At 64.5% G+C, this 55,607-nt stretch carries 36 protein-coding genes and 2 tRNA genes (1 of these 38 only partly in view); 11 read left to right on the top strand and 27 right to left on the bottom strand.

Features of this window, described 5'->3' with window-relative positions; all coding sequences use genetic code 11:
• The 6 genes from CKO25_RS09920 to CKO25_RS09895 form a co-directional block, all read right to left on the bottom strand.
• The coding region (locus CKO25_RS09920; protein WP_200387771.1) for a CLIPPER-2 domain-containing protein at positions 1 to 23,785 on the bottom strand (23,785 nt) is incomplete at its 3' end.
• A 619-nt stretch (positions 23,786 to 24,404) separates the two neighbouring features.
• A tRNA-Gly gene (locus CKO25_RS09915) sits at positions 24,405 to 24,480 on the bottom strand.
• A gap of 71 nt (positions 24,481 to 24,551) precedes the next feature.
• Complete coding sequence (gene pgsA, locus CKO25_RS09910) at positions 24,552 to 25,121, bottom strand: CDP-diacylglycerol--glycerol-3-phosphate 3-phosphatidyltransferase (RefSeq protein ID WP_200387770.1); 570 nt, start codon at positions 25,119 to 25,121, stop codon at positions 24,552 to 24,554.
• Positions 25,122 to 25,124: 3 nt separating this feature from the next.
• A complete protein-coding gene (gene uvrC, locus CKO25_RS09905) occupies positions 25,125 to 27,008 on the bottom strand; it encodes an excinuclease ABC subunit UvrC (protein ID WP_200387769.1) in 1,884 nt (627 codons plus the stop codon).
• A gap of 13 nt (positions 27,009 to 27,021) precedes the next feature.
• Positions 27,022 to 27,234 (bottom strand): hypothetical protein, encoded by a 213-nt coding sequence (locus CKO25_RS09900; protein ID WP_200387768.1) that lies wholly within the window; start codon positions 27,232 to 27,234, stop codon positions 27,022 to 27,024.
• A 66-nt stretch (positions 27,235 to 27,300) separates the two neighbouring features.
• The gene (locus tag CKO25_RS09895) at positions 27,301 to 27,525 is read right to left on the bottom strand and encodes a hypothetical protein (RefSeq protein WP_200387767.1); all 225 of its coding nucleotides are present in this window, start codon (positions 27,523 to 27,525) and stop codon (positions 27,301 to 27,303) included.
• A 439-nt stretch (positions 27,526 to 27,964) separates the two neighbouring features.
• On the opposite strand from CKO25_RS09895, the gene CKO25_RS09890 reads away from it, so the two are divergent.
• The 5 genes from CKO25_RS09890 (at position 27,965) to CKO25_RS09870 (ending at position 31,034) form a co-directional block, all read left to right on the top strand.
• Positions 27,965 to 28,040, top strand: a tRNA-Thr gene (locus tag CKO25_RS09890).
• Between the two features lie 336 nt (positions 28,041 to 28,376).
• Positions 28,377 to 29,501 (top strand): hypothetical protein, encoded by a 1,125-nt coding sequence (locus CKO25_RS09885; RefSeq protein WP_200387766.1) that lies wholly within the window; start codon positions 28,377 to 28,379, stop codon positions 29,499 to 29,501.
• Between the two features lie 26 nt (positions 29,502 to 29,527).
• Positions 29,528 to 30,208: a hypothetical protein gene (locus CKO25_RS09880; RefSeq protein ID WP_200387765.1), complete on the top strand. Its 681-nt coding sequence runs from the start codon at positions 29,528 to 29,530 to the stop codon at positions 30,206 to 30,208.
• Between the two features lie 80 nt (positions 30,209 to 30,288).
• Entirely contained in the window at positions 30,289 to 30,633 is a 345-nt protein-coding gene (locus CKO25_RS09875; protein WP_200387764.1) for a tetratricopeptide repeat protein, read from the top strand.
• Positions 30,634 to 30,776: 143 nt separating this feature from the next.
• Positions 30,777 to 31,034 carry an FmdB family zinc ribbon protein gene (locus tag CKO25_RS09870; protein ID WP_200387763.1) on the top strand — a complete coding sequence of 86 codons (258 nt, stop codon included), beginning with the start codon at positions 30,777 to 30,779 and terminating at the stop codon, positions 31,032 to 31,034.
• A gap of 233 nt (positions 31,035 to 31,267) precedes the next feature.
• On the opposite strand, the gene CKO25_RS09865 is transcribed toward CKO25_RS09870, so the two are convergent.
• The 4 genes from CKO25_RS09865 to CKO25_RS09850 all read right to left on the bottom strand — a co-directional run bounded on the left by CKO25_RS09865 (position 31,268) and on the right by CKO25_RS09850 (position 34,876).
• Complete coding sequence (locus tag CKO25_RS09865; protein ID WP_200387762.1) at positions 31,268 to 32,374, bottom strand: S1C family serine protease; 1,107 nt, start codon at positions 32,372 to 32,374, stop codon at positions 31,268 to 31,270.
• A gap of 20 nt (positions 32,375 to 32,394) precedes the next feature.
• A complete protein-coding gene (locus tag CKO25_RS09860) occupies positions 32,395 to 33,465 on the bottom strand; it encodes an AI-2E family transporter (RefSeq protein WP_200387761.1) in 1,071 nt (356 codons plus the stop codon).
• A complete protein-coding gene (locus CKO25_RS09855; RefSeq protein ID WP_200387760.1) occupies positions 33,462 to 33,860 on the bottom strand; it encodes a hypothetical protein in 399 nt (132 codons plus the stop codon). Before CKO25_RS09855 ends, CKO25_RS09860 begins: the two co-directional genes overlap by 4 nt.
• A gap of 113 nt (positions 33,861 to 33,973) precedes the next feature.
• Entirely contained in the window at positions 33,974 to 34,876 is a 903-nt protein-coding gene (locus CKO25_RS09850) for a LysR family transcriptional regulator (protein ID WP_200387759.1), read from the bottom strand.
• Positions 34,877 to 35,321: 445 nt separating this feature from the next.
• Between CKO25_RS09850 and CKO25_RS09845 the strand changes: the two genes are divergently transcribed.
• Positions 35,322 to 36,614, top strand: coding sequence for an OmpP1/FadL family transporter (locus CKO25_RS09845; RefSeq protein WP_200387758.1), 1,293 nt, complete (start codon positions 35,322 to 35,324; stop codon positions 36,612 to 36,614).
• 227 nt (positions 36,615 to 36,841) lie between these two features.
• Here the strand turns inward: CKO25_RS09845 and dsrE2 are convergent, their stop codons facing one another.
• The 3 genes from dsrE2 to CKO25_RS09830 all read right to left on the bottom strand — a co-directional run bounded on the left by dsrE2 (position 36,842) and on the right by CKO25_RS09830 (position 38,113).
• Positions 36,842 to 37,324, bottom strand: coding sequence for a sulfur carrier protein DsrE2 (gene dsrE2, locus CKO25_RS09840; protein WP_200387757.1), 483 nt, complete (start codon positions 37,322 to 37,324; stop codon positions 36,842 to 36,844).
• Positions 37,325 to 37,385: 61 nt separating this feature from the next.
• The gene (locus CKO25_RS09835; protein WP_200387756.1) at positions 37,386 to 37,616 is read right to left on the bottom strand and encodes a sulfurtransferase TusA family protein; all 231 of its coding nucleotides are present in this window, start codon (positions 37,614 to 37,616) and stop codon (positions 37,386 to 37,388) included.
• Positions 37,617 to 37,801: 185 nt separating this feature from the next.
• On the bottom strand, positions 37,802 to 38,113 hold the full coding sequence (locus CKO25_RS09830; RefSeq protein ID WP_200387755.1) for a rhd_2599 family sulfurtransferase: 312 nt from the start codon (positions 38,111 to 38,113) through the stop codon (positions 37,802 to 37,804).
• 96 nt (positions 38,114 to 38,209) lie between these two features.
• Between CKO25_RS09830 and cysG the strand changes: the two genes are divergently transcribed.
• Positions 38,210 to 39,634, top strand: a complete 1,425-nt coding sequence (gene cysG / locus CKO25_RS09825; RefSeq protein ID WP_200387754.1) for a siroheme synthase CysG — start codon at positions 38,210 to 38,212, stop codon at positions 39,632 to 39,634.
• Positions 39,635 to 39,721: 87 nt separating this feature from the next.
• Here the strand turns inward: cysG and plsY are convergent, their stop codons facing one another.
• The gene (plsY, locus tag CKO25_RS09820) at positions 39,722 to 40,309 is read right to left on the bottom strand and encodes a glycerol-3-phosphate 1-O-acyltransferase PlsY (protein ID WP_200387753.1); all 588 of its coding nucleotides are present in this window, start codon (positions 40,307 to 40,309) and stop codon (positions 39,722 to 39,724) included.
• 105 nt (positions 40,310 to 40,414) lie between these two features.
• On the opposite strand from plsY, the gene folB reads away from it, so the two are divergent.
• Positions 40,415 to 40,765 (top strand): dihydroneopterin aldolase, encoded by a 351-nt coding sequence (gene folB / locus CKO25_RS09815; protein ID WP_200387752.1) that lies wholly within the window; start codon positions 40,415 to 40,417, stop codon positions 40,763 to 40,765.
• A gap of 161 nt (positions 40,766 to 40,926) precedes the next feature.
• On the opposite strand, the gene CKO25_RS09810 is transcribed toward folB, so the two are convergent.
• Both CKO25_RS09810 and CKO25_RS09805 read right to left on the bottom strand, forming a co-directional pair.
• Positions 40,927 to 41,565 carry an SOUL family heme-binding protein gene (locus tag CKO25_RS09810; protein ID WP_200387751.1) on the bottom strand — a complete coding sequence of 213 codons (639 nt, stop codon included), beginning with the start codon at positions 41,563 to 41,565 and terminating at the stop codon, positions 40,927 to 40,929.
• Positions 41,562 to 42,059 (bottom strand): DUF2452 domain-containing protein, encoded by a 498-nt coding sequence (locus tag CKO25_RS09805; protein ID WP_200387750.1) that lies wholly within the window; start codon positions 42,057 to 42,059, stop codon positions 41,562 to 41,564. The genes CKO25_RS09810 and CKO25_RS09805 overlap by 4 nt, the downstream gene beginning before the upstream one ends.
• A 189-nt stretch (positions 42,060 to 42,248) precedes the next feature.
• Here CKO25_RS09805 and CKO25_RS09800 point away from each other — a divergent pair, with 189 nt between their 5' ends.
• A complete protein-coding gene (locus tag CKO25_RS09800) occupies positions 42,249 to 43,418 on the top strand; it encodes a class I SAM-dependent methyltransferase (RefSeq protein ID WP_200387780.1) in 1,170 nt (389 codons plus the stop codon).
• A gap of 94 nt (positions 43,419 to 43,512) precedes the next feature.
• On the opposite strand, the gene CKO25_RS09795 is transcribed toward CKO25_RS09800, so the two are convergent.
• The 3 genes from CKO25_RS09795 to CKO25_RS09785 form a co-directional block, all read right to left on the bottom strand.
• On the bottom strand, positions 43,513 to 44,280 hold the full coding sequence (locus CKO25_RS09795; RefSeq protein WP_242467537.1) for a VOC family protein: 768 nt from the start codon (positions 44,278 to 44,280) through the stop codon (positions 43,513 to 43,515).
• 148 nt (positions 44,281 to 44,428) lie between these two features.
• Positions 44,429 to 45,037 (bottom strand): hypothetical protein, encoded by a 609-nt coding sequence (locus tag CKO25_RS09790; protein WP_200387748.1) that lies wholly within the window; start codon positions 45,035 to 45,037, stop codon positions 44,429 to 44,431.
• A gap of 33 nt (positions 45,038 to 45,070) precedes the next feature.
• Positions 45,071 to 46,363 carry a hypothetical protein gene (locus CKO25_RS09785; RefSeq protein WP_200387747.1) on the bottom strand — a complete coding sequence of 431 codons (1,293 nt, stop codon included), beginning with the start codon at positions 46,361 to 46,363 and terminating at the stop codon, positions 45,071 to 45,073.
• Positions 46,364 to 46,551: 188 nt separating this feature from the next.
• On the opposite strand from CKO25_RS09785, the gene CKO25_RS09780 reads away from it, so the two are divergent.
• Positions 46,552 to 47,202, top strand: coding sequence for a DUF938 domain-containing protein (locus CKO25_RS09780; protein ID WP_200387746.1), 651 nt, complete (start codon positions 46,552 to 46,554; stop codon positions 47,200 to 47,202).
• Between the two features lie 109 nt (positions 47,203 to 47,311).
• The gene (locus CKO25_RS09775; protein ID WP_200387745.1) at positions 47,312 to 47,794 is read left to right on the top strand and encodes an aminoacyl-tRNA deacylase; all 483 of its coding nucleotides are present in this window, start codon (positions 47,312 to 47,314) and stop codon (positions 47,792 to 47,794) included.
• A gap of 50 nt (positions 47,795 to 47,844) precedes the next feature.
• Here the strand turns inward: CKO25_RS09775 and CKO25_RS09770 are convergent, their stop codons facing one another.
• The 8 genes from CKO25_RS09770 to CKO25_RS09735 form a co-directional block, all read right to left on the bottom strand.
• Complete coding sequence (locus CKO25_RS09770; RefSeq protein WP_200387744.1) at positions 47,845 to 48,927, bottom strand: phosphoglycerate mutase; 1,083 nt, start codon at positions 48,925 to 48,927, stop codon at positions 47,845 to 47,847.
• Between the two features lie 104 nt (positions 48,928 to 49,031).
• Positions 49,032 to 50,333 (bottom strand): APC family permease, encoded by a 1,302-nt coding sequence (locus CKO25_RS09765; protein ID WP_200387743.1) that lies wholly within the window; start codon positions 50,331 to 50,333, stop codon positions 49,032 to 49,034.
• 120 nt (positions 50,334 to 50,453) lie between these two features.
• Positions 50,454 to 51,359, bottom strand: coding sequence for a 23S rRNA pseudouridine(2605) synthase RluB (gene rluB, locus CKO25_RS09760; RefSeq protein ID WP_200387742.1), 906 nt, complete (start codon positions 51,357 to 51,359; stop codon positions 50,454 to 50,456).
• 122 nt (positions 51,360 to 51,481) lie between these two features.
• Positions 51,482 to 52,228 carry an SMC-Scp complex subunit ScpB gene (gene scpB, locus CKO25_RS09755; protein ID WP_200387741.1) on the bottom strand — a complete coding sequence of 249 codons (747 nt, stop codon included), beginning with the start codon at positions 52,226 to 52,228 and terminating at the stop codon, positions 51,482 to 51,484.
• A complete protein-coding gene (locus CKO25_RS09750; RefSeq protein WP_200387779.1) occupies positions 52,221 to 53,042 on the bottom strand; it encodes a segregation and condensation protein A in 822 nt (273 codons plus the stop codon). The genes scpB and CKO25_RS09750 overlap by 8 nt, the downstream gene beginning before the upstream one ends.
• Before the next feature lie 125 nt (positions 53,043 to 53,167).
• Positions 53,168 to 54,385 carry a tryptophan--tRNA ligase gene (locus tag CKO25_RS09745; RefSeq protein ID WP_200387740.1) on the bottom strand — a complete coding sequence of 406 codons (1,218 nt, stop codon included), beginning with the start codon at positions 54,383 to 54,385 and terminating at the stop codon, positions 53,168 to 53,170.
• A 16-nt stretch (positions 54,386 to 54,401) separates the two neighbouring features.
• Positions 54,402 to 55,073: a site-2 protease family protein gene (locus CKO25_RS09740; RefSeq protein ID WP_200387739.1), complete on the bottom strand. Its 672-nt coding sequence runs from the start codon at positions 55,071 to 55,073 to the stop codon at positions 54,402 to 54,404.
• Between the two features lie 70 nt (positions 55,074 to 55,143).
• Positions 55,144 to 55,607, bottom strand: partial view of an L-threonylcarbamoyladenylate synthase gene (locus tag CKO25_RS09735; protein ID WP_200387738.1) — the 3' portion only. Its footprint extends 160 nt past the window's final position; 464 of the gene's 624 nt are visible here — the last part of the coding sequence; its start codon lies off the right edge, out of view — the gene reads right to left on this strand; the stop codon is at positions 55,144 to 55,146.

The following is a 55,607-nucleotide window of genomic DNA, read 5'->3' as shown; positions in this document are numbered from 1 at the left end:
CCGTGTAGGTACCCACCAGCTCGCAGGTCGCACCCGGCGCCACACTGGCACAGGTGATCTCGTCCGGCGTGATCAGGTCGTCGCTGACCACCACGTTGGTCAGGGTCACATCACCATCGTTGGTGGCAGTGACCGTGTAAGTGAGCACACTGCCGAACACCACCGGATCCGGATTAGCACCGCTCAGCACCTTCTCCAACGTCAGCGCCGGCGCACCCAGATAGGTCACCGTCACCGTCGCCGGATTCGACGGCGTGCCCAGATCATCCGACACCTGGTACTGGATCGGCGTTGGATTGCCCTCAAAGCCGCTCTCGGGCGTGAAGGTGATCGCACCCGTGTCCGGATCCACCGTCCAAGTGCCTTCACCCTCGACCGTCTTGGTCTTGCCGTCACTGCCGGCATCGGCATCGACCATCACCACCGTCGTCGGATCGAGCGTGCGCCCGTCAGCGGCCGCATCGTTGTCCACCACCGGCAACGTCACCGGCGTGCCGATCGGGTTGTCCAGCGATGCATCATCCGCGGCCGTCGGCGCCACCGGCGGCTGCACCAGGGTCGTCAACTCGGTCGTCTGCGGCTCCGTCTGATCGGAATCAACCGACGCGGTGTTCACCACCGACCCCGCAATCACATCCGCGAGCGTGACCGTATAGGTGCCCGTAAGCACGCAGGTCGCACCCGGCGCCACACTGGCACAGGTCTGCTCGTTCGGCGTCAGGAGGCTGTCGCTCACCACCACAGCCGTCAGCGTCACATCACCGGTGTTGGTCGCGGTCACGGTGTAGGTCAGCACACGGCCCAACACCACCGGATCCGGATCAGCACCGCTCAGCACCTTCTCCAGCTCCAGCGCCGGATCGGTCTCGATCGCCGTGGTGAGGGTGTCCTCCACCGGGTCGGTCTGATCACTCTGCGCGGCGGCCGTGTTCACCACCGCACCAGCATCGACATCCGTTTGCGTGACCGTGTAGCTGCCCGTGAGCACGCAGGTCGCACCCGGCGCCACACTGGCACAGGTCGCACTGGCCGGCGTGATCCGGTTGTCGCTCACCACCACCTCGGCCAGCGTCACCGTGCCATCATTGGTCGCCGTCACGGTGTAGCTCAGCACACTGCCCACCACGATCGGATCGGGGTTGGCACCGGTCAGCGCCTTGACCACACTCAGCGCCGGGACCGGGGCGATCGGCGTCGTCAGCGCGTCCTCGACCGGGTCGGTCTGCGCACTGTCCGCCGTGGCCGTGTTGAGCACCTGTCCCGCATCAACATCCGCCTGGCTGACCACGTAGGTCCCGGTGAGCACACAGGTGTCACCCACCCCGACACGGGCACAGGTGAACGTGCTTGGATCAATCAGGCTGTCGCTGACCACCACCTCGGTCAGCGTGACATTGCCCGTGTTGGTCGCCGTCACCGTGTAGGTCAGCTCACTGCCCGCCGCCACCGGATCGGTGCTCGCACTGCTCAGCACCTTCGCCACACTGAGCGCCGGCGTGGCCGCAATCGGCGTGGTCAGCTCCGCCTCCACCGGCGGATCCGTCTGCTCACTGTCCGCCGTGGCGGTGTTGAGCACGGCGCCCGCATCCACATCGTCCTGCGTGACCGTGTAGCGGCCCGTGAGCACACAGGTCTCACCCGGCGCCACACTGGCACAGGTCTGCTCGTTCGGCGTAATGCGACTGTCACTCACCACCACAGTGGTCAGCGTCACCGTGCCACTGTTGGTGGCCGTGACCGTGTAGGTCAGCACGCTGTCCAACGCGATCGGCTCGGGCGCCTCGCTCAGCAGCTTCGCCAGCGTCAGCTCCGCACGACCCGCGATCGGCGTGATGACCGTGTCCTCCACCGGCTCGGTCTGATCACTATCGACGGTCGCGGTGTTCTCCACCTCACCGGCATCGACATCCGCCTGCGTGACCGGATAGCGGCCCGTAAGCACACAGGTCTCACCCGGCGCCACACTGGCACAGGTCTGCTGACTGTCCGACGTCAACAGCGGATCGCTCACCACCACAGCAGTCAGCGTGACGTTGCCGCTGTTGGTCGCGGTCACCGTATAGGTCAGCACCGTGCCCGACGCGATCTCCGCGGGCACCGCATCCAGCACCTTCTCCAGCGTCAGCTCAGGCCCTTGCGCCGCCTCCACCGTCGCCGTGGCCTCTTCGGAGGTCACCTCGCGTTCACTCGGGTCAAGACCCGACGCGGTCGCACGATTGGTCACCTCACCGGCATCCAGATCGGCCTGCGTGACCGCATAGGTCGCCGTACAAGTGATCTCGGCACCCGCCGCCAGCGTGCTCTCCGGACAGGTGACCGGGGTCTTGTCGTCCGCCACCGCCAACCCGGTGAGCGTCACATTCCCGGTGTTGGTCAGCGTGTAGCTGTAACGGATCTCATCATCGACAGCAGCGAAGACCAATGCCTCACCGGGCTCAGCCGCGGCCCCATTGACCAGCGTCGCCGTCTTCTCCAGCGTCAGCGCGCCCGCCTGCTCACCGCTCACCGTCGCGGTATCGGTGGCCTCGTACGCGGTCCCACCATAGGTCCCGGTCGCCGTCGCCGTATTGTTCAGGACACCGGCATCCAGATCGGCCGCCGTCACCAGATGGTCGTAGGTGAAGGTCGCGGTTGCATCCACCGCGAGCGTGTCCACCGTGCCCACGTCAACGCCGAAGGTGTCGTCAGAGACCACGACCGCACTGAGCGGTGCGTTGCCGGTGTTGGTCACCGCGAAGGTGTAGGTGATGGTGTCGCCCACCGCGGTGTAGACGAATGGGTCAGGGGTGCCCCCGTTGAGCGCCGTCGCCGTCTTGGTGAGCGACAACGCCGGGGTCAGCACCGTGACGGTGGCCGAATCCTCGTTGTTGCTGTCGTCCGGATCCGGCAGGTCACTGCGAACCACCGCCGTGTTGGTCAAGTCACCGTCAAAGTCTGCCGCGAGCGTGCCGCGAATGACGATCGCGCAGTCACCGCCCGCCACCACCGTCCCAACATTGCGCGGCGTCGTCCACTCGACGAAGGGCAGCTCACAGAAGGACGCCTCAACGTCCGTCAGACCCTCCGGCACCACATCGTCAACGATGAAGTTGGTCGCGTCACTCGGACCGAGGTTGAAGTAGGTGATCAGGAACTCGACCGAACCGCCGGCCACCACCGCCTCGGGCGCACTCTGCAGGGTCTTGACGACACCCACATCCGCCGACCCACCCACAGTCGTGTCAGCACGGTCGGTGTTGTTCCCCAGCTCGCGGTCCGGCGTGACGGACTCGGCCTCGGCCGTGTTCCTCAGCACCGTCCCAACCGCCACATTGCCACGCACGATTGCACGCAGCGCGATGGTCCGCGACTCTCCCACGGCCAGGTCACCCACCACATACTGGCCGGTCCAGGGCGACCAGTTGGTCCCCCCATCACCCGAGACCTCGACCGCGTCAAACACGCTGGAGGCGAAGCTGTCGTTGATGCGCACGTCCAGCGCCGTCGCCGGACCGTCGTTGGTCACCGTGATGCTGTAGCCGATCGGCTCACCCGCAATCACGCTCGCCGGACCGGTCTTCTCGATCCGCACATCGGCGTCGACGTCAATCGGCGTCTCGGTCGTGTCGCTGTTGTTGTCCGGATTCGGATCCTCCGTCGCCGCCGTCACCGTCGCAGTGTTGCCGATGATCTCCGGGTTCGACCCGTCGTCCACCAGGGTCCCGCGAAGCCGCAGCACGAACGACGCACCCACCGCCAGATCGTCCTGCAGGGTGTAGCTGCCGGTCCACGGCGAGACGTACGTCAACCCACCATCCGTCGAGTACTCGGCAGCGTCGATCAACGCATCCAGCGCATCCTCGATCACCACACCCGCGGCCACCGCCGGACCGCGGTTGGTCACCGTGAGCCGGTATTCGATCAGACCGCCAATCTCCAGCGGCGCAACCAGCTGAACCTTCTCCAGCTCCAGATCCGCACGGGCAACGACCGGCGTCTCGAGCGTGTCGTCGTTGTTCTCCGGGTTCGGATCGGCGGTCACCGCACTGGCCACCGTCGCGACGTTGACCAACGTCTCGGTCTGCGCCGCGTCGACTTGACCACGAATCAGAATGTAGGTGGTCGCCCCCGCGGCCAGCGACGTGACGTTAAAGCTGCCGGTCCAGTCACCCCAGGAATTGCCCACGTTGAAGGACCGCTCGGCACCCCTGATGCCGTCCGGAAGCGTATCGCTCACCGTCACATCAAGCGCCGCATCCGGACCCAGATTCTCGACCTTCAACAGATAGTAGAGGGTCTCCCCGGCACCAATCGCCGAGGGCTCGACCGCCACCAGTGTGCTCGGGTCTTGACCCGGGGTCGCCGGCGCCTGCACCTGCGTCTTGGTGATCGCCAGATCCGCCACCAACGGCACAACCGTGGCCGTCGCCGTGTTGTTGTCCAGATTCGGATCGTATTGATCACTGCCCGTGACCGTGACGGTATTGACGAACGTCACACCGTCGCCCGGCACACGCGCCAGCGCGGTGTAACTCAGCGTCAGCGACGCGCCCGAGGACACACTCAGACCGCTCCAACGGATGGTGCCGGCCGTCCCGTCATAGACACCGCCAGTGCTGATGGCCGCCGGGGCGTCATAGCCATTGGGCAGGGTGTCGAGCAAACTCACGCCGGTGGCGTCAGCCGGACCCGCATTGCTCAACGTCAGGGTGAAGGTCACCACATCGCCCGGATTGGCGCTCGCCGGACTGGCGCTCTTGAGGATGCCAACATCAGCCGCCTCCACCCGCACCGTCGCGGTGTCCGTCGGCGAGGTGACCTGATCCCCATTGCCGTCGGCCCCGGTGGCCGACGCCACGTTCGTCACGGACCCCTCGATAAGGTCCTCCGCGGTGATGCTGTCGCTCGCCGTGCAGGTGAAACCCGCGCCCGGGAGCAACGTCGCCGGCGCGCCACTGCAGTCCACCTCCGCGATGCGATCATCCGCCACCGCAAAGGGCGCAAACAGCGTCACGTTGCCACTGTTGGTCACCTCGAAGGTGTAGGTGATCTCATCACCCACCGCCGCATAGGTCTGCGGATCGGCACTCTTCACCAGCGTCAAGGCCGCCTCAGCGCTGATCGACGTGGTGAGGGTGTCCTCCACCGACTCGGTCTGATCACTGCCCGCCGTGGCGGTGTTGAGCACCCGACCGGCATCGACGTCGGCCTGCAGCACCGTGTAGGTGCCCTCGAGCACACAGGTGCCACCCACCGCCACACTGGCGCAGGTGATCTCGTCCGGCGTGATCAGGTCGTCGCTGACCACCACGTTGGTCAGGGTGACGTCGCCGCCGTTGGTCGCGGTCACCGTGTAGGTCAGCTCGCTGCCAACCACGATCGGGTCGGGGTCGGCGCTGGTGAGCAGCTTGTCGATCGCCAGCACCGGGGCGGTGGCGATCGGCGTGTTGAGTTCGTCGCTGACCTCGGCCGTCTCGTTGCTGTCGGCCGTGGCGGTGTTGAGCACCCGACCGGCATCGACGTCGGCCTGCAGCACCGTGTAGGTGCCCTCGAGCACACAGGTGCCACCCACCGCCACACTGGCGCAGGTGATCTCGTCCGGCGTGATCAGGTCGTCGCTGACCACCACGTTGGTCAGGGTGACGTCGCCGCCGTTGGTCGCGGTCACCGTGTAGGTCAGCTCGCTGCCAACCACGATCGGGTCGGGGTCGGCGCTGGTGAGCAGCTTGTCGATCGCCAGCACCGGGGCGGTGGCGATCGGCGTGTTGAGTTCGTCGCTGACCTCGGCCGTCTCGTTGCTGTCGGCCGTGGCGGTGTTGAGCACCCGACCGGCATCGACGTCGGCCTGCAGCACCGTGTAGGTGCCCGTCAGGACGCACGTCTCCGTCGGCGCCACGCTGGCGCAGGTCGCACTGGCCGGCGTGATCCGACTGTCACTCACCACCACGTTGGTCAGGGTGACGTTGCCGCCGTTGGTCGCGGTCACCGTGTAGGTCAGCTCGCTGCCAACCACGATCGGGTCGGGGTCGGCGCTGGTGAGCACCTTCACCAACGCCAACGCCGGTTCCTGCTCCAGCGTCTGCGTATCATCGTCACTGTCGGTGACATCCGGGTAGCCCGGGTACTGTCCTGTTACGGTCGCGGTGTTGGTAAAGCTGCCGGTGTCGATGTCGTCCTGGGTCAGCGTGTAGGTGCCGGTGAAGGTAGTACTGTCTACTTGCGCAGGGGCCAGGGTGGCGATCGAGTCACCGTTAATGGTCACCCCTTCCACAAGGTCGGCCAGCGTGATGTTGTTCAAGGTTGCATTGCCGGTGTTGGTCACCGTGAATGCATAGGTGATGGTGTCACCCGCACTGACACCCGCGATGTCATCATCGTCGTTCAGCGTGCCGACCTTACTCAGCGCGATGGACGGGACTAGGACCGTGACCCCTTGTGAGTCTTGGTTGACGTAGTCGTTGAGACCGCTCTCCCCGTCGCTGCCGTTACGACCGCTGTCCGGCGCGCCGGTAGCCCCAGGCAGACTGGCCCAGGTCAGGCGCGCTTGATTGGTCAGGACCTCGTTCATGCTCAAATCGGACGCCAGCAGCGCTCTCAGCGTCACCTGTCTGTTGCCGTTACTGATGCTGAGGCTGCTGAAGTTGAAGGTCAGCACCTGACCATCAACGCTCGCCGGGGCCGGGCTGGCGGAGCCGACGACATAGGTCAAACCCGCCGGCAGGGTGTCGACCACCACCAGGTCGAAGGCATCGGAGCCGCTGTCGACGGTATGAGCGATGGAGAGCGTGAACTCCACCTCGGTGCCAAGGGCTGCGTCCGAAGGGTTCACGGTCTTAATGAGGTTGAGATCCGGCTCGACGAGCGTTGCCTCGAGCGGCTGGATGCCGGGTTCCTCGGCATCGGCGTCGAAGTCTACCCGCTGAGCGGCATCTTGGCCGTCCGTGTAATCGACGTGGGCGTTGTTGCGGAGGACGGTGCCCGCCTGGTTGGCGGCGAGGTTGTCCACCCGCACGCGGATGTCGATGGTGATGACATCGTCGTTGGGGTTGCCGTTGGCTGGGTTGCTGATATCGCCCAGATCGAAGGTCAGGGTCTGACCGGTGGCACTGATTCCGACTACCGTCGTTGGTTGATCGTTCGGGCCTATGGATTCCTCGGTACCGATGCCGGTGTTGCCCAAACCAACCTCGGCATCCAGGAAGCTCACCCCAGCCGGCAATTCATCGACGATGCTGACCGCGCGGGTCACGCCCTCGATGATGCCGAGCGTCAGGCGGTACTGGAACTCCTCACCGATGGTGTAGCTGGTCTTGGCCGGGTTGGGATGGAAGGCCTTGTCCAGCGTCACCTCGGCATTGACGGTGATGACGGGCGACAGCGCATCGGCATCGTAAGCGCGCTGGTTTGGATCATCACCGCTGCGGCTGTCGTAGTCCGCCAGCACCTGATTCTGAATGGTCTGGCCCTGCTGCACATCGTTGGTGAGCGTGGCGCTGAAGGTCAGCGTGACCGAGCCACCGACCGGCAGGTCGAACGGGTCGCTGGACCAGGTATCGCCGTCGATCCCGAGTGTTGGCATCGGTGCGCCGCCGCTGGTCCCCGTGACCTGGAGATCGGTGATGTCCCGCAGGCGCGGCGGCAGCGTGTCGCTCAGCACCGTGTCGAAGGCCGTCGTTGTCCCGGTGTTGCTTACGACCACCTGGAAGCCGACCACCGAGCCCGCGTCGAGCCCGGTGGTGGCCGTCATGATGGTCTTGGCCAGCGCGAGGTTGGGCTCGCCGACCTGCACCTGGGCGGCATCGCTCAGTTGCTCGGCGCTCGGGTTGCCCCGCACGTTGAAGTCGAACGTCGCCGCATTGTCGAGCAGGTGATGGTTCTGATTGGCCGGCACGTTGGCGACGCGCGCCCGGTAGGTCAGCACCAGGGTGCGCGCCTCTTCGATGTTGGTGTTCGTGAGCGTGCCAGCGTTGAACGTCAGGGTCGTCTCGCCGGTCTGCGGGCTGTTCGGGGTGACCGTGAAGTCCCCCGGCAGCGCCGGGCTCACGGTGATGTCGCCATCCTGCAGCGTCGCGACCAGCGAGTCGGGCACATACACCAGCCCGGCGTCGAGCACGTCGGCGATGACGCTGTTCTCCAGCACCACCTTGTCCAGGTCATCAAGGTCCGGCGGCAGCGTGACGGTGAGGCGATACTCGACCTCGTCGCCGATGGCATAGCGCCCCTGGGCGTTGTCGAGGGCCTTGGCGAAGTTCACGTCGACGACGCGCACCCGCTCGGTGGCGCTGGCGGCGTAATTGTTGGTGCCGCCGCTGCCAGTGCGCTCGCCCGTCTCGCTGCCCGGTGCGCCCGGGGTCGCATCATTGGTGCCCTGAGCGCCCGGCAGGCTGGTCCAGGTGAGGTTAGCGGTGTTGTCGACGAAGTCGTCGCGCACGCCGGCATCGGTGGCCTCGACCGTGATGACGAGCTGGCCGTCGACCGGGAAGGTGCCGACGCTGACATTGAGCGCGCTGGTGGTGCTGGCGCTGGTATCGACATCGATCACGCCGTCGCTGGGCGTGGTGGTGATGCTGCCCGGATCGATGCTCGCCCAGTTGGTGAACAGGTCGCTCAACTGCACGTCGTAGGCGGTCGCGCGGTTGCCGCCGCTCGGATGCGTGATGGTCAGCGTGAAGGTGGTCGTGCCCTCCGGCACGATCACACTGGGATTGGCTTCCTTGGCAATCGCGAGCGCGGGCTCCAGCACGGTTAAGGTCTGGGTCACCGGTGACAGGTTGGCGGGCTGATTGAGCGCGGTCAGCCAGCGCAGGGTCGCCTGGTTGTCCAGGTCCGTACCGGCCCGGTTGGCGGCGACGTTCCGCACCACGGCCTGGTATTCCAGCGTGTAGGTCGCGGCCGCGGCGTCGGAGTTGATGACGTCGCCGAGCAACAGGCGCAGCGTCTGGCCGCTCTGTTGCAGCTCGCTGCCGTCGAACAGCGTCACGAACACGCCACTGGCGGCGGCATTGATGTCGCCGGGGTTCTGCGCCGCGTTCAGGCCGGTGGTGAAGGTCCGGCTGAGCCGCGCGGTGCCGGGGATGTAGCCCAGACCGGCGGGCAGCACGTCCTCGATCAGGGCCTCGCGCAGCGTGCCGGGCGGCACCTGCACACTGACCTGGTAGGTCACGACCTCGCCGATCAACACCTCGGCGCCGGTACTGGCCGACTCCGAGGTGGCGACCAGGGTCTTGGTCAGACCGCCGGGGGTGGCGACGCCGGGGTCATCGGTGACCACCGGGGTCTGGGTCGGGTTGCGTCCGTCGGCGGGGTTGCCGTTGTCGTCGCTGTCGATGTCGTCGAAGTTGTTCCCGGTCAGGGTGGCCTGGTTCTCGATGATGGTGCCATCGGCCACGCTGGCGTTGATGGTCACCTGGAAGCGCACCGTCGCGACCTCGCCCGGCAGCAGGCTGCCAAGGTTGATGGCGATGGGATCAGTGCCGGTGACGACGCCGCGGTCGGTGGTCACCGAGCCCGCAACCAAGGTGGTGTTGGCGGGGATCGCATCGGTCAGCCGGGCATCGATGGTGGCGGCCGAGCCCTCGTTGGTCACACTGATCTGATAACCGATCACGTCGCCCGGGTTGGCGAGGCCGTTGCCGTTCAGATCCTGCGCCAGACTCCAGCGCTTCTGCACATCGAGCCGCGGCGCGCCAGCGCCGGTGGTGGCATCGATCTCGGTGGGCTGGAAGCCGTCGCTGGGATTGCCGTTGCCGTCGGTCAGGCCCGGCGGAGTCTCGTTGGAGGTGGTCGCGCCCTGGTTGGTGAAGGTGAAATCCGTCGCGCTGCCGGGTAGCGGGTCGTCCACCGTGACGCGGAAGTCCAGGATCTCGAAGTCCCCGGCAGCCAGCGTCGGCACCGCCCAGGTCAGCGACTGACCGGACACCGTCGCCGTGCCCGCGGAGGAATTGACGGAGTCCGCCACATAGGTCAGTCCCGCCGGGATGACGTCGGTCAGGGCGACGTTGGTCAAGGGCTGGTCGCCCAGGTTGCTCAGCACCAGACTGTAACGCAGGGTATCGCCGGGATTGACCACGCCGTTGCCGGCGACGTCATTGATCAACAGCACCCGCTTCTCGGCATAGAGCGGACTCTGTAACGGCGGCTGGCCACCAACCGGGACCTCAGTGGGCTGGAAGCCGTTGTCGCGCACGCCATCGGCGTCGGTCGGGGTCGGCACGGTCTGGTCCGAATCCACCAAGCCCTGGTTGCTGATCACAGTGCCAACCGCCGTGCCGCCGTCGACGGTGACGCGGAAGGTGATGATTGCCGTTGCGCCGGCGGCGAGGTTGCCGACGTTCACTTGCAGATTCGGCGCGCCGCTGTCGTCCACCGTGCCGACATCGCTGGTCAGCGAGGATGCGACGTAGGTCGTATTCGCCGGGATCGGATCGGTGAAGACCACACCGGTGGCATCGGCGCCCTGGTTGGTCAGGACAATCGTGTATTCCAGCGTGTCGCCAGGATCGACCTGACCATTGCTGTCGACGTCATCAACCAACGCGACGGTCTTGACCGGATACAGGAACGCGGGGGTCGTCGGGGTGACGACGGCTTCGCCGGTGCTGACATAGTCGTTGAGACCGCCCTCCCCGTCGCTGCCGTTACGCCCGCTGTCCGGCGCGCCGGTAGCCCCAGGCAGACTGGCCCAGGTCAGGCGCGCGGAATTGGTTAGGGCCTGGCCGATGACCAGATCGCGCTCGGCCAGCGCGCGCAGCGTCACCTGGGTCTGGCCGGCGGCGGTGGTCAGGCTACCGAGGTTGAAGGTCAGCACCTGGCCGGTGCTGCTGTCGCCGGTAACGCTGGTCGGAGCCAGGCTGGCGGAGCCATTCACATAGGTCAGGCCCGCCGGCAGGCTGTCCACCACCACCAGGTCGAAGGCATCGGAGCCGCTATCCGTGGTATGAGCGATGGAGAGTGTGAATTCCACCTCGGTGCCAAGGGCTGCGTCCGAAGGGTTCACGGTCTTATTGAGACTGAGATCCGGCTCAACGAGCGTTGCCTCGAGCGGCTGGATGCCGGGTTCCTCGGCATCGGCGTCGAAGTCTACCCGCTGAGCGGCATCTTGGCCGTCCGTGTAATCGACGTGGGCGTTGTTGCCGAGGACGGTGCCTGCCTGGTTGGCGGCGAGGTTGTCCACCCGCACACGGATGTCGATGGTGATGACATCGTCGTTGGGGTTGCCGTTGGCTGGGTTGCTGATATCGCCGAAGTTGAAGGTCAGGACTTGACCGGTGACATCCGTCGGCTGACTGGCCGGGTTGCCGATGATGATTCCGGTGTTGCCGAGACCAACGGTGGCGTTCAGGTAGGTTACGCCGTCCGGCAGCGTATCGACGATGCTGACCGCGCGGGTCACGCCCTCGATGATGCCGAGCGTCAGGCGGTACTGGAACTCCTCACCGATGGTGTAGCTGGTCTTGGCCGGGTTGGGATGGAAGGCCTTGTCCAGCGTCACCTCGGCATTGACGGTGATGACGGGCGACAGCGCATCGGCATCGTAAGCGCGCTGGTTTGGATCATCACCGCTGCGGCTGTCGTAGTCCGCCAGCACCTGATTCTGAATGGTCTGGCCCTGCTGCACATCGTTGGTGAGCGTGGCGCTGAAGGTCAGCGTGACCGAGCCACCGACCGGCAGGTCGAACGGGTCGCTGGACCAGGTATCGCCGTCGATCCCGAGTGTTGGCATCGGTGCGCCGCCGCTGGTCCCCGTGACCTGGAGATCGGTGATGTCCCGCAGGCGCGGCGGCAGCGTGTCGCTCAGCACCGTGTCGAAGGCCGTCGTTGTCCCGGTGTTGCTTACGACCACCTGGAAGCCGACCACCGAGCCCGCGTCGAGCCCGGTGGTGGCCGTCATGATGGTCTTGGCCAGCGCGAGGTTGGGCTCGCCGACCTGCACCTGGGCGGCATCGCTCAGTTGCTCGGCGCTCGGGTTGCCCCGCACGTTGAAGTCGAACGTCGCCGCATTGTCGAGCAGGTGATGGTTCTGATTGGCCGGCACGTTGGCGACGCGCGCCCGGTAGGTCAGCACCAGGGTGCGCGCCTCTTCGATGTTGGTGTTCGTGAGCGTGCCAGCGTTGAACGTCAGGGTCGTCTCGCCGGTCTGCGGGCTGTTCGGGGTGACCGTGAAGTCCCCCGGCAGCGCCGGGCTCACGGTGATGTCGCCATCCTGCAGCGTCGCGACCAGCGAGTCGGGCACATACACCAGCCCGGCGTCGAGCACGTCGGCGATGACGCTGTTCTCCAGCACCACCTTGTCCAGGTCATCAAGGTCCGGCGGCAGCGTGACGGTGAGGCGATACTCGACCTCGTCGCCGATGGCATAGCGCCCCTGGGCGTTGTCGAGGGCCTTGGCGAAGTTCACGTCGACGACGCGCACCCGCTCGGTGGCGCTGGCGGCGTAATTGTTGGTGCCGCCGCTGCCAGTGCGCTCGCCCGTCTCGCTGCCCGGTGCGCCCGGGGTCGCATCATTGGTGCCCTGAGCGCCCGGCAGGCTGGTCCAGGTGAGGTTAGCGGTGTTGTCGACGAAGTCGTCGCGCACGCCGGCATCGGTGGCCTCGACCGTGATGACGAGCTGGCCGTCGACCGGGAAGGTGCCGACGCTGACATTGAGCGCGCTGGTGGTGCTGGCGCTGGTATCGACATCGATCACGCCGTCGCTGGGCGTGGTGGTGATGCTGCCCGGATCGATGCTCGCCCAGTTGGTGAACAGGTCGCTCAACTGCACGTCGTAGGCGGTCGCGCGGTTGCCGCCGCTCGGATGCGTGATGGTCAGCGTGAAGGTGGTCGTGCCCTCCGGCACGATCACACTGGGATTGGCTTCCTTGGCAATCGCGAGCGCGGGCTCCAGCACGGTTAAGGTCTGGGTCACCGGTGACAGGTTGGCGGGCTGATTGAGCGCGGTCAGCCAGCGCAGGGTCGCCTGGTTGTCCAGGTCCGTACCGGCCCGGTTGGCGGCGACGTTCCGCACCACGGCCTGGTATTCCAGCGTGTAGGTCGCGGCCGCGGCGTCGGAGTTGATGACGTCGCCGAGCAACAGGCGCAGCGTCTGGCCGCTCTGTTGCAGCTCGCTGCCGTCGAACAGCGTCACGAACACGCCACTGGCGGCGGCATTGATGTCGCCGGGGTTCTGCGCCGCGTTCAGGCCGGTGGTGAAGGTCCGGCTGAGCCGCGCGGTGCCGGGGATGTAGCCCAGACCGGCGGGCAGCACGTCCTCGATCAGGGCCTCGCGCAGCGTGCCGGGCGGCACCTGCACACTGACCTGGTAGGTCACGACCTCGCCGATCAACACCTCGGCGCCGGTACTGGCCGACTCCGAGGTGGCGACCAGGGTCTTGGTCAGACCGCCGGGGGTGGCGACGCCGGGGTCATCGGTGACCACCGGGGTCTGGGTCGGGTTGCGTCCGTCGGCGGGGTTGCCGTTGTCGTCGCTGTCGATGTCGTCGAAGTTGTTCCCGGTCAGGGTGGCCTGGTTCTCGATGATGGTGCCATCGGCCACGCTGGCGTTGATGGTCACCTGGAAGCGCACCGTCGCGACCTCGCCCGGCAGCAGGCTGCCAAGGTTGATGGCGATGGGATCAGTGCCGGTGACGACGCCGCGGTCGGTGGTCACCGAGCCCGCAACCAAGGTGGTGTTGGCGGGGATCGCATCGGTCAGCCGGGCATCGATGGTGGCGGCCGAGCCCTCGTTGGTCACACTGATCTGATAACCGATCACGTCGCCCGGGTTGGCGAGGCCGTTGCCGTTCAGATCCTGCGCCAGACTCCAGCGCTTCTGCACATCGAGCCGCGGCGCGCCAGCGCCGGTGGTGGCATCGATCTCGGTGGGCTGGAAGCCGTCGCTGGGATTGCCGTTGCCGTCGGTCAGGCCCGGCGGAGTCTCGTTGGAGGTGGTCGCGCCCTGGTTGGTGAAGGTGAAATCCGTCGCGCTGCCGGGTAGCGGGTCGTCCACCGTGACGCGGAAGTCCAGGATCTCGAAGTCCCCGGCAGCCAGCGTCGGCACCGCCCAGGTCAGCGACTGACCGGACACCGTCGCCGTGCCCGCGGAGGAATTGACGGAGTCCGCCACATAGGTCAGTCCCGCCGGGATGACGTCGGTCAGGGCGACGTTGGTCAAGGGCTGGTCGCCCAGGTTGCTCAGCACCAGACTGTAACGCAGGGTATCGCCGGGATTGACCACGCCGTTGCCGGCGACGTCATTGATCAACAGCACCCGCTTCTCGGCATAGAGCGGACTCTGTAACGGCGGCTGGCCACCAACCGGGACCTCAGTGGGCTGGAAGCCGTTGTCGCGCACGCCATCGGCGTCGGTCGGGGTCGGCACGGTCTGGTCCGAATCCACCAAGCCCTGGTTGCTGATCACAGTGCCAACCGCCGTGCCGCCGTCGACGGTGACGCGGAAGGTGATGATTGCCGTTGCGCCGGCGGCGAGGTTGCCGACGTTCACTTGCAGATTCGGCGCGCCGCTGTCGTCCACCGTGCCGACATCGCTGGTCAGCGAGGATGCGACGTAGGTCGTATTCGCCGGGATCGGATCGGTGAAGACCACGCCGGTGGCATCGGCGCCCTGGTTGGTCAGGACAATCGTGTATTCCAGCGTGTCGCCAGGATCGACCTGACCATTGCTGTCGACGTCCTCAACCAACGCGACGGTCTTGACCGGGTACAGGAAGGCCGTGGTCGCCGGTGTCACATCCGCCGTGGTGCCAAAGACGTAGTCATTGAGGCCAACCACACCGTTGATGCCGTTACGGCCACTGTCCGCGGCGCCGTTGGCATCGGCGGTGCTCGCGAAGCTGCCGCTGATCTGATTCTGCAACGCGCTGCCGACCACGGCGTCGAGGTCCACCTCGGCCTGATAGGAGAAGGTTTTGGTCTCGCCGTTGGCGATAGAGCCGAGGGTGAAGACCGGGGCTGCCGGGTTGGTCTCGTCGACGCTGGCCTGTCCCGTCGTGGAACCAGCCTGGTAGGTCAGGCCCGTCTGGATCAGGTCGGTGAGTTCGACCTGATAAGCATCCGCGGTGCTGCCCGTCGCATGGCTGACGACGACCGTGTAGGTGACCAGATTACCGAGGGCCGGCACCGTGGTATCCGGCGTCTTGGTGACTTGCAGCACCGGTTCCACGACGGTGACGTCGAGGGTATCGGTCGCATCGCCGATGTCGCTGGTCGCCGTGGCGCTGTTGGTTAGGTCCACCCCGTTCTGGTTGGACGCGATGTTGCGCACCTGGGTCTTGAACTGAAGGTTCAGAGACTTATCGACGACCCCGGGGTCGATGGTCACGTCGCCGAGATCGACGGTCACGGTGCCGGTGGGGTTCTCCATCGCGGTGCCAGCGCCGGTATAGCTGATGCCAGGCTCGGCGATGGGGTTGCCGACCATCTCGACGAACGCCAGCCCCGCGGGCAGGGTGTCGGTGACGACGACGTTGTTGGTCACACCGGCCAGCAGCGAGACCTTGACATCGAACAGCACCTCTTCGCCGATGGCGAAGTTGGCATCCGGCTGGTCAGTGGTCAGGGTCTTTTGCAGCGCGATGTTGGCATCCAGCGTCAGGTCGCGGCTGGTGGTCTGGCCGTAGTTGTTGAGCGCGTTCGGGTCGGTGTCGTCCAGCACATCGCTGCCGTCGCGCCCGTCGGTGCCGGCGGCGAGGCTGTTGTATTTGGCCGCGACCTCATTGGTCAGGGTCGTACCGGTCACCGCGTCGGCGACCACGGTCGCCGTGTAGCTGATGGTCAGGGTCGTATTTGGCGGCAGGTCGAAGAGCGGCCAGGCCAGGGTATTGGCAGTCGATTGGACCGCATCGCCGGCGATCAGCACACCGCCAGCACTCTTGAGCACCGCATCGTCGGGATTGATGACGGCGATGTCGGTGAAGAACGGCCCGTCGCCGCCGTTGGCCCCCAGCAGGTCGGCCGGCAGCACGTCGGTCAGGTTCATCCGGTACGCGGTCGCAAAGCTGTCCGTGTTGCTGACGGTCAGTTGATAGCTGACCTCGCTGCCGGCCACCGCGGGGGTGCCGGCGGTAATGGTCTTGCTGAGCGCCAGCGCCGGCTCGCGCACCGTGATGGTCGCGCTGTCGGCGGGGAACGGCGCGCTCGCGCCACTGTAGGTCAGTACTGCGGTGTTGGTGAGCTGGGTGTTGCGCTGATTGCCGAGGACGTTCTCGACCTGCACCGGGTAGGTGATGACGATGCTCTGGCTCGTCGCCGCGCTGTTCTGCACGGTGCCGAAATCGAAGACGAGCGGATCGGTGCCGGCCCCTGGCTCGATTGGAGGGCTGTTACTAGCTGAGACTCCACTGCCGAGGGTGATGCTGATCGGCGCGCCGGTGTAGCGCAGCCCCGCAGGCAGGGTGTCGGTGATGACAAAATTCCCAGTCTGCCCCACCGGCACCGAGACGGTGATGGTCGCCGTGGTGATCGCGCCAATGGGCAGCGAAGCGTCGGCCACCTCCTTGGTCAGGCTCGGCCGGTTGGCGGTCAAGGTCGCGCTGGCGGTGGCGTTGAGGTCGTTGACCGCCTGACCGCTGGTGTTCGGCTGGTTCGAGCCGGTACGCTCGCCGGTGTCACTGTCGGGGGCGCCTGGGGTGGCATTGCCGGTGCCATAGCTGCCGGGCAGGCTGGTGCCCCGCACCTGAGCGGTATTGGTCACCACCTCCTCGAAGGCGATGCTCGGGTCCAGGGTCGCGGTGTAGGTCAGGGTGATGGTCTGGCCTGGCGCGAGATAGCGCTCCGCGGCGTCTAGGCAATCCATGCTGAGGGTCAGCGTCTGACCCGCGAAGCTCCCACACGTCGTCACGTTCACATTGCCCCGGCTCAGCACCGCGCTGGTCAGGGTCGGGTTCAGATAACGGGCCGGCAAGGTATCGGTGACCACCACATCCCAGAGCCGGGTGCGGTTGCTACCGGTCGCGGCTGTGGCGACGACGGTGAAGGTCACGGTATCGCCGCCGCTGGCGGTGGTCGGCGACGAACTCTTAGTCACCGAGGGCAGCGGCTCGACGATGCGCGTTTGCTGGGTGGCCGTCTGCGACTGGGTATTGCCGTCGCGGTTGACGTAGTTGAGCGTCGCCGTGTTGGTCTTGTCTTCGTTGTGATTGTTGTTGCTGGTATTCAGCACCAGCGCATCAAAATCAATGATGACCTGTGCCGCCCCCGTGCCGGTGTTCCGCACGGTGCCGACCGCGAAGCCGAGGTTCTGGCCGCCGACCGACGGGGTAATCGGGGTGGCGGTCGTCGTCGGCAACTCCCCATCATTGGCAACGCCGGTGACCTGGCTGCCGTCGGCGATGATGACGCCGGCGGCGGATGCGCGGATGGTTGCCGTGCCGGTCAGGAACTGCTGCCCCATCGGGAGGGTGTCGGCGAAGATCGCGGCATTAAGCGGGCTGACGGTCACGCCCTGCGGGACCGTGTAGGTCAGGCGATAGGTGATGACCTCTCCGATGGCGACCTGCGTGTTCGTGGTCCAGGGCTCCGAGGTCGCGGCAATGGTCTTGGCCACCGCGGCAACACCGGTATTCACCGTTGCTGTGTTGGAATCGACCTCGGGCGTCTCGCGACCGTTGGTGCCGCCGTCCTGGCTGTTACCGATGGCGCTCGCGGCGTTGCTGTAGGTCCAGCCGGTGCGGATGTCCGGGCCGACGGTGGCGGTAAAGCTGAAGGTCACCGTGCCGCCATTGGCGGCCAGACTGACGCCGGGTTTGGCGGTGAAGGTGATGGTGCCGGTGTTCTCGTCGTAGCCGAAATCGAAATCGTCGACACCGGTGCCGGTGCTGGTGTCGGTGATGCCGGTCGCGGCGAGCGCGAACAGATCGTTGTCGGTGCCGTCGTTCAGCAGGTCCGTCACCGCGACCTCGAAGGCCGGGACCTCGCCGGTGTTCGTGACGGTCAGGCTGACGGTGACTAGATCCCCGGCCGTCAGGTTGGCAGCGGGCGTCATCGCCTTGGTGATCGCGAGCGCTGGCTCGCCGACCGTGACGGTAGCGTTGTCGTCCCAGGTCGCCGCGCTGTCGTTGCTGGAGAGGGTCGCGGTGTTGATGAGCTGGCTGCCAGCAACCGTCGCAGGGAGGTTCTCGATGCGCAACCGGTAGCTGATGGTGAAGCTCTGCGGCGCGCCGCTGGCGTTGGTGATCTGGCCGAGTGCGGCCGTCAGGGTGTCGCCAGCGACGGTGAAGTCCGACGGCAATGGGCCGGCGTAGCTCAGGCTGGAATTCTGCGTCAGGCTATAGGTGCCGGTGAGGTACTCCAGGCCGTCCGGCAATGTGTCGGTCAGCGTCAGCCCCCGAACGACAAATGGATTCAGACTGTTGAGCCCAGCCGGAACGGTGATGTCGACGCTGTAGGTCACCTCATCGCCAATCGCCAGCGGCCCGATACTGCCATCCACCGCCTTGCTGATGCCGAGCGGGCTGACTTTGAGCCGAGCACTGGTGCCGACGGTGCTGGCGCCGAAGTCAGTCGTCTGGAGTGCCCCGGCGGCGATGCTGTTCAGATGCCCCGCCTGCGAGGCGACGCTGGAGATCACGTTCACCGAAATAGAGCAGCCGCCGACCGGGATCGGTGCGCCGGACTGGTAGGTGACGGTGCCACCCCCGGCCGTGGCGACAACCTTGCCGGCGTCACAGCCGTTGACCGCCTGGATGTTCGGCGGGTCCGCGATCACCACGCCGAACGGCAGGGTGTCCACCAAGTCCGCGGCCAGCGTGGTGGGTGCCAGGTTGCCATTGCCAAAAGACAGGGTCAGGGTCGAGGTGCCACCGACGATGATGCCGGACGGCGAGAAGAACTTGCTCAGGCTCGGCGGCTGCGGCGGATTGATGAAGAGGTTGGCGGTAGCCGGGGCGCCGTTGTTGCCGGCGTCGGTCTGCAGGGCGCCGGCCGGGATGGTATTGACGAAGGGCGAGCCCGTGCTGTCGCTTGCGGTCACATCCACGGCGATGGTGCAGCCACCGGAAGGGATCTCGGCCCCGCTGGCGTAGGTGATAGTCCCGCTGCCCGCGGTCGCGGTGATGCTGCCGACCGTGCAGGTGCCGCCGATGTTGGCCGGGTCGGCGATGGTGACGCCGGTGGGCAGGGTATCCACCAGGTCCGCGCTCAACGTGATCGCACCGGCATTGGCGTTGCCGAGGCTGATGGTCAGCCGCGCGACGCCGCCTGGGTTGATGGTGTTCGGCGCGAAGGCCTTGCCCACTGTCGGTGGCGTTGGCGTCTGCACCACGAGCCCGGCGGTGGCGGGGTTCAGGTTGGTCCCGCCGTTGGTCTCTAGCGCGCCGGCCGGGATGCTGTTGGTGTAGCTGCCGCCGGTGTTGGACGTGACCGCAACCGTGATGGTGCAGCCGCCGGCTGGGATCTCGGCGCCGTCGGCGTAGGTGATGCTGTTAGACCCGGCGGTCGCCGTGACAGACCCGATGGCGCACGTACCCCCGACGCTGGCCGGGTCGGCGATGACGACGCCGGTCGGCAGGGTATCGATGAAGTCCGCGCTGAGCGTCAACGAGCTGGCGTTCGGGTTACCCAGGCTTAGGGTCAAGGTAGACGTGCCGCCGGCCATGATGGTGCCGGGGCTGAAGGTCTTGGCCACCGTCGGCGGTGCCAGTGGGCCATCCTCGGACACGGCCAGGCTAGCCGTTGCGGGACTCGGGTTGCTGCCAGTGGTCGTCTGCAACTGACCGGCGGCGATGAGGTTGGTGTACACCCCTTCGACGCTGGTGGTCACGTCGACGCTGATGGTGCAACTACTGTCGCCCGGGATTTCGGCACCGGCCGCGAGGCTGATGCTGGTGGCGCCGGCGTTCGCGGTCAGGCTGCCGCCGGTGCAGGTGGTGCTCGGATTCGGCGTGTTGGCAACGAACAGGTTGCCGGGCAAGGCATCGATCAGCGGCTCGGTGAGACTGACGGCCGCCGCGTTGGGGTTGGTCAGCGTGATGGTCAGGGTGGCGGTGTCGCCCGGTGCCATTCCGACGGGGTCGAAGGCCTTGGCGATGCCGGGCGGAGAGCCAACGCCCATGGTCGCCTGCGCGGTGCCGGTGTTGGTCAGGCCCTGGTCGCTGGTGAGCGCGCCGACGTCGATGAAGTTGATGTACTCGCCGGCGTCGTTGCCGACGACATCGGCGGAGAAGGTACAACTGCTGTTGGCCGGCAGCGTGGCGCCGATGAGGCGCATGAAGGCCTCGCCGGGGCTCGCGATGACCTGACCGTTGCCACAGGTGGTGGCGGCGTTGGCCGGGTTGGCGATCGCGAGCCCCGCCGGCAGCGTGTCGGTGAGCGCAACATTGGTCAGCGTCAGCGACGGATCGTTGTTATTGATGGTGACCGTGAGCCGGTTCGGCTGACCGGGGTTGCGGAACGGCTCTGCGAAGGCCTTCGCCAGCGTCGGGCTCTCGACGACGTTCAGGGTTGCTTGGGTCTCGGACTCGTTGAGCACGCCCTGGTCACTGACGACCTGGCGCTCGGGGATGATATTTGTGTAGGCGCCGAGGTCATCGACTTGGATATCGACGTCGATGAAGCAATTGCTGCCGGGCGGGATGGTCGCTTGCGAGACCGTGATGACGCCATTGTTGGCGACGTTGCTGGTGGTGACCAACGGCGCATCACCAGTACCGGTGCCAGCGCAGTTGGTGGCGATCGCTGGCGGGTCGGCGACCAGCATGCCGGTCGGCAGATTGTCCGTGTAGCTGACCCCGGTCAGCGTCACCGGGTTCGCGGCGTTCGGATCCAGGGTGCTGATGAGGCGGATGCGCAGCCGCGCGGTCTGGCCCACGCCGATGACATCCGGCGAGAAGCTCTTGGTGACCCCGAGACCCTGTAGGGTCGATAGGGTCGCGGACGCACCCACTGAATTGGTGTAGCCCTGATCCGTGACAATGGCACCAACGGCAAGGCTGTTGGTCAGGTTCAGGAAGCTCACCGAGGTGACCGTGGCGAAGACCTGACAGGTTTGGTTCGGTGCGATGCTGGCGCCGGACAGGATGACCTTGTTGTCGCCCGGAATCGCGGTGACCAGTCCGCCTGGACAGGTGGTGCTGGCGTCCGGGACCGAATAGACCTCGATCCCGTTTGGCAAGGTGTCCGTGAGCTGGATCCCCTGCATGGGGATCGCCGTCGGATTGATGATGTCGATGCGCAGCAACGAAGGCACGCCACCGGTAATGATGACCGGGTCGAAGGACTTGTTGATGCTCAGCGCGGCGTCGGTCTCTGCGAGGGTCGCCGTGATGTCCCCGGTGCTCACCGGCCCCTCGGCGCTAGTGATGTTGCCGGCGGGGATGGTATTGAGCCAGGGGCCGCTGCCGCTGGTCACGACGTCGAAGAAGAGATCACAACTGCCACTGGCGGGCAGGGTCGCGCCAAGCAGTTGGACGCTGGTGGCACCGGGATTGACAACCAGGGTCGGCGAGCCGGCGCAGTTGCTGCTGGCATTGGCCGGATTGGCGACGGTCAGACCCGTGCCGAGCGGGTCGGTCACCGAGACATTGGTGAGGGTGCCGTTGAAGCCATTGAGCAGGGTGATCTTGACCCGAGCCCGACCGCCGGTCGCCACCGCGGTCGGCGTGAAGCTCTTGGAGCCGGACAGACCCGTGGCAATGCCGAGGGTGGCGCTGACGTTCGCCGGGATGGTCCCCACCGAGGAGTCGAAATCCGTCGGCGTGATGATGTTCTCGTAGTTGCCGACCAGGCTGCCGGTGACGCGGGCGGTGATGATGCAGTCGCTGGACTCCTCAAAGTCCGGCCGCGGCGCGATGGTGCCGTCGGTCAGGATCAACTGGCTGGTATTGGGAAAGGCCTCCAGGGTGCCGCCGCAGGTGTTGGTCACCATCGGGTTCGCGGCCAATGTGACCCCCGTCGGCAGGTTGTCGGTGAGGTTGACGTCGTTGAGCTGCTGCGCCACCCGGTTGCGGATGCGGATGGTCAGGGTGGATTGGCCGCCCTGCGGGATGCTGGCCGGGCTGAAGGACTTGCCAACGGCCACGGAACTGACGCTGACGGTGTTGACGGCGGGGCTCGGGCCGGTGTTGCAGATGTCGTCGGTACCACAGATGCCGCTAATCGGAATCTCATTGGTGAAGGTCAGCCCGTTGGGTGCATCCTCCGGCAGCCGTGCATCGAAGACGATGGTGCAGACGCCCGGATTCAAGCCGCTGCCGCCGGGGATGGTGCCGTCGGTCCAGGTCAGCGTGTCCTCGCCGTCCTCGCCGGCGAAGGTGCCACCCTCGCAGCCAACGCTGCTGACCGGATTCGTGCCGCGCAGGACCATTTGGCTGTCATCGGCCGACGGCAAGTTGTCCGTGAAGTTGACATTCCCCACCGGCCCGCCGGACCAGTTGAAGATGGTCACCGTGAAGCGCGTCCACTGCCCTGGAGCGACGTTGTTCAGCGAGACCGACTTATCGACCGTCAACTGTGCATTGACGCCCAGGCTGGCGCTGGCGGCGGGGCTCGGCAGGTTGCCGGGGTTCTGCACCGCGTTGGACGGGATGCTGTTGGTGTGCTGGCCGTCGATCAGCGAGGTGACATAGGCGGTGATGGTGCAGGCGCCGCTGGGGCCGGCGTTAGCACCGGTCAGCGTCAGCGTCGTGTCTTGGTTATCCGGCGTGTAGTCCAGCGTGCCATCGACCGGCCCGCCCCCGGTACAGGCGACGGTCGGGTCGGCAGGCGCCGCGGGATCGCTCTGTGTGTCACGAATCCGCAGCGTGGTGCCGGTTAGGTCATCGGCAAAGCTGGTGATCTCAAGCGGGTTGACCAGACTGTTGTTCGCGATGCGAATGGTCATCAGCACCGGCTGCCCGGCCGGGATGACATCGGCGCCGAAGGTCTTGCTGACCCCGATCGGGGTCACGACAGGCAGCTCACGCTCGAAGGCCGGGCTGGTCAGGCCGCGGGTGTTGCCGATGGCGCCCTCGGCGAGGCTGTTGGTGAGGCTGCCAACGCTCGCGGCAATGACATCAACGCTCAGCGTGCAGCTCCCGCCCTCGCCGATGGTGCCGCCGGTCAGGGTCAGGCTGGCTGCGCCTGGCGCGGCGGTCAGGCTGCCGTTCACCGCGCCGGTGCCGCTGCAACTGCTGCTGGCGTTGGCCGGATCGGCGATCAGCATGCCGTTGGGCAGCGCATCGGTGAAGCTGGTCAACGGGATGGTCGCGCTGGGGTTTGGGTTGCTCAGCGTGATGGTCAGCCGGGTCGGATCGCCGGCGATGGCCGGGGACGGCGAGAACGATTTGGTGCCGGTCGGCGGCTGCACCGGGCTAACGGACAACGTCGCGTTGGCCGCGGTTTCGTTGAAGACCGGCACGGTGTTCTCGAGCGCTCGATAGCCGGCGCTCTCCGCGTCTGGCGTGCTGTTGGCCGGGATGTTGGCAACGTGATTACCCGGCGTGACCGAGCGGACCCCGATCTCGAATCGGCAGAGACCATCGACGGCGCCGGTGCCCGCGGGGATGGTGCCGCCGGTGAGGTAGACGATGTTCGTGCCAGGCACGGCGGCGCTGACGGTGAAGCCGCAGCTGTTCTCACCGATGGTCAGCGGGTCTGAAATGACGATGGCGGTGGGCAACAGCACCGTCACCGCCGCGTCGGTCAGGGGAACCAGCGCATCGTTGGCAATGCTGATGCGGTAGGTCGAGCCGTCGCCCTGGAGGATGGTCGCCGGGCTGAAGCTGTGGTTGATCGTGGTGGTGGCCGCAACCAGACTGGAGAACAGCAGCAGAGCAAGCGCGATGGGAATTCGCCAGTCCGGTAACCGAACCCGGACATCAGATCCCGGGGGGGACATTCGCCTCGCCCAACCTTGCTTTAACACGTCTGAGATACCTCGTACGACTCCCTAGCAGACTCTCGTACCATCCTGATACCGGGCTGCCCAGTTATTATTAGCCGAAACAGATCGCGCTTTAGTTGCCTAAACCGACGAACTTTTTCGTCCTATCAATCGCGCTACCGATGTCCTACCGCCGCCATCGCTGAAGGAGAGGTGACCTTCGGCGCGCTCGTTGACTCAGTGGTCGAAGGATTGGGATCTTTGGCTTAAAAAACGTCCTCATTAAGGCGCACAAACAGGCTTCCAGGTCGCGAAGATGGCCTGCTGAGAGGATCGAGCCTAGCAGACTGCTGGATGCAGCTGATGTCCGAAGACTCATACCGCCCTGCCTGGACTCGCCGAGGGGGTCGCATTATCCGTACGACCACACTTCATAGTAGCGCAGATCGATGTCGCGGTGAAGGCCGCCCGATTGGTTCAGGCGGCGCGCTAGGGCCCTGCCGGGACAGTGCGTCACTGCACGATAGGGGTCAAGACCGCGGGGGTCCCTATCTTCGGGCTCATGATTTGGGCACCATTTGGTGCACACGACAAAAAGCCGGCGCTAGGCCGGCTTCTAAGGTCTTGACTAGTCTGGAGCGGGAAACGAGACTCGAACTCGCGACCCCAACCTTGGCAAGGTTGTGCTCTACCAACTGAGCTATTCCCGCTTTCGAGCACTGCATTTTAAAACGTTTCTGGAGGTTGTCAAGCCCTCCGCGAGCACCCATCCGCCGTCGGATCAGCCACCACGCTCCGCTTGTCCCGACAGGCTCGGCCAGGCGGCACGCAGATACAAAATCATCGACCAGAGGGTCAGGACGGCGGCGACATAGAGCAGGAACAGCCCCAAGTCATAGACCCAAGGACCGAACAGGGTGTCGCGCAAAATCAGCAGGATGATCGAGACCATCTGTGCGGTGGTCTTGATCTTCCCCGTCTTCGACACCGCCACCTTGGCGCGCGCGCCGATCTCGGCCATCCACTCGCGCAGCGCGGAGACGGTGATTTCCCGTCCGATGATGACGATCGCGGGCAATGCGAGCAGGGTTCTGGGGTCGACCTGCAGCAGCAGGACGAGCGCCACAGCGACCATGAGTTTGTCAGCGACCGGATCGAGAAAGGCGCCGAGCGGTGAGGTTTGCTCCCACAGCCGGGCGAGATACCCGTCGAGCCAGTCGGTTAGGGCCGCCAAGCCGAAGACCGCGGCGGCCACATAGGATGCCCAGGGAGAGTCCAGATAAAACACCACGACAAACACCGGAATCAGCAGAATCCGCAGCATTGTCAGGAGGTTGGGCGTATTCCACATAGGCTAGGATCCCGCGGCCGCTTCATGAAGGGCATCGAAGATCTGATGCGCCAGTTGGCGCCCGATCCCTTCGACACGAGCAATCTCATCGACCTCAGCCCGCGCCAGACCGCGCAGACCACCAAATTGTTTCAGCAGGCGTTGACGGCGACGGGGGCCAATCCCGGCGATCCCTTCGAGCAGCGAGGTCTTGCGTGCCGTCGCGCGCCGCTGACGATGGCCTGTGATCGCGAAGCGATGTGCCTCGTCGCGGATCTGCTCGATCAGATGCATTGCCGGTGAGTCACTTGGCAGTATAAGGGGCGTTTCCACTGCCAACAACCAAAGGCACTCGGTTCCTGGGCGGCGGTCAGGTCCCTTGGCGATGCCGACGATCCGCACATCCCTGATCCCAACCTCCTGAAGCGCGCGCGCGACCGCTGTGAGCTGACCCCGCCCCCCGTCGATGAAGAGGATGTCCGGGAGCGGGTACTCGCCCTGCTTGATCCGGGTATAGCGCCGGGTGAGCGCCTGATGCAAGGCGGCATAGTCGTCACCAGGGGTGATGCCCTCGATGTTGAAACGACGATAATCCGACTTGCGCGGACCCGACCCATCGAACACGACGCAGGAGGCCACCGTGAGTTCGCCCTGAGTGTGGCTGATGTCAAAGCACTCGATGCGTTGCGGGGCTTGCTCCAGTTCAAGCGCTTGGCGCAAGGCCTCCATGCGACGCGCATAGCCGGCCTGACTGCCGAGGCGGGATTGCAAGGCAATCTCGGCATTGCCCCGTGCCATCTCCAACCATCGGGCACGCTCGGCGCGTACCCGCCATTTGATCCGAACACGCCGCTCGGCACGCTCGGACAACGCCGTCTCCAAGAGCAGGTGCTCCTCGGGTTCGCAACTGACGATCAGTTCCGGTGGTACCTCTTTATCGGCATAGAACTGAGCGATGAATCCGGCCAGCAGGGTTCCCTCATCGGTCTCGTCCGGCGCCTTGGGAAAGAAGGCCTTGTTGCCGAGATTGCGTCCGGCCCGGATGAAGAAGACCTGCACGCAACTGATGCCACCACGCTGGGCGCTGGCGATGATATCGAGATCCCCGCCCTCGCCGTTGACGGATTGTCGTTGCTGAATGCGTCGCAGCGTCGCGATCTGGTCACGCAAGGCGGCGGCCCGTTCGAACGCGAGCATGGCGGCGGCCTGCTCCATCTTCTCGCCTAGGTCCGTGATCACGGCATCGGCGCGCCCTTCGAGAAACTGGATGGTGTGCGTGACATCCTCGGCATAGGTTTCGGCATTGATCAGGCCAACACAGGGCCCGCTGCAGCGCTTAATCTGGTATTCGAGACAAGGACGGGAGCGGTGTTCGAAGAAACGATCCTCGCATTGCCGCACCGGAAACAGCTTCTGGAGCAACTGGAGGGTCTCGCGCACCGCCGCGGCACTTGGGTAGGGGCCAAACAGTCGCCCCGAGGTCTTGCGCGAACCACGATAGAAGGCAAGCCGGGGAAAGGCATGATCCATGCTGAGATGGATGAAGGGATAGCTCTTGTCATCGCGCAGGACCACATTGAAGCGTGGTTTCAGCGCCTTGATGAGATTGCTCTCCAGCAGCAAGGCTTCGCCCTCGGTGCGAGTCACCGTCACCTCGATCTCGGCGATCTGACTCACCATGACCTGGATGCGACGGGTCAGAGCGCGACTGAAGTAACTCGCGACCCGCCGTCTCAGGTTGTTCGCCTTCCCAACATAGAGCACCGTTCCCGCGGCATCGAGCATCCGATAGACACCCGGGGACGTCGGCAGGGCGGCAATGCGGTCGCGTGAGGGGGGACCACGATCGCAGTCGTCTCGCCCAGTCGCTGCAAGATCCGCGTGCGGAGTCGGGTTCGGGTCGATCATCTTTAAGATGCGATCACGCAAGGGCTTCGAGCGGGCCAATCGCCCAGGGTTCGACCGCGACGCCGTGACTCATGCGAGACCATGCGGGTGCGATGGAGTCGGTGGCTGAAATGCCGAGCGCGGCGGGGATCCGGGCATCGATGCGCACATCGCCACCACGGATCCCAATCCAGCCTGAAGTCACCTGCCGTTGAATGTGCCGACACAGCCGAGTTCGGACACTCAACTGTTTAAACTCAACGCATCCGCTGCCCTGATCCGGCAGCACACACCTCGGCCTGTGCGCGGCGCCTCAATCCGGACGTTCGGTCTCGCGCAGTTCGAGGGGGTCGTGCCGTTGCAGAATCTCTTTGATCTCGCTCCGCGTGACATTCGGACTGAGCACTTGAACCTCATGCTTGCCCTCGTGTTCGCGTGAGCGGATCTCCTCCTGGGGAATGCCGGTCGAAACCAGGTCGTCGATGGCGTTGGTCAGTGCTGTCGCTGATGAGTACACGGCGGTGGTGATCTCGGCCATGGTGATGCCTCCTCCTCATGGATGGTCCAACCGTTCGCTCAAGCGAGCGGCTATTGGGGTTGATCGACACGGCCAGGACGGCTGAGTCGATCGGAACAGACGTGCGCGCCGTCGCACACATCATATCGAACGGGCTGCACGCCCGGTCACGATGACGCCTTAAGACGGGCTGGACTCGTTGGGCTCCGCGGCCTTGGACCGCATGGTGCCGTCAGGTCGCGGAGCGCCGCAACGCCGTCATCTCGTTTGCACCTGCGCGAGCATAGCCGCACGCGGCAAGCCCGACAAGATCGAACACCCGCCACACTGACCGCGGGACCTGAGAATCGCTCCGCGCAGACGCGGGGATCCATCAGCGCACGCCGCCGAGAAGCCCCACCGCCGCGTGATATTGAGGTTGAGAAGGCCGCATTCTCAACCTATAATCCGTCGTTTCCCAGCCGATGTAGCTCAGTCGGTAGAGCAACGCATTCGTAATGCGTAGGTCCGCGGTTCGAATCCGCGCATCGGCTCCAGATCAAGTTGTGCCAGTCTCGACCACGACCCAACAGCCGGCCTGTGCCGGCTTTTCGTCGTGATCTGGACCGCAGACGGCGAACCCTTCGTCCGCACGGGTGGTCATAGGTTCAGGCGCGGCGGGGCGGCGCGGTTGCCTGCGCAATCCGAGACGACCCTGCTCGCACCAGACTGGCGACAGCGGCGATGTCCGGATCCTCGCGCGATGGCGACCGAATCGACACGCCTCCAACCCGCGCTCCCAGATGCCGCGGTGATGCGTCTGTTGATCCATGTCGCTCGATCCGGGACCATGACTTCACTTGTGCTCCCTCTTTACGTGCTTGAGGTTTGGTTTGAAGCTGCATCTCGCCATGTCCCTCTGTGGTAGCGTCGCGCTTGGATTGCTGCAGATCGGCTGCGCCGTCTCCCCGACGACGACCGATACCGATCTTCGTCCCTCAATGACGTCGTTGGAGCACAAGCCACAGCTCTTCTTCCCCAATGCCAAGACCCAGGAGGTCAAGGCCATCGCCATGGGCGCCGCGCGCAGCCGCGGCTGGGCCATTGTCGAATCGACTGACGACCGCCTCGTGGTGCAACGACCACTCGATCCCGGTTCGCCGTTGGCGCAACGCATGGCGACAACGGTTGGAGACGTCGAGGTGACCTCCTATTTCGTCGATGAGCGCGGGGGGGTGAAGGTCGCACTCGACGCCGCGATCCTGTCACCGACCCCGAGCGGAACGAGTCCGACGCGCATCGATGCCACCGAGGCCGCGCGACCCGCCCTGATGGAATCTCTGGAATCACTCCACGCCTCCTGGTCGCAGAATCGCGGCCGGGTGGCTCGGGCCGCCCCACCGATCGGCGGGGCACGCACCGCGGAGGACGATGGCGATGAGGATTTCGGCAGCGAAGGCCTGGATGAGCCCATCCTCGCCGAGCGGCAGCCGAGCAGTTGGACCAACGAGTCCGCCGCTGCGCTGATCGCACCCACGAGCACTCCAGCCCCCGCGGTCACGCCTGTCGCCCCCCCAGCGACCGTCGCGGATCGTGCCCCCGTCGAACCCAGACCGACCACGCCACCGATGGCTGCCATGCCACCGGCACCACAACCGCGTCGCACGCCCGGCGGGCCAGCCCCGGTGGTCGACGCCACGAACATCATGATGCGCGGGACGGCATCGCAAGCGCCCGTCCAACCGATGGCCTTCCCCGCCCCGGTCCCGCAGATGCCCAGCGCGACTCCTCCAGCACCCAGGCAGGACCCGCTACCCTCGTTTGATCCGATCCCGGTCGCATCCACCTCGGCCTATTACGCGGAGCAATTCGCCCGGCTGCGCGCGTGCAACATCACCAGCCAAGGGGCCATCCTGATCGACAGTCGCAGCGATGGCGAGGTCTATCGAATCCCTTGTCTCAACGCCGATAGCATGTTGGTGCAATGCCAGGATAGCGACTGTCGCGGTCTGCTCTGAGGCACGACGCGCGCCCCCGCGTCACGATGGCGACCGTCGCGCTGAAGACCACGACCGGCCGCCTGCTCTTGATCCTTGCCCTGAGTGCCGAGATTGCAGCGGCTCCGCAACCCCGTGCTGGACCCGGCATCCTCTTATTCCAAGCCACGGTGGAGGAGGCACGCGAGGTCGCGTTGGCCTCGGCGACCGCCAGCGGATGGGTCCAGGTTGACGCCACCACGAACAGCATCGACTTGGAACACCTGATCGAGGATGAGGACATCCACGATCCCCGCGCACCCAAGACCCTGATTCGCATCCAGGTGATCTTCTCGGACGAACCCATGGGAACACGCGTACTGCTGCAGGCCATGCAAGTGCAGAGCGCCGATGATCGCTTAGTGACCAGCGATGTCACCGCGCGCTACGCCGAAAACCTCGACAATGCCCTCAACTCGCTGCGACGCCGCTGGGACCTGCGCCGGGGTGCCCAGGGTGCATCGGTTCGCTCACCCGAACCGCGGCAAGCATCTGAACCTCGGCAGGCCGCGGTTGGGATCTGGGCCTACTACGCGGAGCGCTATGCCATCGCCCTGGGCTGCGAACTCGGCCACAGCGGCGCCATCCTCGCGCAGTCCGGGAGCGATTGGGAACGACATCGCGTCCCCTGCCATGACGGTCGGATCCTGGAGGTCATTTGCCATCACGGCGATTGCACCCAACCTTGAGTGACATGTGATGCGCACCCCACATGGGCTGAAGCATTCCGTTGCACTGAATCGGCCACGGCCGCCGGTTGGAGATGACCATGGGAATGATCGAAACAGGCGAGACCATGCTGCAGCGGGGGCAAGATTCAGCCTTGCTCCGCTTCAGCCTGGGAGCCGAATATCTGAAGGTGGGGCAGACGGTTGCGGCCCTGACACATCTGGCCGAGGCCGTGCGTCTCGACCCGGGTTACTCCGCGGCCTGGAAACAATATGGCAAGGCCCTCGTGGCCGCTGGGCGCCCTAGCGAGGCGGTCGCGGCCTTCGATCAGGGAATCGCCGTCGCACAGAGCAAGGGGGATGTCCAAGCCGCCAAGGAAATGGCCGTGTTTCGCAAACGAGCGGCCCGGGAACACGATCAGACCGACCCCGGCGATGCGACCTAGAACTGGACCATCCGCCCTCACCCGCCGCCGCCCAACCCTGGGCAGACCCCGGAGGACGTGGTTCGATCGAGCCTCTTGTCGACACTCGAGCGGTGGATATAATGATCGTATTAGCAATGATCGATATTCCAAGGAGCTCAGCGATGCCCACCTATGATTATCGTTGCGAGTCCAATGACCGCATCGTCGAAGTCACACACCGAATGAGTGAGAACCTCGCGAACTGGGGGGAAGTGTGCGAGCGCACCGGCACCCCACTCGGCGAGACCCCGGCTGATGCCCCCGTGCACCGCCTGGCGACGGGTGGAAATCTGGTATCGAGTCGCAACCTCGGCAGTGGAACCGCCCCGGCGTGCTCGACGGGAGCCTGTTGTCCTGGCGGCATGTGCGGCCTCAACTGATCGGTCTGACTCGCCCGACAAAGCGATCCGCCAGCTTCCTTCTTAAGCTCGGCATCGGGCTCACTCGCAACACCAGCAGGGCCGCGGACATCCGCGGCCCCCGATAGGGCGCTCTGTAGGCGCCCTGGGGGCCGTCACGATCGGGTTCCTGTCCCAACCCCCGCCCGACGCAGCCGACTCACGCCCCACGGAGACCAGGAGTCCCACGCGCGCGGGCCGAGTGTCCGGAGCGCTCAACCCAGCACCACCTCCACCTCGATGAGACGGCCCGCGCGATCGATGCGCAGCGTCACGCGGTCACCGATCAGGAAGGACTCGAGGGTCGTCAGGAGACGTTCGACTGAATCGACGGGTATGTCATTGACCGCGAGGATGACATCGGCTGTCATCAAGGTCCCGTCGATGTTGATGCGCGCTGATTGCAAACCGGCCCGTTCCGCCGGCGAGCCTTCCTGCACACGTAAGACCACCACGCCCGTGAGGCCGCGCCCCTCGAGCAGACGTGGGCTGAGGTCGCGATCGGTGATGATCCCGAGCGATGGGCGCACATAACGACCGTAGGCGATCAAGCGTGGGACGATGCGATTGATGGTATCGACCGGCACGGCAAAGCCGATGCCGGCAAAATTGCCCGACGGACTGAAGATCGCCGTATTCATACCGATCACACGGCCCGCGCTATCGATCAGTGGACCGCCGGAGTTGCCCGGATTGATCGCGGCGTCGGTCTGGATCAAGTGCTCGATCCGCCGACCATCCTCGGAGGGAATCGTCCGATCGAGCGCGGAGATCACCCCCGCCGTCAAGGAATAATCCAGACCAAACGGGTTGCCGATCGCGAACACCTTCTGCCCGACCTTCAGGTCGTGACTCGAGCCGATCGGAACCGGCTCCAGGCCGCGCCCGCCCGTATCGATGCGCAACACAGCAATATCGTGCTCGGGACTGACCCCAACCAAGGCCGCCTGATAGCTGCGCTGATTGGCAAGACGGACATAGGTCGACTGCACACCAGCAACGACATGATAGTTGGTCACGACATGGCCAGAGCGATCCCAGACGAACCCACTGCCCGTGCCCCGTGGAACCTCCAGAAGATTGCGCGACAGCAGATCGAGGATCCGCCCCGAGGTCGTGATGTAGACAACCGCGGGGCTCACGGATTCAAAGATGGCAATCGTCGACTGCTCATCCGCGGCCAGCTCGCCGCGCGCGAGGACCGGCCGCGGCTCGGCCTCGTAGCGGATCAGCAGCGACTCGACCCATGGCCGACTCGCCAGGGCGATCAGGAAGAAGATCACGAACCAAAACAGGAAACGGCTTAGCGCGAAGGCATGCATTGGCGAATCATCAGAAAGGGTCAAGGCAGGACATCAGCCGACTCGTCGGGAGGAACGGGCCAGGCGCTCAGAATCGCCTGGACCAGTGTGGCGAGCGGAATGGCAAAGAAGATGCCCCAAAACCCCCAAATGCCGCCAAACACCAGAATCGCGACGATGATGGCAACGGGATGGAGATTAACGACCTCGGAGAACAGCAGAGGCACGAGCACATTGCCATCGAGTGCTTGAATGATGAAGTAGGCGACGGCGAGCCAGATGAACGGCGGTGTCCAGCTCCATTGGAACCAAGCGACCAACAGCACGGGGATGGTCACCACCGCGGCCCCGACGAAGGGGATGATCACCGACAAGCCCACGAGTAAGGACAACAGCATCGCGTACTTCAGACCAAAGGCGTAGAAGGTGGCGTAGCTCACCGCCCATACGATGAGAATCTCCCAGGCCTTGCCGCGAATGTAATTCGAGATCTGACGGTCGACATCCTTCCAAATCACATTCACGATCGTGCGATGGCGCGGTAGAAAGCGCCGGAACCAGCTCAAGATCAGATCCTTGTCCTTCATGAAGAAGAAGACCAACAGCGGCATCAGGATCAGATAGACCAAAATGGTGATGATCCCCACGACACTCGCCAATGACCAGGACAGCACGCGCTGACCGAACAACACGGTCTCGGCGCGGATCGCGCCGATCAGCTCGGCGATCTGTGCCTCGGTCACCAGGTCGGGATAACGCGCCGGCAGATCCAGCAACGCCGCGGCGCTGACTGAGATCATGGAGGGCAATTGCTGCACCAATTCAGTGATCTGCCGCGACACCAGTGGCATGACGCCGAAGAGCACCAAGGCCACGAAGACCAGAAATGCGATATAGATCAGGATGACACTCGGTAACCGCGGCCAACCCCGGCGCTGCAGTTGACACACCAGCCCCTCGAGCAGATAGGCGATGACGATGCTGGCCAACACCGGCGTGAGCATGTTCCCCAAGGTGAGCAACACCGCGAACACGATCAGCAGCAGGACCCCCAAAAAGATGATCTGGGGGTCCGAGAAATAACGCCGAAACCAATCCGCGACGATTTTCATGTGTTCGAGGGCGAACCTGTCGAGTGGTGGCTGGCTCGATAATCCTGGTAATAACGCGCGAACAATCCTTCCAGCTCATCAATGACCTCGGCCGCCGCGCGTCCTTGCAGCACATGGGCGGACATCAGCGCCGAGGTCTCATTGAGCATCGGACCACGATCGAGCATCGCATAGGTTTGCGACAGACGCCGAATCGCCGCGACCACGCTTTCGCTCTCCGGACGGGGGATCGGGGTCGGCTCCGCAAGCGCAGGCGGTTGCACCCGGTCGGCGCGTGCTTGCTGGAGGAGGAATTCAGCGAAGCTCAACAGGGTCTCGCGCTGAGCGGTCTCCAGTTGATTGAAGACCCGCAACAGCCGGCGCTCGGCAGGCGAGGATCGACGGAACTCAGTCATCGGCTTAGGCACCCCGCCGCGGTCGGACGGGCGCAACCGGCTGCGCGAGACACCATCGGCGCCCCCTGTTTCGCAAGGGTTGGACGTGAAGATAACGGCAACATGCGGAGCCTTCAGGTGTCGTAGGAGCGGCAGTAGGCCCGGGCGAACTCGAGCAACTCATCCATGACGCGCAACCTGAATTTCTGCTTCTGATGCACGAACGAGAATGGCCGATCGAGGGGTGGATCCAACTGAAGTGCGACCAAGGTCCCCAGCTTCAACTCCTTTTGGATGGTCGCGCCAGAGACGACGGACACGCCCATCCCAGCTTCGACAGCCCCCTTAACGGCTTCCGGACTGCCCAGTTCCATCGCCACCTTCAGCGATGATTGACAGCCTTGTTGCAGATTGAGGTAGTCATTGATCACCTCGCGCGTGCCCGACCCCTCCTCCCGGCAGATAAACGGATACTCGAGCAGCTGATCGAACTTCACACGCTCACAACGCGTCAAGGCATGGCCCGGTGGCATGATCGCGAAGAGTTGATCGCGCTTGCAGTGCTCCACGACCAGGTTCTTATTGCCAACCGGGGCCTCGACCACGCCGAGATCGATGGCATTGTTCTCGACCATCGAGACGATCCCCTCGGTGTTCGACACCTTGAGGTGAATACTGATCTCCGGGTAGCGTTTCTTGAAGTCGCCAAGGAGGGTCGGCAGCATGTATTCGGCGATCGTCGTACTGGCTCCAATGGCGAGTGCCCCGGTCACCTCCCCGGTAATCGCACCGACCGCGTTTTCCATTTCCGCATAGAGTTCGAAGATGCGTTCCGCTGACGCGAACACGGTCTCTCCCGCGTCGGTCAAGCTAATCTTGTTATGGGTGCGGTCGAACAGTCGCGTATTGAAATGCTCCTCAAGCTGACGGATCTGGAAGGTCACCGCCGGTTGCGTCATGTGCAGCACCTCGGCGGCCTTCGTAAAGCTCAACAGCCGGGCGACAGTGTGGAAAACCTGGAGTCTGCGGTCTGCCATCTCGATCAGGACAGGTCGGCGGCGACGATGGCTAAATAAACGCAATTTATATCACAGACAGCCACCCCGCGCCACGCGCAGGCGCCCAGAATGCACGGTACCTCAGCCAAGCGCTGTCCGAGCGTAGGGCACGTCCCGACACCAGACTCAGCCGGCCACCCAACCGACCACCATCCGAAGGCTTGAATCGATGGGATCATCCGATTAGCCTTGCCATCTAGGCGACCCTGATCAACACTATTTGTGAACAATCAACCCTAACAGGGTCACCGGAGCCTCTTGAATAAGCGGTGCCACCGAATCGATTGAACTCCATGAGGCGCCATGATGTACACGATATGACTGATTTGCGAGCCATTTTATGGATCGATCAACGGCGTTCCGTTGCTCACGCAGTGACAACCGAGCGCGCTCGAACAGCGACTGGGAATACAGGGCACACCACATGAGCCGTTGGATCAGGCATCACTCGATCACCAGACTCACCATCGCCAGCATGCTGCTCGCGCCAACCTCGGCCCTGGCATCCGGCTTCTCCCTGCCCGAGGCATCCAGTGCTGGCGTTGGGCTCGCAAACGCCCTGGTCGCCAACCCTGATGAGATCGGAGCCTTTGCCTATAACCCCGCCGCCATGGGCTTTCACGAGCGCTCAAGCGTGGCCCTAGGCTCCCTCCTGATCGGGCCGAATTTCAGTGTCACCACCGCCTCCGGCCAGCATGACAGCCAAGGGGCGGCGTGGGTGGCGGCACCCATCTTCTACAGCGCACTCAAGATCGACGAGAGATGGCGCTTTGGATTGGGCTTGAGCGCGCCCTTTGGGCTCGAGACCCGGTGGGCCGATGGGACCTTCCCAGCCCTGAGTGGAACTGTCCGTATCCCGGTCCCGCCCCCCCTCGACCCCGAGGTTCCGCGGGGGCATCCGACCACCAGCAAACTCGAAATCCTCGATCTCGCGCCGAGCCTGGCCTATCGGGTGGACGAACACCTGAGCCTGGCCTTCGGACTCGACATCTATTGGGTGAAAACAGCCCAGCTCGACTCGACCACGGCCAGCTTGATCGGCGATGGTGCCGACCTCGGCTTCAACGCCAGCCTGCTCTACCGCGCCCAGGACTGGAGTGTCGGCGCCGCCTTTCGCTCCGGCGCAACGATTGGACTGGAGGGCGACTATCAGCCCTGGAGCCCGACCCTGGTTGCGATCGGTCGCTTGCCACCCGCCGAACGGGCGCGGGTTGATCTGAATCTGCCGTGGCGCCTCCAACTCGGCGTGCGCTATCGCTTCACCGACGCGCTGGCGGCCGAGTTTGACTGGACGCGGACCGGCTGGAGTGCGTTCAACCGACTTGAGATCAAGGGACAGCGCCTGGGCAACGCCATCTTCAGCGACACCAACGCCTGGCGCGACGCCAATGCCTATCGGTTCGGATTGACTTACCAGATCCGTCCCCAGACCGGGTTGCGGTTCGGCTACTCCTATGACGAGACCGGCCAGCGGGATGACCATTTCAGTGCGCGGGTCCCCGACAACGACCGTCAACTCTTCGGGCTGGGCTTCGTGCAGCAACTCGGGCAAGGGTTCTCGGTGGAGGCCGGTTATCTGTACGTCAAGGCCAAGGAGCGGTCGTATCGCAGCACTAAACCGAGCCTTGCAGGGGACATCAATGGAACCTCGGCGCTCAATGGAGATTACAAAATGGATGCACACCTCGTGGGGCTTGAGATCAGCAAGGTGTTTTGAGCCCGCGCCCGGGGCGCAACCGACGAGGACGGCAGCCGTCACCTCGGTACGTCACACTTGATGTGGTTGCCGCGCAAGCGGTGGGATTGTGGGAGCAGGATCGACCCGGCGGTCGATCCTGTTCAGGCACCCGAGCGCAAGACACAAGCGTTCGGATCATCATAGGAACAGGCGGGGATGGTGGCCGCGACTGGAACGGATAGCCTCCGTTCCAGAATGGTGATGCCTCAGATATAGAGACAGATGTCGCTCTGGCCCGCGAACTCGAAGAAGGCGGCGGCGCCCGCATACTCGACGCCATCGATGAAATCCGCATGATCCATGTCGAACAGGTCGACCGTCATCTGACAGGCGATCAGCTTGACTTCAGCCTCTTGGCACAGATCGCGCAGCTCCTCGACACTCGCGACCCCCTTGTCCTTCATCTTTTTCTTCATCATCGCGGTCATCATCGACTGCATGCCGGGGAGCGCCATGCCCAGCACCGGAAACCACTTGTCCATTCCCATGGGCATGGGCATCCCGGGATTGCCGAGCGGGGTGACCTCGAGCGCGAGCTTCTTCTTCAGTAACTGTAGGCCGTAGAAGGGGAAAAAGATCTGGGTCTCATAGCCCAGCGCCGATGCGGTCGAGGCCAGGATAAAGGGGGGATAGGCCCAGTCGAGAGAGCCCTTCGTGGCGATGATTGCGAGTTTCTTGTCTTCCATCATGTCCTCCTCGCGGGTCGTGTGGCTGGCGGGTGGGTGCCGAATGGCAAGAACAGCGTCTCGCTCAGCACTTCTTGATCAGGAAGTGAAATTTGCCGCCATCCTCCTTCGATTCCATCAGCTCGTTGCCGGTCTGTTTGGCGAAGGCGTCGAAGTCCTTCACCGAGCCCGGATCGGTCGCGACGACATGCAGGATCTGCCCCCCCGTCATGCCATTGAGTGTCTTCTTGGCGCGCAGGATGGGCAGTGGGCAGTTCAGGCCGCTAGCATCGAGTTCTTGATCAAAATCTGCCATGGGAAACCTCTCGATCGGGTGGAGTTTTAGAATATCAGTAGACTCGGGAATTCGATTTTATAGGCGAAACAGTGCGAAAAGGCAAGGCAGGCATCCAGCGTCATCCGCGTCTCCCGGCATGCCGTGACGCACTGGGGGCATGAGCGCTCACCCCGGGGATCGCCCGCCGAGCGCGGCTGTGAGAGTCACACGATCGGGTAGCCGTGGCGGGCCCAGGCAATGATGCCACCGCGCAGATTCAAGACTCGGTCATAGCCTTGTTGCAACAGGTAGGCGCACGCCTGATAGGAGCGCGCCCCGCTGCGGCAGTAGAGAACGATGTCACGGTCCTTCGGCAACTCACTGATCCGCATTGGGATCAAATGCATGGGCAGCTTCACCGCATCCGGGATCGCACCCTGCGCGATCTCCGCGGGGGTGCGAATATCGACCAACAACAGATCCCCCCCATCGGCGATCCGCTGCTGCAGCGATTCGGAGTCAATCTCGTCGATCACGTCGTCGTCCTACCATAAACCTAAGTATTTAAGTATATTAAGGACTTTTGACGTCTAACTCAATGACCCACGTGGTCACAGACTTGCGAGAGGACCATGGATTTCCTGCCGATCTTTCAAGACATCAGAGGGCGACCCTGCCTGGTCGTCGGCGGCGGTGCAACCGCGACCCGCAAGGTCAGCAGTCTGTTGCGCGCCGGCGCATCCGTGAACCTGATCTCGCCCGCTCTCAGCGACACCCTGGCTCAACAGGTGGAACGCGGTGCGATTCATCACCAGGCGCGGCGGTTCGAGCCATCCGATCTGCCCGGTCACCGCCTGGTCATCGCCGCCACGGATGACCGCGAGGTCAACCGCCAGATTGGCGAACTGGCGCGCGAGCTCGATCTTCCGGTGAATGTCGTCGACGATCCAGAGGCCTGTACCTTCCTGCTGCCATCGATCGTCGATCGCTCGCCAGTCGTGATCGCGGTCTCAACCGGGAAGGCGTCGCCCGTGCTCGCGCGTCTCTTGCGAACGCGGCTGGAATCCATCATCCCCGCGGGCTATGGCCGACTCGGTGAGCTCTGCGCACGCTATCGCGACCGCGTTAAGGAACGGTTCAGCGACCAACGGGATCGTCGTCGCTTCTGGGACCGTGTCCTCGAAGGCGCGGTGGCGGAACGACTCTTCGCTGGGCAATTCGCCGAGGCCGAGGCGATCATCGACCGGGAACTCGCGGCCGATGCCCTCGACCAGGACATGGGCGAGGTCTATCTGGTCGGCGCCGGCCCCGGCGATCCCGACCTCTTGACCTTCCGCGCGCTGCGACTCATGCAACAGGCCGATGTCGTGGTCTATGATCGGCTGGTCGCGGAGCCAATCCTGGAGATGACGCGACGCGATGCGCGCCGCATCTATGTGGGGAAACAGCGCAATCATCACGCGATGCGGCAAGAGGAGATCAACCGCCTCCTGGCCGATCTCGCGAAGGATGGGCATCGTGTACTGCGCCTGAAAGGCGGCGATCCCTTTATCTTCGGACGCGGTGGCGAGGAGATCGACACGCTGGCCGCCGAGGGCGTGCCCTTCCAGGTGGTTCCCGGCATCACTGCCGCAGCGGGCTGCGCGAGCTATACCGGCATCCCGCTCACCCATCGTGATTATGCCCAGTCCGTGACCTTCGTCACCGGCCACCTCAAGGACGGAAGCATCAACCTCAACTGGCTCGCCTTGGCGCAACCGAGTCAGACCCTCGTGTTCTACATGGGTCTCGCTGGTCTACCCATCATCACGGAGCGATTGATCGCGCACGGCGTCTCACCCGACATGCCGGTCGCGCTGATCCAGCAGGGCACCACCCACAAGCAACGACTCTACTCTGGCACACTCTCGACCATCGTCGCGCAGGTCGAAGCAGACCCGCCGGAACCGCCCACCCTCATCATCGTTGGCGAGGTGGTGAAACTGCGCGAGAAACTCAGCTGGTTCAACCCGCCCGACCATCCACATCTCGGTGCCACGACGCGCGTCGTGACCTGAGCGCGGAGACGGGCTGGAATCGCTGCCTGATCTGGGCGGCCAGAGCCTCTAGGAGCAGGCCGACCCACCGGCCGGCAGCGACCCGACTTAGTCGACGAGGCGGCCCTCGGTCCCGGTGATGAGGTTGCGGATGTTACTGCGGTGTCTCCAGAACAGGAGCCCCGTGATGATGAGCTGCATACCAATCAAGGCCCGATCGGGCCAGAACAACCAGACGATCAGCGGTGCCAACGCCATCGAGATCAAGGCCGAAAGCGATGAAATCTTCAGCACCTTGGCGACGAACAACCAAATGGCCGCAACCGCCAGCCCGATCGGCCAGAAGAGCCCGAACTGCACGCCCAGCGCGGTCGCCACGCCCTTGCCGCCACGGAAGCCGAAGAAGACCGGAAACAGATGCCCGATGAAGGCCGCGAGGCCGATACCTGCGAGCACCAGGGGCGTCACGCCTAGGAGGTGTCCGAGCAGCATCGGGATCAGCCCCTTGAGGCTATCCCCGGCCAGGGTGATCGCCGCTGGCGTCTTGCCGCCAACGCGCAGCACATTGGTGGCGCCCGGGTTCTTCGATCCCTGCGTGCGGGGGTCGGGAAGTCCCATCAAGCGACACACGATGATCGCGCTGGAGACGGACCCAAGCAGGTAGGCAAAAAGCAGCAGACTGAAGTTCATCATCATGGTCCGGCATTGGACATGGGAAGCCGATGTAGGTCAAGATCTTTACCGCTCGCGCACAGCCACCACGTCCGGTCAGGCCCCACGCCATCAGCCCTCGATTCATCCATGGACATCGTCTACATCCGCAACCTTCGTCTTGAGACCATCATCGGTATCCACGACTGGGAGAAGCAGATCCCGCGTCCGGTTATCTTTCAGCTCGAACTCGCGAGCGACGTGGCACGGGCCGCGGCAACCGACCAGATTGCCGATGCGCTCGATTACGAGGCGATCACCCAACGCCTCCGGCACGTGGTCTCGACCCATCATTTCGACCTCATCGAAAGTCTCGCCGAGCACTGCGCGGGGATCCTGCGCGACGAGTTCGGCGTGCGCTGGCTCCGTCTCAGTCTGAGCAAACCCGGAGCGGTCGGGGATGCGGTCGATGTCGGTGTCGTGATCGAACGCGGCGGTTGAGCGGCCGGTCACCAGGTTCGATCCCATGCCGGCCCGGCCCACTCGTCATCCTTCGGCTCGCGGATGACGGACTCGAGGCTCGGTTGGTGCAGGATGGTCAGGCGCCCGGCGGAGTCGCCGCATGCATCGTTGCGCGAGCAGCGTCTCGATGACGCTACCGCTCAGGGGCGCGCGACGTTGATCAGCACCTCGTTGCGACGCAGGAAGCCTGGAGTGAAGGGGTCGTTGTAGTAGGCATAGATGGCTGCGCCTTCCGGCTCCAGTGCGCGTGCGCTCATCCACTCGCGCAGCGCCGCTTCCTGACGCGCCAGCGTGGCATCGTCGCTGCGCCCGCTGAACCGCACCGCCGCGCGACGCTGCGCCGGGAGTTCGCGCAGGGTCACCTTGGCCCCGTCCGGCGCCGGCAGTTGATCAAGCTCATATGACGACGGCATGATGAAGCTAACCATCCAGTCGTCGGAATCACTCGCCGTCTGGATCACGGGGGCGGTCATGGCGATTCGGTCGGTGGACTGTTGCATGACCGGAGCCGTCATGGAGATGGAGTCGCCCGCGCGTTCCTTGGCAAAGATGTATCGCGCCAAGGGCCTAAAGCCGGCGCTCAAGGCCTCTTGGCGCGGACCTGAGTGGCGGGTTTCCGCGATCACCAGCGCCGGATAATCGCGCACCTCGAACGGCCCCTCTTGCACCACCACCACCGCGTTGGGCGTCTCCACGTTCTGCACGACGAACACAAAGACCCCAATGGCCACGACGCTCAGTATGCCGAGCCCCACAAGGACGATGAGCACCGTTTTCATGACTCGCCTCGCGCGCTGAGCCCACCGATCCGCAGCAACTGCTCGACCAACTCACCGGTATCGTCGCGCTGATGCGCGCGCTCGGCGGGCGTCCAGGAATAGTCCGCTTCGAGCCGATAGGAGCCGACGAAGTCATAGGGCATTCCCCCGCCCCATTCGGCGGGTGCCAGCATCGAGAAGAAGGTCTCGCCATTAGCCTTGCGATAGAGGTGATAGGTCCGACCGGGGATGCGTTTGAACGCACAATGCGCGTGATTCAGGGCTTGTTCCTCGCGCGCGTCCGCTAAGACCTGACGCGCCTCCTGTTGGAGGAGCTTGATCTGATCGGCGATCACACGCAGCTTCGCGCCCGTGCGCGCGCTGAGCATGGATTCCGCTTTGGCGACTTCGCTCGCCAGCGAACTGGAATCAAAGGCCGGAGCCAGACGACTCACCGGATAGGGCGAGCTGTGGGCCGCGCCCCGGTGAAGGAGGCCCTTGTCCTCGTTGTTCATGGATCTCGTCTCTCGTGATGGAAGCGATTGGCGTACTCGCGGGTGGTCTCGCAATGCTTGCATTGACCCGGATGACCCGTCATGGTTGACCTCTCGAAGCACCCGGCGATCGTCAGCCGCGTACGAACCCGTGGCACACCGAACCGGACGCGGTTCGTCTCAATCAATTGCAGCAACCTCAAGATCGAGATGCCAGCTGATCCTAACCAACGGACTCCAGACGCTGATTTGGCTGACCAGATCAGTGCCGAACTCACCGCCCTGATTCGCGCCGAGATTGCCGCCGCCGGGGGACAACTGCCGTTCGACCGCTTCATGGAGCTCGCACTCTATGCCCCCGGGCTTGGTTACTATGCGGCGGGTGCGGTGAAATTTGGCGCGGCCGGAGATTTCGTCACCGCCCCCGAGATCTCGCCCTTGTTTGCGGGCTGTCTCGCCCGTCAGTGCGCCGAGGTCTTCGACCGTCTTGCCGGCGGCGACATCCTGGAGCTGGGCGGCGGTACCGGCGTGCTGGCAGCCGATCTGCTCGCCGCGCTCGAACGCTCCCACTCCTTGCCCCGCCAGTACCTCATTTTGGAGCCGAGTCCGGATCTTCAATGGCGACAGCGTGCCTACATCGCCGAGCGTGTTCCGCACCTGAGTGAGCGCTGTCGCTGGCTGAGCGAGCGACCCTCTGCCTTTCAGGGCGTCATCCTCGCCAATGAGGTGCTCGATGCGATGCCGGTCCACCGTTTCGCAATTTCGCCACAGGGTGCAATCGAGGAGATCGTTGTCACTGATGCCGGCGATCGGTTGGCAGAGGAGCGCGCACCCGTGCGCTCCATCGGTCTGCGCGACGCCGTTGCCGCACTTCAGGAGCAGGGCTACGCGCGAACCCCGGGGTATCGTTCCGAGATCAATTTGCGCCTCGCGCCCTGGTTGCGAGAACTCGATCGTGCGCTCGCGGCCGGCCTGGTCCTGCTGATCGATTACGGTTACCCGCGCAGCGCCTATTATCAACCCGACCGTTCGATGGGAACCCTCATGTGCCATGCGCGCCACCGGGCGCACGATGATCCTTATCGCGACATCGGCCTGCAGGACATCACCGCCCATGTGGATTTCTCCGCGGTTGCCGAAGCCGGCATCGCGGCCGGTTTCGAACTCGCTGGTTTTACAACCCAGGCGAACTTCCTCATTGGTTGCGGGATCGACCGCCTGCTGTCCGAGCACACCGCCGACCTCGCGCTGGTGTCGGGCGCCAAGCAACTGCTGTTGCCCTCGGCCATGGGAGAGCGCTTCAAGGTGATCGGATTGAGTCGGGGCGTCGCGGGACCCTGGTGTGGCCTGGTCGAACGGGATCTCCGCGATCGGCTCTGAATGGCCTGGACGGTGCCCAATCAGCACGGGATCGGGCACCCCTTGATCCGCACGGGTCCGGAGCAAGACCCGTCCAAGGAACCCGCCGAGCGGATCAGTGGCCGAATTGAATGATCGCGAAGATGGCCCCTTGGGGGTCGGCGAGAAAGGCAAAGCGACCGACACCAGCGACCTCCTGAGCATCCATGACCAGCGACCCACCGAGTTGCTTGGCCTTGGCAACCGCGGCATCGCAATCCTCGACACCAAAATAGATCGACCAATTCGGTGGCATCGTCCCCCACTCGGCGTCGAGCTCGATCATGCCGCCAACCTCCCGACCATCCTGTTCGAACAGGGTGTAGCGCCCATCCATGAGACTGCGACTGGTGCGCGTCCGCCAACCGAAGAGCCCCTCGTAGAAGCGCGTGGCGGCACTCGTGTCGCGAGTCTGCAACTCGCACCAACTGCGCGCCCCCTCGGTATTGTCCAGCTCGGCACCGAAGAGCGTGCGGGGCTCCCAGAGCCCCAGGACCGCCCCGGTCGGATCCTGCACGTAGGCCATCCGCGCGAGGTCCATGAGCTCGACCGCTGGCATCACGAGACGGCCACCCAACTCCGTGGCCCGGCGCACGCTAGCCTCGATATCGGTGACGCGCACATAAGCGGCCCAGTAAGGGAAGGCGCCCTGCTCCGGCGCCATCTCGTAGAGCGCCGCGGCGCGCTGTCCATCGCGCAACAGAAGGCTGTAGGGCACCTCGTACTGGGTCTCAACATCCGCGGCGCTCCAACCAAGGATCTCGCCATAGAAGCCTTTGGCCGCGGCGGGCGCATTGGTTGCTAAATCCACCCAGCAAAAGGTACCGGGTTCGTATGCTGTCATCAGGGGCATGCTCGTCTTCCTCGCAGTCGGGACCAGAGAGATCAGCCGCACGGCAACCGCTCGCACGGGCCTTCAGTTCAGCCTGATCCAGTTCGGTGATGGATCCTGGGTGATCGCGCTTTGGCGCGCGGCCGGCGTCAGCGCTCGGTCAATGGAACTCCGCATCCTCGTGAGTAGCTTGATGGCCGGTGAGACGGCGTCTGACCGGGACCTCATCGAGTCCGATCATGCGCTCCTCCTCGGCCAGCCGCTTGGCAACAATGCGTTTCTCCTGCCGAACCCGAACCGTGTAACCCAGCGCCACGCCCCCCGCGGTCGTCAAGGTCAAGAGGCCAAGGGTGACGAATTGCGCCATCATCATCGCCACGCCGAGGCCAACAGCCCCGCCGACGACAGCACTCGTTTTCAAGCTGGCACTGATGGAACCACGCTGGCGCACCTTGGCCTCGAGTCGGGCATTATCGCGCCCGACCTTCGCCCGAATTTGCTCGGCCTTAACGCGAATCTTCTCGCGTTCCTTCGAGAAGCGTTCGCTGATCCGCGAGACCGTGCGGTGTCGATCCGCCACCACGATGGTGTTGAACCAAAAGGCCACCAGGATGCCAATCGACGCGGCGAGCAAGAGAAACAGCGGCCAGGTGGTGCGCCAATCGGTGCTCAGGGCGGTGTAGAGCAGCAGTCCCGTGACTCCCTGTAGGAGAAAGATTCCGATCAGGAAGCGAATGAGACTGCCGACACCACTTGGAATGATATTCATAATGTCAAAATGGACTCCAAGATAGCACGCATGTCATGCGCCGGATTGGACGCCTGGTCGCGATGGTTCAGTGCTCTGACCCACTGGACCATCGCGCTCGCTCGCGGAGGACGCTCCAGGCTCCTCGAGGATAACAAACCAGGGTCGATCGCCTGCGGCCGGATCCGCCCCCAGATCACGCTGCCCCGCGATCGAGCGCGGCACGCCTTGGGCGAGTCGCTCGCCGAGCGCGCTCAACGCGGCGGTCTGCCCCGCGCCATTCGCGACAAGCCCTCGATCGAAGGCGTCCACGATCGTGTAGAGATGCTCGATGCCCAGGCCCGAGAGATCGGCAAGCAACCGTGGCGAGTGTGCCTCGCTGGCGAACAGACTCGGCGCCAGTGTCGTGACCAGGAAGGGGCCTGCCCCGGTCTCGAGACCACCAGCGACCTCCGTCTCGCCACGATCACTGAGTTCGGCGATGAGTTGACGACGCATGCGGTCGGACAGCCCCGCGGCCACCTGGTTGAACAGCGGCTGACCGGCGAGTTCCGCATCCACCGGGATGAGGAAGACATGCGCCTCGGGTTGAGGCGCGATCCCTGCCTCCTCATCCGCCCCGGCATAGGTCTCGATCAATCGAAAGAGCTCGCGATGTCGGAGCTGATCGGCCTCGGGGAGGCGCTCGAACCCAGGGCCAACCAGGACGAACGTGTAGACCCCGTACCCGGCTTGCGCACTGCGGTAAAGGGATGCTGGTGCCTGCGCGGAGGTGACCCGCGAAGCGGATCCGATGGACGGGAAGTAGGCCATCGCCTCGTGCCGTGTCCGCCGAGTTGGTCCGTCACCGAGTCCGGCGAGTTCCGCGGATCGCGCGAGACCGTCGGCGCCGGCGGTCTCGATGGCCCCGCGCGCGCGCGGGGCGCTCAATGCCAGGGCGCGCTCGACGACGGGGCGCAGCGCGGGCTCACCTCCCTTCGCCACCATCTCGCGGACGATCGCTTCGGCCGTGCCACAGTTCCCAAGGATCAAGGCCTCGGTGCCGGTCGCTGGATCAATCACCGAAAGGTAGAGCGCGGTCGCGATCCGTGGGAGCGCATCCTGAATCCGCATGGCTTGCGCCGAGCGGCATTCCGCTGCCACCTCGGCCCGCAACAACTCCGGATCCTGACTAAAGAGGACGGGGGAGGTGCTGGGATCGTCGAACAGGATCGGCCCATTCGCACTCGACTGGGGACGTCGCGTGCGCGGCGCGGTGGCGTCGGACTCCGGCTGCCATGATGGCGGGCGCGCGACCGGATGCGCGGGCGTGACCGGCAGGTCCTCTGGCGGGCGCGCTTGATCCACTCGCGGTAACGGCGCACAGGCCGAGAGGAGCACCACCAGGCCCACCCCCGCCGCGACCTGGGAGCACCGCCTCCCCATCGACCGCCAACCGGATCGACGGGCCGAGGCGTGCCTTGTCAGGCACGGAGCGCGCCCCGATGTCCCGATCAGATTCAAGGATTCGTCGATCTGGTGGGGGAGTAATAACCGTGTCTTCATTCGAGAAACCCTACTCGCAAGCCTGCGAAGAAAACAAGCATCCCATCCTCGAGGTGATCGCCCCATTGTTTCGAACGGCGCGGAGGCTGCTCGAGATTGGCAGCGGGACCGGACAACATGCCGTGTTCTTCGCTGCGCACCTCCCCCACCTGATCTGGCAAACGAGCGATCGTAGCGAGAACCTGCCGGGCATTCACCGCTGGCTGGCGGATGCCGAACTGGCAAATCTTCCGCCACCACTCGAACTGGATGTCCTGGGACCCTGGCCAGTACCAGCATGTGATGCCGTGTTCAGCGCGAACACGGCGCACATTATGTCAGAGTCGGCCGTCGCAGCGATGTTCGCGGGCATTGGCAAGATCCTGGCTGACGGGGGTCATTTCGCACTCTACGGGCCGTTCAATCGCGACGGCCGCTTCACGAGCGAGAGCAATGCGCAGTTTGATGCCATGCTGCGCGCTCACAACCCGGCGATGGGCCTGCGCGATGTGGCACAGTTGGCTCGACTCGGCCGTGCGCAGGGACTCGAGTTGTGCGCCGATCATGCCATGCCGGTGAACAACCGTCTGTTGGTCTGGCGTGCCGAGACCAGCGCGTCGCAACCGCACGACCCGGTGGGCGCCCCACTAACCCAAGCATGACGCCGGTGATCCCGCGACCTGACGGCCCGGCAGCCTGGCGTGCCCAGTGTGCGTCCGATCACCTCTGGGCCCATGGCCGCGCGCCGGCGGAACAAGGCATCGGTTCGCAATGAAGACGACCAAAGAACCCGTCACCCAGGCCGTGCGCGCCTTGCGTGCGGCCAACATCCCCTTCGCCGGCTTCCCGTACCCCTATGTCGAGGGTGGGGGAACCGCTCAATTCGCCCGTCATCACGGGGTCGACGAGCATCTGGTCATCAAGACGCTGATCATGCAGGACGATCGTGACAACCCCTTGATCGTGCTCATGCACGGTGATCGACAGGTCTCGACCCAGACCTTGGCCCGCGCGCTGGGGGTGAAGCGCATCACCCCCTGTCTGCCCAGGATCGCCGAGAAGCACTCTGGCTATCAGGTCGGCGGCACCTCCCCGTTCGGCACGCGACGTCAGATGCCCGTCTACTGTGAACGGAGCATCGCCGATCTGCCGCGCATCTTTATCAATGGCGGGAAGCGCGGTTACATCATCGCGTTGGCAACCACCGATGCAATGCGGCTGCTCCAGCCACGGCTGCTCGCCATGGCCGTATGAAGCGACCGGCGCGACCGCGTCCGTGCCCAGGCCGTGTTGCGCCAGGTGACTCATCCCGGCCCCGACCCGCGAGTCTCTTCATCGTCTGGCAGCGCGCTGTGAGCGCGGGCATGCGACAGCCGCGCCGACCAGCCCGAACGACGCCAGAACCGATGGAGATGACGTCGCTCCACACGATAGGCCGTCTCCAGACAGGGTTCGATCTGGATCGCCGCGAGCCGCCCCTGCCGCAAGGGCGTTTCCAGTTCCTCAAGCCAGGTGTTCAGGTCCACGACCGCCTGCAGCCACGCGCCGAGGTCGCGTGCGGTGAGCGCGTCCTGAAGCGCATCCCATTGCACCACCACCCGCTCACCATCCCAGTGCGCGCATGTCGGACGGTGCGTCAACGGCTCCCAGCGGCTACCCGCCCACCGCGCCAATCCCCGCATCAAGGGGGGGTTCCCCACCACCAGCGTTGGCATGCTCCCCTGCGCGGCCCCCTCGGGAGGCGCGGGCCGTACACCACCGCCCCAGGTCCAGATGCCGCTGATCACAGGCTGCCGCAGACGCGCACGCCGCTCGTTCACAGGATGTTGGTGAAAGAGCATTTGGGTCTCGGTCAGCAGCGCACGCCAGCGCCGAGCATCCGTGCCGGCTGGGGCATCATGGGGGACCGCGCCGCCGAGCAGTCGTTCAAGAGGCGCGGCCTGGAGATCGAGACAGCGCTCGGAACGCAGATACCAACGACTCGGATGGGGCGCCTCAAGGAGCAGCCCTTGATCGGCGAAATGCTGATTGAAGTCCGTCGTGAGCGCATTCGCTTCGTCCTGATCGAGTCCCAATTCGGGACCCGCGAACAGCAACAAACGCTCGCCATCCGGCTTCAGATGGACCGGATCGGCATGCAGACAATACCCATCAGCACCAAGCTCCGGCTCCTCGCCCCAGCAGGCAAAGGGCGCGGTTGGCCGCTCCCAAGCCGGATCACCAGGCAACCCGAATGCGTTCAGACACACCGCCGCCGCATCGCGGCCACCGCTCGGCATGGAGGTCGCACGCGCGACCAGTCGCTCGAGCCTGGGAACCCGAGGCCATGACGCCGCATCCAGCGGGACCGGTCCGAACAATCCAGGACAAATCAAGGTCACCATCATCGTCTTATCCATCGGCAGGCGCACTGAACCGACCCCCTCGCGCCAGCGGGAATCGTGGGTTGAAGAACCGGTGCGAGGCGACTCGCGAGGGCGGCGCTGCACCTTCATTCACGGGCAGAATGACGCCGCTCAACACGCACCAGCAGCCATCCACAGAGCAGGAAGAGACCGGCCAGGACCACCGGCCAGGGGCGCTCCCACGCCAGGAAGACCAGACTGGCGAAACTGACGAGGATGAAAAGGATGGGCGGCAAGGGATACCAAGGAATCCTGAAGGGCCGTGGCAGCTCGGGTTCTCGCCGGCGCAGCCGCAGGGTGCCGGCCACCGTGATGGCGGCGAACAAGGTCAGCGTGAAACCAGCAAAGCTCAGCACATCCGCGAACGACCCCGTCAGGATCATTAACAACGCCAAGCCCTGCTGCAGCAGCACCGCGCGGGTGGGGGCACCGCGTCGATTGCGCAGGCTCAGTGGTCGCAGCCAGGGCAGATCCTCGCCGATCCGTTCCAGGACGCGTGGCCCAGCGAGGACCATGGCACTGATGGTCGAAATGAGCAGCAGTGTCAGCACCAGACTCATCTGTTGTCCACCCGCGGCACCAAAGATGGTTTCCGCCGAGAGGGCCCCGACCTCGACGCGTCCCGCCAGCTCCGCCGCGTCGATGCTGCGCAGAAAGGTCAGATTGAGCAACAGATAGAGGAGTGTCACGATCACCGTGCCCACCAATAAGGCGCGCGGCACCGCGCGGCGCGGATCCTGGACTTCGTCGACCAGATAGGCCGCGGCGTTCCAACCCGAATAGGCATAGGCCACATAGATGAGGGAGACGGCGAAGGGCGCACTCCAGATCGCCTCGAGCGTCATCATCGAGGGGACCGTTGGGAGGCTGCCGGGCGTTGCCGGCAGGCTCAAGCCCACCGCGCAGAAGAGCAGAATGATCGCCACCTTCATCCAGGTCGCGCTCACTTGCACGAACCGCCCGAGTCGCACATCGAAGGCGTGCGCGGCGGTGATCAGCAGGACCGCGGTGACGCCCACCAGCATGGGGGACACCGGCAGGACGGTGGCCGTGTAATACCCCATTGCCATGGCCGCCAAGGCCACTGGGGCCGCGAAGCCAACCGTGACCGACACCCATCCCGCCAACTGGCCAAGCAACGGGTGATAGATACGTGACAGGAAGTGATACTCGCCACCGGAGCGCGGCAAGGCCGCCGCGAGTTCGGCGTAACAGAGCGCGCCACAGAGGGCAACCAGACCACCAATCAACCAGAGCAGCAGCAGCGCGGCCCCATCCGGCACCCCTTCGGCCTGCAGTCCAAGCGTCGTGAAGACGCCGGTGCCGATCATGTTGGCCACCACGATCAGGATCGCGGTGCGTTGATCGATGAAGCGCGCCCGACTCATGCCGCCGGACCACCTGGAGTGCAATGGCGGGACGGCCCGAAACCAGCCCAGGGTGCATGCCAAGCAGGCGCGCGGGGTGCTCGCTGCCGTCCCCGGTCATGCGGAGCGCTCGAACCCGTCTCAGCGTGACTCACGCCGCCCCCACTTCGGCCCCGTTGGGCGACCGCCCGCGCCGCTCTGCCGCGGCGGCCACGACGGCGATCCCGTGCGTGCATGCGCCTGGCTCGTCCGCGTCGGGCGTGGGGCCGGCAGGCCCACCAGTCGTGCCAGCTCGCCGTGCTCATCCTCGCTCAAGGGACGCCAATTCCCCGCATAGAGTCGGCGCCCCAGCTCGATGTTCCCATAACGGACACGGATCAGCCGACTGACCTGGCAACCGGCCGCCTCCCACAGGCGCCGCACCTCACGATTACGCCCTTCGCGCAGCACGACATGGAACCAGCGGTTCGCCCCGGTCCCGCCCCGCTCGGAGATGGCATCGAATTTCGCCCGGCCATCCTCGAGTTCGATACCCGCTAAGAGCCGCTCGAGCGTTCCCGGCGCAACCTCCCCAAGGATCCGCACCGCATACTCACGCTCGACTTCTTGCGATGGATGCATCAGCCGATTCGCCAATTCACCGTCGGTCGTGAAGAGGATCAACCCGGAGGTGTTGATGTCGAGTCGACCGACCGCGATCCACCGGCCTTGCTTGGGTTTTGGCAAACGATGAAACACGGTCGGGCGTTCCTCGGGGTCACGGCGCGTCACCAACTCCCCCTCCGGCTTATGGTAGGCGATCACCTGTGGCGCCCGGTCGCGACGCCCGGTCAGTCTGACATCGCGACCATCGATGCGGATCGCGTCCTGCGCGGTCACCCGATCTCCCAGTTTCGCCAGTTGGCCATTGACCCGAACCCGCCCTTCGCTGATCCAGTGTTCGACCGTGCGTCGTGATGCCAGACCGGCATCGGCGAGGACCTTCTGCAGTCGGATGGGTTCTTCGGTTGCGGGAGAGGACCGCGGCGGGCGGAGAATGCGCTTCATTGAGAAGACCTCGTGATGTTGAGGTGGCGGACCACCAGGTCGGGGCGGGCCAGACTGCCACGGATAGGTGCCGAGGGTCGGCTTCGTGGTTGGTCGTATGCGACCGCTCACAGCCGACCGACTCAGGAGTCGGGATCCGGCGCACCCTGCTTGTGGGTGGAATGTTCGAGTCGTGTCGCCTCAGTGGCAGCGTCCAGGGCTCCCGGCGGCACGCTGTTGGTCGCTGGCGTGGCGCTCCCCTCCGTCTTCGGATCCTCGCTCCGAGCCACTCGCTGCTGTTCGCCAGCCACCTCCTGCTCGAGCCCTGACCATGCCAGCACCGACTCGTCATCGAGTCGAACATCAGGATCTCGCAGTTCGGATAAGGTCGGCAGGTCATTGAGCGAACGCAACCCAAAGTAGTCGAGAAAGTGTCGCGTCGTGGCATAGAGCGCGGGTCGACCCGGAACCTCGCGATAGCCAACGATGCGAATCCATTCACGCTCGCTCAGCGTCTTCACGATCTGGGTACTCACGGCAACGCCGCGGATCGCTTCGATTTCCCCCCGGGTGATCGGCTGGCGATAGGCGATCAGCGACAGGGTCTCGAGCAGTGCGCGCGAGTAGCGCGGCGGGCGCTCCTCCCACAACCGCGCCACCCACGGTGCCACCGCGGCGCTCACTTGCACGCGCCAACCGCTGGCCACCTCCACGATCTCCAGACCACGTTCGGCATAATCCGACTGCAGGGCGACGATCACCGCCTGCAGGTCCTCGGGCGTCGGGCACTCCTGCTCCTGGAACATTGCCCGCAATCGCTCCAGCGTCAAGGGTCCGCCCGCCGCGACCAAGGCCGCCTCGACGATCTGCTTCAGTCCTGGTTCAGGCATCCGCCCACTCGCTCGGGCGGGCCTCGCGCAGCCGCGTGTGAATCGGCGCGAAGGGCTCGGATTGGACCAATTCCAGTAGCTCCGCCTTGACCAATTCGAGGATAGCGAGAAAACTCACCACCACACCGGCCCGACCCTCAGCCGGATCAAGCAGGTCCGTGAAGCCGTGGAACTCGCCATGGCCGAGGCGTTCCAGGATCCAAGACATCCGCTCGCGAATCGACAAGGACTCACGCTCGATGCGATGAGACGCGAAATGATCGGCGCGCGCGAGGATCTCACGCATGGCGCGCAACAGTTCGCACAGATCGACATCGGGTGGAATCCTCCGCACATGGCCAGGCGGCACCGCGACCGCGGTCGCGAACACATCGCGCTCAAGTCGTGGCAGTGCGTCGAGTTCCTGCGCGGCCTGTTTGAAGCGTTCGTATTCTTGCAGGCGTCGCACCAATTCAGCTCGGGGATCAACGCCATCGTCCTCCTCCAGGCACACGCGGGGGAGCAGCATCCTGGATTTGATCTCGGCCAACAGGGCCGCCATCACCAAATAGTCGGCGGCCAATTCGAGCCGCAGTTCGGTCATGAGTTCGACATACTCCATATATTGCGCGGTGATCGCGGCGATCGGGATGTCGAGGATGTCGAGATTCTGGCGTTTGATCAGATACAGTAACAGGTCCAGTGGACCCTCGAAGGCGTCGAGAAAGACCTCGAGGGCATCGGGTGGAATGTAAAGATCAACCGGCAGGGTCAGATAGGGCAGCCCGCGCACAACGGCGAGCGGCGGCTCGCTGCCCTCCACCTCGGGGCACATCGCGGCAGCCCCTCCCGGGCTCGCCCCGTCGAACCCGGGCACGCACGCATCCGCGGCGACCTGCTTGGTCGTCGCTGGTCCTCCCGCGCTGATGCCGCGAACGCCTGCGTCGTGCACGCTCGTGCTTAGTTCATCACCAGCGACATGGCGTGACGGACCTCCTCGAGGGTCTCGTTCGCGACATCACGAGCCCGTTCACAACCCTCGTTGATGATGTTTCGCACCAGTTCGGGCTGGGCGGCGTACTCCTTCGCCCGTTGCTGCAACGGCATGAGTTCGGCGAGTACCGCATCGATCACCGGCTGCTTGCAATCCAGGCACCCGATGCCGGCGGACCGACAACCCTGTTGCACCCAGTCCCGCAAGGAGTCATTCGAATAGACCAAATGAAATTGCCAAACCGGACATTTTTCGGGATCCCCCGGATCGGAGCGGCGCACCCGCGCGGGATCGGTCGGCATGGTGCGCAGCGCCTTTTCGACATCCCCAGGCTCATCGCGCAGGGCGATGGTATTGCCATAGGACTTCGACATCTTTTGTCCATCGAGCCCCGGCATTTTTGAATCTTTCGTCAGCAACGGCATGGGCTCGGGCAGGATGATGCGTCCACCACCTTCGAGATATCCGAGCAGACGCTCGCGATCGGCGAGGGTGATATTGGCCTGACTCTCCAACAGTGCCTGCGCCACCTGTAACGCCTCCTGATCGCCCTGCTCCTGGTAACTGCGACGCAAGCGATCGAAGAGCTTGGCGTTCTTCTTCCCCATCTTGCGCTTGGCCTCTTCCGCCTTGTCCTCGAAGCCGGGCTCGCGCCCATAGATGTGATTGAAGCGCCGTGCGACCTCGCGCGTCAGTTCGACATGGGCGACTTGATCCTCGCCAACCGGGACCTGTCCCGATTTGTAGATGAGGATGTCAGCGCTTTGCAGCAGCGGATACCCGAGAAAGCCATAGGTCGCGAGATCCCGCTCCTTGAGTCGCTCCTGTTGGTCCTTGTAGCTCGGGACGCGTTCCAGCCACCCCAGTGGCGTGATCATGGAGAGCAACAGATGCAACTCGGCGTGAGCGGGCACCTGTGATTGCACGAACAGGGTCGCCTCTCCCGGATTGATCCCCGCCGCAAGCCAATCGATCACCATGTCGCGACTGCTCGTTGGGATGATCGATGGATCATCATAATGCGTCGTCAGGGCATGCCAATCGGCCACGAAGAAGAAGCATTCGTACTCATGCTGGAGTTCGAGCCAGTTCTTCAGGACCCCATGATAGTGTCCAAGATGCAGCCGACCGGTCGGGCGCATCCCGGACAGGACCCGCGAGTGGTGAGCGGAAACGGAATTCAAAGTGTGGGACCTCGTGTCAGACGAAGAACAGTTCCCGAACGATCGCCGATCCCGGCAGCAGGTTGACCGCCTCGATCACGAGTGGAATCAAGATGGCACCGAGCAGGCCCGAGATGAGCAAGAGCAGCAGGATGATCAGACCAAAGGGCTCGAGCCGAGAGTACTGCAGCGCGACGCGCGGCGGCAGCACGGCGTTCACCACTCGACCGCCATCGAGCGGCAGGAGCGGAAGCAGATTTAAGACCATCAGGAAAACATTGATGAGAATTCCCGCGGCGCCCATGTAGATCATTGGGAGGGCGATCCACTGACTGACCGGCAGCAGCAGGACCCCGAGCTTGACCATCACGCCCCAGAAGAGGGCCATCAGCAGATTTGCCCCGGGACCCGCGATCGCGACCAGCGCCATATCGCGCCGCGGATGACGCAGACGACGCCAATCGACCGGAACCGGCTTCGCCCATCCGAACAGAAACCCGACGAGAAAGAAGGTCGCGAGCGGGACGATCAGGGTTCCGACCAGGTCGACGTGCTTGATCGGGTTGAAGGTGACCCGCCCGAGCATCAGCGCCGTCTGATCGCCCAGGCGGCTTGCCACCCAGCCGTGCGCGGCCTCGTGCACCGTGATCGCGAAGAGCACGGGAATGATGAGGACGGCGAGCAGTTGAAAGGGGTTCAGTGCTTCCATCGCCGCATTATAGACTGAACGCGCGGCCTGATTGGGGGGATCGCTGACGGCAGCCCCTGGTCCTGGACGCTCATCCCTCGAATAGGGTCGTTGCGCCCTTGCCCACCCGGAGAATACTCGGCGGCTCGCTGGTCATGTCGACCACGGTCGTCGGCTCCAAGCCGCAAAACCCCCCATCGATGACCAGATCGACGAATTTGTCGAGTCGCTCGCGCATGTCCTCGGGATCCGTCAGGGGTTCGGTATCGCCGGGCAGAATCAAGGTCGAGCTCAACACCGGCTGATCCAACTCGCTGAGCAAGGCGCGACAGATCTCGTGGTCGGGAACGCGGATCCCGATCGCCTTGCGCTTGGGATGCAGTAGGCGGCGCGGCACCTGTTTGGTGGCCTCGTGAATGAAGGTGTAAGGACCCGGGGTCAGGCTCTTGAGCAGACGAAAGGCTTGATTGTCGATCTTCGCGTAGGTCGTGATCTCGGAGAGATCGCGACACACCAGGGTAAAATGATGTTTGTCGTCCAATTGACGAATGCGGC

The organism is Thiocapsa imhoffii (assembly GCF_016583985.1).
Taxonomy (GTDB): Bacteria; Pseudomonadota; Gammaproteobacteria; order Chromatiales; family Chromatiaceae; genus Thiocapsa; species Thiocapsa imhoffii.
Note: the sequence above shows the minus strand (reverse complement) of the source record. Positions and strands in the feature narration are given on the sequence as shown.

Coding starts and splice junctions, on each gene's coding strand:
- pgsA (WP_200387770.1), bottom strand. CDS start 25,121: ATGTGGAATACGCCCAACCTCCTGACAATGCTGCGGATTCTGCTGATT.
- uvrC (WP_200387769.1), bottom strand. CDS start 27,008: ATGATCGACCCGAACCCGACTCCGCACGCGGATCTTGCAGCGACTGGG.
- CKO25_RS09895 (WP_200387767.1), bottom strand. CDS start 27,525: ATGGCCGAGATCACCACCGCCGTGTACTCATCAGCGACAGCACTGACC.
- CKO25_RS09880 (WP_200387765.1), top strand. CDS start 29,528: ATGGCGACCGTCGCGCTGAAGACCACGACCGGCCGCCTGCTCTTGATC.
- CKO25_RS09875 (WP_200387764.1), top strand. CDS start 30,289: ATGGGAATGATCGAAACAGGCGAGACCATGCTGCAGCGGGGGCAAGAT.
- CKO25_RS09870 (WP_200387763.1), top strand. CDS start 30,777: ATGCCCACCTATGATTATCGTTGCGAGTCCAATGACCGCATCGTCGAA.
- CKO25_RS09865 (WP_200387762.1), bottom strand. CDS start 32,374: ATGCATGCCTTCGCGCTAAGCCGTTTCCTGTTTTGGTTCGTGATCTTC.
- CKO25_RS09860 (WP_200387761.1), bottom strand. CDS start 33,465: ATGAAAATCGTCGCGGATTGGTTTCGGCGTTATTTCTCGGACCCCCAG.
- CKO25_RS09855 (WP_200387760.1), bottom strand. CDS start 33,860: ATGACTGAGTTCCGTCGATCCTCGCCTGCCGAGCGCCGGCTGTTGCGG.
- CKO25_RS09850 (WP_200387759.1), bottom strand. CDS start 34,876: ATGGCAGACCGCAGACTCCAGGTTTTCCACACTGTCGCCCGGCTGTTG.
- CKO25_RS09845 (WP_200387758.1), top strand. CDS start 35,322: ATGAGCCGTTGGATCAGGCATCACTCGATCACCAGACTCACCATCGCC.
- dsrE2 (WP_200387757.1), bottom strand. CDS start 37,324: ATGATGGAAGACAAGAAACTCGCAATCATCGCCACGAAGGGCTCTCTC.
- CKO25_RS09835 (WP_200387756.1), bottom strand. CDS start 37,616: ATGGCAGATTTTGATCAAGAACTCGATGCTAGCGGCCTGAACTGCCCA.
- cysG (WP_200387754.1), top strand. CDS start 38,210: ATGGATTTCCTGCCGATCTTTCAAGACATCAGAGGGCGACCCTGCCTG.
- plsY (WP_200387753.1), bottom strand. CDS start 40,309: ATGATGATGAACTTCAGTCTGCTGCTTTTTGCCTACCTGCTTGGGTCC.
- folB (WP_200387752.1), top strand. CDS start 40,415: ATGGACATCGTCTACATCCGCAACCTTCGTCTTGAGACCATCATCGGT.
- CKO25_RS09810 (WP_200387751.1), bottom strand. CDS start 41,565: ATGAAAACGGTGCTCATCGTCCTTGTGGGGCTCGGCATACTGAGCGTC.
- CKO25_RS09805 (WP_200387750.1), bottom strand. CDS start 42,059: ATGAACAACGAGGACAAGGGCCTCCTTCACCGGGGCGCGGCCCACAGC.
- CKO25_RS09800 (WP_200387780.1), top strand. CDS start 42,249: ATGCCAGCTGATCCTAACCAACGGACTCCAGACGCTGATTTGGCTGAC.
- CKO25_RS09795 (WP_242467537.1), bottom strand. CDS start 44,280: ATGACAGCATACGAACCCGGTACCTTTTGCTGGGTGGATTTAGCAACC.
- CKO25_RS09790 (WP_200387748.1), bottom strand. CDS start 45,037: ATGAATATCATTCCAAGTGGTGTCGGCAGTCTCATTCGCTTCCTGATC.
- CKO25_RS09775 (WP_200387745.1), top strand. CDS start 47,312: ATGAAGACGACCAAAGAACCCGTCACCCAGGCCGTGCGCGCCTTGCGT.
- CKO25_RS09770 (WP_200387744.1), bottom strand. CDS start 48,927: ATGATGGTGACCTTGATTTGTCCTGGATTGTTCGGACCGGTCCCGCTG.
- CKO25_RS09765 (WP_200387743.1), bottom strand. CDS start 50,333: ATGAGTCGGGCGCGCTTCATCGATCAACGCACCGCGATCCTGATCGTG.
- rluB (WP_200387742.1), bottom strand. CDS start 51,359: ATGAAGCGCATTCTCCGCCCGCCGCGGTCCTCTCCCGCAACCGAAGAA.
- scpB (WP_200387741.1), bottom strand. CDS start 52,228: ATGCCTGAACCAGGACTGAAGCAGATCGTCGAGGCGGCCTTGGTCGCG.
- CKO25_RS09750 (WP_200387779.1), bottom strand. CDS start 53,042: ATGTGCCCCGAGGTGGAGGGCAGCGAGCCGCCGCTCGCCGTTGTGCGC.
- CKO25_RS09740 (WP_200387739.1), bottom strand. CDS start 55,073: ATGGAAGCACTGAACCCCTTTCAACTGCTCGCCGTCCTCATCATTCCC.